At 46.5% G+C, this 56890-nt stretch carries 62 protein-coding genes and 1 tRNA gene (2 of these 63 cut by a window edge); 26 read left to right on the top strand and 37 right to left on the bottom strand.

The features are described 5' to 3' along the window. The 3 genes from NWE96_09000 to NWE96_09010 form a co-directional block, all read right to left on the bottom strand. On the bottom strand, positions 1-149 hold the 5' portion of the coding sequence (locus tag NWE96_09000) for a hypothetical protein (GenBank protein MCW3984117.1). Its footprint begins 151 nt before the window's first position; the window shows 149 of its 300 coding nt (coding positions 1-149); its start codon is at positions 147-149; the stop codon falls past the left edge of the window. A 69-nt stretch (positions 150-218) separates the two neighbouring features. Then, positions 219-1847, bottom strand: a complete 1629-nt coding sequence (locus NWE96_09005; protein MCW3984118.1) for a CTP synthase — start codon at positions 1845-1847, stop codon at positions 219-221. 119 nt (positions 1848-1966) lie between these two features. Continuing rightward, positions 1967-2278 carry a zinc-ribbon domain-containing protein gene (locus NWE96_09010; GenBank protein ID MCW3984119.1) on the bottom strand — a complete coding sequence of 104 codons (312 nt, stop codon included), beginning with the start codon at positions 2276-2278 and terminating at the stop codon, positions 1967-1969. Between the two features lie 143 nt (positions 2279-2421). On the opposite strand from NWE96_09010, the gene NWE96_09015 reads away from it, so the two are divergent. The 5 genes from NWE96_09015 to NWE96_09035 all read left to right on the top strand — a co-directional run bounded on the left by NWE96_09015 (position 2422) and on the right by NWE96_09035 (position 6755). Then, positions 2422-2655 carry an Lrp/AsnC ligand binding domain-containing protein gene (locus NWE96_09015; GenBank protein MCW3984120.1) on the top strand — a complete coding sequence of 78 codons (234 nt, stop codon included), beginning with the start codon at positions 2422-2424 and terminating at the stop codon, positions 2653-2655. Between the two features lie 68 nt (positions 2656-2723). Beyond that, on the top strand, positions 2724-3386 hold the full coding sequence (locus NWE96_09020; protein MCW3984121.1) for a hypothetical protein: 663 nt from the start codon (positions 2724-2726) through the stop codon (positions 3384-3386). 59 nt (positions 3387-3445) lie between these two features. Then, positions 3446-4501: a flippase-like domain-containing protein gene (locus tag NWE96_09025; protein MCW3984122.1), complete on the top strand. Its 1056-nt coding sequence runs from the start codon at positions 3446-3448 to the stop codon at positions 4499-4501. A 94-nt stretch (positions 4502-4595) separates the two neighbouring features. Continuing rightward, positions 4596-4841 (top strand): Lrp/AsnC ligand binding domain-containing protein, encoded by a 246-nt coding sequence (locus tag NWE96_09030; GenBank protein MCW3984123.1) that lies wholly within the window; start codon positions 4596-4598, stop codon positions 4839-4841. 567 nt (positions 4842-5408) lie between these two features. Next, positions 5409-6755, top strand: coding sequence for a tRNA(Ile)(2)-agmatinylcytidine synthase (locus NWE96_09035; protein ID MCW3984124.1), 1347 nt, complete (start codon positions 5409-5411; stop codon positions 6753-6755). Here the strand turns inward: NWE96_09035 and NWE96_09040 are convergent. Beyond that, entirely contained in the window at positions 6752-6976 is a 225-nt protein-coding gene (locus NWE96_09040) for a hypothetical protein (protein MCW3984125.1), read from the bottom strand. The two genes, NWE96_09035 and NWE96_09040, sit on opposite strands and share 4 nt — an antisense overlap. Before the next feature lie 153 nt (positions 6977-7129). Here NWE96_09040 and NWE96_09045 point away from each other — a divergent pair, with 153 nt between their 5' ends. The 3 genes from NWE96_09045 to NWE96_09055 all read left to right on the top strand — a co-directional run bounded on the left by NWE96_09045 (position 7130) and on the right by NWE96_09055 (position 10883). Beyond that, entirely contained in the window at positions 7130-7546 is a 417-nt protein-coding gene (locus tag NWE96_09045; protein MCW3984126.1) for a DUF3227 domain-containing protein, read from the top strand. Between the two features lie 104 nt (positions 7547-7650). Next, positions 7651-10458, top strand: a complete 2808-nt coding sequence (gene alaS / locus NWE96_09050) for an alanine--tRNA ligase (GenBank protein MCW3984127.1) — start codon at positions 7651-7653, stop codon at positions 10456-10458. A gap of 77 nt (positions 10459-10535) precedes the next feature. After that, a complete protein-coding gene (locus NWE96_09055; GenBank protein MCW3984128.1) occupies positions 10536-10883 on the top strand; it encodes a hypothetical protein in 348 nt (115 codons plus the stop codon). A 235-nt stretch (positions 10884-11118) separates the two neighbouring features. Here the strand turns inward: NWE96_09055 and NWE96_09060 are convergent, their stop codons facing one another. Genes NWE96_09060 through NWE96_09070 form a run of 3 tightly spaced genes read right to left on the bottom strand, consistent with a single transcriptional unit; the run spans position 11119 to position 14599 of the window. After that, positions 11119-12216 carry an iron ABC transporter permease gene (locus tag NWE96_09060; protein MCW3984129.1) on the bottom strand — a complete coding sequence of 366 codons (1098 nt, stop codon included), beginning with the start codon at positions 12214-12216 and terminating at the stop codon, positions 11119-11121. Further along, complete coding sequence (locus tag NWE96_09065; protein ID MCW3984130.1) at positions 12195-13001, bottom strand: methyltransferase domain-containing protein; 807 nt, start codon at positions 12999-13001, stop codon at positions 12195-12197. Before NWE96_09065 ends, NWE96_09060 begins: the two co-directional genes overlap by 22 nt. A gap of 53 nt (positions 13002-13054) precedes the next feature. Continuing rightward, complete coding sequence (locus NWE96_09070) at positions 13055-14599, bottom strand: ABC transporter substrate-binding protein (protein MCW3984131.1); 1545 nt, start codon at positions 14597-14599, stop codon at positions 13055-13057. A gap of 116 nt (positions 14600-14715) precedes the next feature. Here NWE96_09070 and NWE96_09075 point away from each other — a divergent pair, with 116 nt between their 5' ends. Beyond that, the gene (locus tag NWE96_09075) at positions 14716-15489 is read left to right on the top strand and encodes an ABC transporter ATP-binding protein (protein MCW3984132.1); all 774 of its coding nucleotides are present in this window, start codon (positions 14716-14718) and stop codon (positions 15487-15489) included. 49 nt (positions 15490-15538) lie between these two features. Here the strand turns inward: NWE96_09075 and NWE96_09080 are convergent, their stop codons facing one another. After that, on the bottom strand, positions 15539-16036 hold the full coding sequence (locus tag NWE96_09080) for a metallophosphoesterase (protein MCW3984133.1): 498 nt from the start codon (positions 16034-16036) through the stop codon (positions 15539-15541). A 153-nt stretch (positions 16037-16189) separates the two neighbouring features. Here NWE96_09080 and NWE96_09085 point away from each other — a divergent pair, with 153 nt between their 5' ends. Then, positions 16190-16534, top strand: a complete 345-nt coding sequence (locus NWE96_09085; protein ID MCW3984134.1) for a winged helix-turn-helix domain-containing protein — start codon at positions 16190-16192, stop codon at positions 16532-16534. Here NWE96_09085 and NWE96_09090 read toward each other — a convergent pair. The 3 genes from NWE96_09090 to NWE96_09100 form a co-directional block, all read right to left on the bottom strand. Then, positions 16487-17218: an HAD family hydrolase gene (locus NWE96_09090; protein ID MCW3984135.1), complete on the bottom strand. Its 732-nt coding sequence runs from the start codon at positions 17216-17218 to the stop codon at positions 16487-16489. The two genes, NWE96_09085 and NWE96_09090, sit on opposite strands and share 48 nt — an antisense overlap. A gap of 4 nt (positions 17219-17222) precedes the next feature. Continuing rightward, on the bottom strand, positions 17223-18536 hold the full coding sequence (locus tag NWE96_09095; protein MCW3984136.1) for an APC family permease: 1314 nt from the start codon (positions 18534-18536) through the stop codon (positions 17223-17225). A gap of 139 nt (positions 18537-18675) precedes the next feature. Continuing rightward, the gene (locus NWE96_09100) at positions 18676-19248 is read right to left on the bottom strand and encodes a hypothetical protein (protein ID MCW3984137.1); all 573 of its coding nucleotides are present in this window, start codon (positions 19246-19248) and stop codon (positions 18676-18678) included. Between the two features lie 228 nt (positions 19249-19476). Here NWE96_09100 and NWE96_09105 point away from each other — a divergent pair, with 228 nt between their 5' ends. The 3 genes from NWE96_09105 (at position 19477) to NWE96_09115 (ending at position 20816) form a co-directional block, all read left to right on the top strand. Next, on the top strand, positions 19477-19680 hold the full coding sequence (locus tag NWE96_09105) for a hypothetical protein (protein MCW3984138.1): 204 nt from the start codon (positions 19477-19479) through the stop codon (positions 19678-19680). 303 nt (positions 19681-19983) lie between these two features. Further along, the gene (locus tag NWE96_09110) at positions 19984-20319 is read left to right on the top strand and encodes a zinc-ribbon domain-containing protein (protein ID MCW3984139.1); all 336 of its coding nucleotides are present in this window, start codon (positions 19984-19986) and stop codon (positions 20317-20319) included. Between the two features lie 20 nt (positions 20320-20339). Beyond that, positions 20340-20816 (top strand): flavodoxin domain-containing protein, encoded by a 477-nt coding sequence (locus NWE96_09115; protein ID MCW3984140.1) that lies wholly within the window; start codon positions 20340-20342, stop codon positions 20814-20816. Positions 20817-21093: 277 nt separating this feature from the next. Here the strand turns inward: NWE96_09115 and NWE96_09120 are convergent, their stop codons facing one another. The 16 genes from NWE96_09120 to NWE96_09195 form a co-directional block, all read right to left on the bottom strand. Beyond that, a complete protein-coding gene (locus tag NWE96_09120) occupies positions 21094-21216 on the bottom strand; it encodes a hypothetical protein (GenBank protein ID MCW3984141.1) in 123 nt (40 codons plus the stop codon). Between the two features lie 656 nt (positions 21217-21872). Continuing rightward, a complete protein-coding gene (locus NWE96_09125; protein MCW3984142.1) occupies positions 21873-22187 on the bottom strand; it encodes a hypothetical protein in 315 nt (104 codons plus the stop codon). A gap of 16 nt (positions 22188-22203) precedes the next feature. Next, on the bottom strand, positions 22204-22878 hold the full coding sequence (locus tag NWE96_09130; GenBank protein ID MCW3984143.1) for a hypothetical protein: 675 nt from the start codon (positions 22876-22878) through the stop codon (positions 22204-22206). 87 nt (positions 22879-22965) lie between these two features. After that, a complete protein-coding gene (locus NWE96_09135; protein MCW3984144.1) occupies positions 22966-23523 on the bottom strand; it encodes a hypothetical protein in 558 nt (185 codons plus the stop codon). 166 nt (positions 23524-23689) lie between these two features. Beyond that, positions 23690-23857, bottom strand: coding sequence for a hypothetical protein (locus tag NWE96_09140; protein ID MCW3984145.1), 168 nt, complete (start codon positions 23855-23857; stop codon positions 23690-23692). 9 nt (positions 23858-23866) lie between these two features. Then, positions 23867-25453 carry a hypothetical protein gene (locus NWE96_09145; protein ID MCW3984146.1) on the bottom strand — a complete coding sequence of 529 codons (1587 nt, stop codon included), beginning with the start codon at positions 25451-25453 and terminating at the stop codon, positions 23867-23869. Further along, entirely contained in the window at positions 25453-25995 is a 543-nt protein-coding gene (locus NWE96_09150; GenBank protein ID MCW3984147.1) for a hypothetical protein, read from the bottom strand. Before NWE96_09150 ends, NWE96_09145 begins: the two co-directional genes overlap by 1 nt. Then, positions 25992-26360, bottom strand: coding sequence for an HK97 gp10 family phage protein (locus NWE96_09155; protein MCW3984148.1), 369 nt, complete (start codon positions 26358-26360; stop codon positions 25992-25994). Before NWE96_09155 ends, NWE96_09150 begins: the two co-directional genes overlap by 4 nt. A 51-nt stretch (positions 26361-26411) precedes the next feature. Then, a complete protein-coding gene (locus tag NWE96_09160; GenBank protein MCW3984149.1) occupies positions 26412-26885 on the bottom strand; it encodes a hypothetical protein in 474 nt (157 codons plus the stop codon). Positions 26886-26900: 15 nt separating this feature from the next. Further along, positions 26901-27758: a phage tail tube protein gene (locus NWE96_09165; protein ID MCW3984150.1), complete on the bottom strand. Its 858-nt coding sequence runs from the start codon at positions 27756-27758 to the stop codon at positions 26901-26903. A gap of 4 nt (positions 27759-27762) precedes the next feature. Next, on the bottom strand, positions 27763-30147 hold the full coding sequence (locus NWE96_09170; GenBank protein MCW3984151.1) for a hypothetical protein: 2385 nt from the start codon (positions 30145-30147) through the stop codon (positions 27763-27765). A 3-nt stretch (positions 30148-30150) separates the two neighbouring features. Continuing rightward, positions 30151-30504 (bottom strand): hypothetical protein, encoded by a 354-nt coding sequence (locus NWE96_09175; protein MCW3984152.1) that lies wholly within the window; start codon positions 30502-30504, stop codon positions 30151-30153. Then, positions 30504-31715 (bottom strand): hypothetical protein, encoded by a 1212-nt coding sequence (locus tag NWE96_09180; GenBank protein MCW3984153.1) that lies wholly within the window; start codon positions 31713-31715, stop codon positions 30504-30506. Before NWE96_09180 ends, NWE96_09175 begins: the two co-directional genes overlap by 1 nt. Positions 31716-32016: 301 nt before the next feature. Beyond that, complete coding sequence (locus tag NWE96_09185) at positions 32017-32973, bottom strand: phage major capsid protein (protein ID MCW3984154.1); 957 nt, start codon at positions 32971-32973, stop codon at positions 32017-32019. A gap of 6 nt (positions 32974-32979) precedes the next feature. Continuing rightward, positions 32980-33408 (bottom strand): DUF2190 family protein, encoded by a 429-nt coding sequence (locus tag NWE96_09190; GenBank protein ID MCW3984155.1) that lies wholly within the window; start codon positions 33406-33408, stop codon positions 32980-32982. 47 nt (positions 33409-33455) lie between these two features. Beyond that, positions 33456-34376, bottom strand: coding sequence for a DUF2213 domain-containing protein (locus tag NWE96_09195; protein MCW3984156.1), 921 nt, complete (start codon positions 34374-34376; stop codon positions 33456-33458). A 143-nt stretch (positions 34377-34519) separates the two neighbouring features. Here NWE96_09195 and NWE96_09200 point away from each other — a divergent pair, with 143 nt between their 5' ends. The 3 genes from NWE96_09200 (at position 34520) to NWE96_09210 (ending at position 36160) form a co-directional block, all read left to right on the top strand. Then, positions 34520-34717 (top strand): hypothetical protein, encoded by a 198-nt coding sequence (locus tag NWE96_09200; protein MCW3984157.1) that lies wholly within the window; start codon positions 34520-34522, stop codon positions 34715-34717. A gap of 228 nt (positions 34718-34945) precedes the next feature. After that, positions 34946-35467: an Hsp20/alpha crystallin family protein gene (locus NWE96_09205; protein MCW3984158.1), complete on the top strand. Its 522-nt coding sequence runs from the start codon at positions 34946-34948 to the stop codon at positions 35465-35467. Between the two features lie 33 nt (positions 35468-35500). After that, on the top strand, positions 35501-36160 hold the full coding sequence (locus NWE96_09210) for an ArsR family transcriptional regulator (protein ID MCW3984159.1): 660 nt from the start codon (positions 35501-35503) through the stop codon (positions 36158-36160). A gap of 261 nt (positions 36161-36421) precedes the next feature. Here the strand turns inward: NWE96_09210 and NWE96_09215 are convergent, their stop codons facing one another. The 4 genes from NWE96_09215 to NWE96_09230 all read right to left on the bottom strand — a co-directional run bounded on the left by NWE96_09215 (position 36422) and on the right by NWE96_09230 (position 41269). Beyond that, a complete protein-coding gene (locus NWE96_09215) occupies positions 36422-37156 on the bottom strand; it encodes a DUF108 domain-containing protein (GenBank protein MCW3984160.1) in 735 nt (244 codons plus the stop codon). Positions 37157-37167: 11 nt separating this feature from the next. Next, positions 37168-39627 carry a valine--tRNA ligase gene (locus NWE96_09220; protein MCW3984161.1) on the bottom strand — a complete coding sequence of 820 codons (2460 nt, stop codon included), beginning with the start codon at positions 39625-39627 and terminating at the stop codon, positions 37168-37170. A 115-nt stretch (positions 39628-39742) separates the two neighbouring features. Further along, a complete protein-coding gene (locus NWE96_09225; GenBank protein ID MCW3984162.1) occupies positions 39743-40870 on the bottom strand; it encodes a GNAT family N-acetyltransferase in 1128 nt (375 codons plus the stop codon). A gap of 276 nt (positions 40871-41146) precedes the next feature. Next, a complete protein-coding gene (locus tag NWE96_09230) occupies positions 41147-41269 on the bottom strand; it encodes a DNA-directed RNA polymerase (protein MCW3984163.1) in 123 nt (40 codons plus the stop codon). A 322-nt stretch (positions 41270-41591) separates the two neighbouring features. Here NWE96_09230 and NWE96_09235 point away from each other — a divergent pair, with 322 nt between their 5' ends. Together NWE96_09235 and NWE96_09240 are read left to right on the top strand one after the other, a co-directional pair. Next, the gene (locus tag NWE96_09235; protein MCW3984164.1) at positions 41592-42239 is read left to right on the top strand and encodes a hypothetical protein; all 648 of its coding nucleotides are present in this window, start codon (positions 41592-41594) and stop codon (positions 42237-42239) included. 78 nt (positions 42240-42317) lie between these two features. Then, positions 42318-43268, top strand: a complete 951-nt coding sequence (locus NWE96_09240) for a sodium:calcium antiporter (protein MCW3984165.1) — start codon at positions 42318-42320, stop codon at positions 43266-43268. Positions 43269-43481: 213 nt separating this feature from the next. Here the strand turns inward: NWE96_09240 and NWE96_09245 are convergent, their stop codons facing one another. Beyond that, the gene (locus NWE96_09245) at positions 43482-45086 is read right to left on the bottom strand and encodes a CdvA-like protein (GenBank protein MCW3984166.1); all 1605 of its coding nucleotides are present in this window, start codon (positions 45084-45086) and stop codon (positions 43482-43484) included. A gap of 417 nt (positions 45087-45503) precedes the next feature. Between NWE96_09245 and NWE96_09250 the strand changes: the two genes are divergently transcribed. Next, positions 45504-45863, top strand: a complete 360-nt coding sequence (locus NWE96_09250) for a PadR family transcriptional regulator (GenBank protein ID MCW3984167.1) — start codon at positions 45504-45506, stop codon at positions 45861-45863. A gap of 91 nt (positions 45864-45954) precedes the next feature. Then, positions 45955-46029, top strand: a tRNA-Lys gene (locus tag NWE96_09255). Positions 46030-46073: 44 nt separating this feature from the next. Here the strand turns inward: NWE96_09255 and NWE96_09260 are convergent. After that, positions 46074-48893: an AMP-binding protein gene (locus NWE96_09260; GenBank protein MCW3984168.1), complete on the bottom strand. Its 2820-nt coding sequence runs from the start codon at positions 48891-48893 to the stop codon at positions 46074-46076. Between the two features lie 626 nt (positions 48894-49519). Here NWE96_09260 and NWE96_09265 point away from each other — a divergent pair. The 4 genes from NWE96_09265 (at position 49520) to NWE96_09280 (ending at position 54341) form a co-directional block, all read left to right on the top strand. Next, complete coding sequence (locus NWE96_09265) at positions 49520-51193, top strand: SNF2-related protein (protein ID MCW3984169.1); 1674 nt, start codon at positions 49520-49522, stop codon at positions 51191-51193. Then, positions 51190-52557 carry a hypothetical protein gene (locus NWE96_09270; protein MCW3984170.1) on the top strand — a complete coding sequence of 456 codons (1368 nt, stop codon included), beginning with the start codon at positions 51190-51192 and terminating at the stop codon, positions 52555-52557. The genes NWE96_09265 and NWE96_09270 overlap by 4 nt, the downstream gene beginning before the upstream one ends. Before the next feature lies 1 nt (position 52558). After that, positions 52559-53473, top strand: coding sequence for a restriction endonuclease (locus tag NWE96_09275; protein MCW3984171.1), 915 nt, complete (start codon positions 52559-52561; stop codon positions 53471-53473). Between the two features lie 115 nt (positions 53474-53588). Beyond that, on the top strand, positions 53589-54341 hold the full coding sequence (locus NWE96_09280; GenBank protein MCW3984172.1) for a creatininase family protein: 753 nt from the start codon (positions 53589-53591) through the stop codon (positions 54339-54341). A gap of 13 nt (positions 54342-54354) precedes the next feature. Here NWE96_09280 and NWE96_09285 read toward each other — a convergent pair whose 3' ends face one another. Together NWE96_09285 and NWE96_09290 are read right to left on the bottom strand one after the other, a co-directional pair. Continuing rightward, positions 54355-54537, bottom strand: a complete 183-nt coding sequence (locus NWE96_09285) for a hypothetical protein (GenBank protein MCW3984173.1) — start codon at positions 54535-54537, stop codon at positions 54355-54357. 69 nt (positions 54538-54606) lie between these two features. After that, on the bottom strand, positions 54607-55137 hold the full coding sequence (locus NWE96_09290; protein MCW3984174.1) for a hypothetical protein: 531 nt from the start codon (positions 55135-55137) through the stop codon (positions 54607-54609). Positions 55138-55414: 277 nt separating this feature from the next. Between NWE96_09290 and NWE96_09295 the strand changes: the two genes are divergently transcribed. After that, a complete protein-coding gene (locus NWE96_09295; protein ID MCW3984175.1) occupies positions 55415-55867 on the top strand; it encodes a hypothetical protein in 453 nt (150 codons plus the stop codon). A gap of 15 nt (positions 55868-55882) precedes the next feature. Continuing rightward, positions 55883-56044 (top strand): hypothetical protein, encoded by a 162-nt coding sequence (locus NWE96_09300; protein ID MCW3984176.1) that lies wholly within the window; start codon positions 55883-55885, stop codon positions 56042-56044. A gap of 201 nt (positions 56045-56245) precedes the next feature. Here the strand turns inward: NWE96_09300 and NWE96_09305 are convergent, their stop codons facing one another. Then, positions 56246-56617 carry a hypothetical protein gene (locus tag NWE96_09305; GenBank protein ID MCW3984177.1) on the bottom strand — a complete coding sequence of 124 codons (372 nt, stop codon included), beginning with the start codon at positions 56615-56617 and terminating at the stop codon, positions 56246-56248. 100 nt (positions 56618-56717) lie between these two features. Continuing rightward, on the bottom strand, positions 56718-56890 hold the final stretch of the coding sequence (locus NWE96_09310) for a GNAT family N-acetyltransferase (GenBank protein MCW3984178.1). 2653 nt of this gene lie beyond the right edge of the window; the window shows 173 of its 2826 coding nt (coding positions 2654-2826); its start codon lies off the right edge, out of view; its stop codon occupies positions 56718-56720.

Genomic DNA, 56890 nt, shown 5'->3' on the forward strand with positions numbered 1-56890 from the left:
GTTGATTGATAGACTCGTAGTGCCCGAAGAACGAATTTTACGATCACGTTGTTTAGTTCTTCTTGTAGTTGGCTGAGTTCATCTTTTGCTTCAAGCATCTTTTTGGTATAAGCGTTTGAATCTCTTTCTCCAGTAGGTTCCATTCCCATTTTTCATCTTTCCTTTAGGGTGTCATGTAAACGCTGCATTATAACATTTACTAAAAATGCTAATAGAATTTAAGAAAGGGATTCTTTGGGTTTACCAAGCTTTTTGTTTATGCATGCTTGGATGAAACCAAAGTATTCTGGTGATGGTCTGCCTGGTCGGCTTTTGAATTCGCCGTGGAATTGCGAGGCAAAATAGAAGTATTTGTCGGGCAACTCGAGGGTTTCCATTCTTCTGCCGTCGCTGCTTTTACCTGTAAAGCATAAGCCTTTGTTTTTGAGGGCGTCGATGTAGTCGAGGTTTACTTCGAATCGGTGGCGGTGGCGTTCACAGATGTCTTCTTGCCCGTAAAGTTTGTGGGCTAAGCTGCCTTTCTGTAAAACGACCTTGTGGGCGCCAAGTCGCATGGTGGCACCTTTGGTTTCTACGCCTCGTTGTTCAGGCATGAGGTCGATGACGGGGTATGGCGTGTCAGGGTTGATTTCGGTGCTGTTAGCATCGGTTAAGCCGCATACGTTGCGGGCGAATTCGATAACTGCTAATTGGAAGCCGTAGCAGATGCCGAGGAATGGTATGTCGTTTTCTCGGGCATATTTTGCTGCTGCTATTTTGCCTTCTGTTCCTCTTGGGCCAAAGCCGTAAGGGACGAAGACGCCGTCAAACTTGGCGAGGTCTTTTAGGCATTCGGGTTCCCGTTCAAACTTCTCTGCTTCTAAGTAGCTGATGCAGACTTTGGTTTTGCATGCAGCGCCGCCATGCCGAAGAGCTTCCGTCATGCTGACGTAGCTGTCTGAGAGGCCAGCGTATTTACCGACTAATGCTATGTGGACTTCGTGTTCTGGGTGAATCATGCCGTCAACGAAGGTTTGCCATGCCGCGAAATCTTTTACGTCACATTTCAGTCCGAGGCGTTGGCATATGAAGTCGCCCATGCCTTGCTTGTCCAAGATGAGTGGTACTTGGTAGACTGTTTCTGCGTTGTATGAGCAGAAGACTGAGCTTTCTGGGATAGTGCCGAACAGGGCGATTTTGCGTAGCGCCTCAGCGTCAATCATTTTTGGGCTGCGGGCTACGATGGTGTCGGGTTGGATACCGATACGTCGTAATTCGTTGACGCTGTGCTGAAGAGGTTTAGTCTTAAATTCGTCTGTAACATCTAAAATTGGAACCAACGCAACATGGACGTACAGGGTGTTTTCGTAGCCTTCCTCAACGCGCATTTGTCGTATGGCTTCCAGAAAAGGTAAGCCTTCGATGTCGCCTACGGTGCCGCCTACCTCCGTGAGAACGAGGTCTGCGTTAACGGCTTTGCCTGCGTTTCTGATGCGGTTCTTTATTTCGTTAGTTATGTGGGGTACGATTTGGACGCATCTTCCTAAGAAGTCGCCGTGGCGTTCTTTTTCGATTACACTGCGGTATATGGTGCCTGTAGTGAGGTTGTTATCTTGTTTTAGGCTTAAATCCAAGAAGCGTTCGTACCAGCCTAAGTCGAGGTCGGTTTCGCCGCCGTCATCGGTGACGAAGACTTCGCCGTGCATGTAGGGGTTCATCGTGCCCGCGTCGATGTTGACGTAGGGGTCGATTTTTACAACTGTGGGTTTTAATCCACGTGCCTGTAACATTTTTCCGATGGAGGAAGTTAAAATGCCCTTGCCAACAGAGCTTAATACTCCGCCTGTTACGAAAATGTACTTAACCATCTGTTTCCCCGCAATAGCTTACAACTTTCATGCAAACTTAATATAACTCTTTTGTGTGCGGACCTGAAAAACCGTGCAAAACACCTCAACAATCAAGAAAAAACGTGTAATTACAGAGCTCAGAGTTGCCTGTACCTGCGGTTGCGTCTCACGCCTAACAAGATGATCCATATGCCGATTAAAATGAGCACAAGAGGCCAGAAATACGCCCAAAACACAGTAAAGCCCAAAAGTGCAGCGACTCCAATGATTACGATGAATAAGCCTGCTATGAGCAAACCGAAACCGCCGCCTTGCCTTCGAGGGTAATTTCGCTCGTAGCTTCTGTGAGGTACATATTTGTATGTTTTATCTGTTAGGGATGCGCCGCAGTTAGAGCAGTTATTAGCAGTATCGGGGTTAAGTGCACCGCATTTTGTACAATAAACCAAAACCAACTTCTCCCGATATCATCATGAAGCGTTTGGTCTGATAAGACTTGTGGTAACGTGGAAAGTTGTGTGGATAGAGTGCACATTTATTTGCATAAGAACTATTAATTACACTTGTACTAGCATTAATGGAGACTCTATACATGCCACAAGCCTATGTACTAATCAACGTTGAATCAGGCGCAGAAGAAGAAGTAGTTAGACAGCTAAAGAAAATCGCGGGTGTAGAAGAAGCCTACTACTCCTACGGCGTCTACGACATCATCAGCAAAATAAAAGCTGACTCCATGGAGAACCTCAAAGATATGGTTACCCGCAAAATCCGCACCCTCAACCGTGTCAGGTCCACCTTAACTTTAATCATGATGGAAGAATAACTCAAAGAGCCCCATACTTTTCTATTCAACAACAATTTTATTAGAATAAACAAACAAAATAATCGTTTATGAAAAGATTCTTCACTGCTGCCTTATTTCTACTTCTCTGCCTAAGTTTAGCGGCAACCGCGAATTCGGCGATTTCTGTGGGCGTAAAAAGCGGAGATTGGATCGAATACGCTGTTTCGTCTACGGGTTCGCCTATGCAGGGGCATGATGTTACATGGGCACGTATGGAAATCCTCAACGTAGATGGAACTAACATTTCAGTAACCATTACCTCCCGTTTTAGTGACACATCAACAGACACCACACAATACATCCTGAACTTGCAGACAGGCCACTTAATCGACGACTTCATAATACCCGCAAACCTAAACGTAGGCGACACATTCCTTGACGAAAACCTCGGAAACGTAACCATCACACAGAAAGAACAACGTGAATATGCAGGAGCCCAACGGACGGTTGTTTCGGCTTCCGTGGGCAACAACACCTACGTGTGGGATCAAGCTACAGGCGTAAGTGTAGAGGGCGACTCAAAAGGCTCAGACTGGACAATCCACACCATTGTTTCAGCCACTAACATGTGGCAGCCAACCCCACAGATGGATTGGACTTCGATTGGATTAACCATCGTTGTTGTCTTGTTAATTGCATTAGTCTTAGTTGCATTTGCTCTGCGTTTTTCCAAAAACGCGCAGCAGGATCAAAACGTTAAGGCGTTTTAGTTCTTTGGTATAGGCTTAAATGGTTAGGCACTAAACGTTAAGCAAGGCTTGAGCGTGGAATGAATCCAGCGAAAAAATCGTTCCGACCCAACTTGATTGCAGTAATCTTAGTCGCAGGGTTAATCGCCTTCCTGTTTTACTTGGTTTTCTACGTTGACATTGCCCAAGTCGCAAAAACACTCTCACAAACAAACCTCGTCATCTATTCCTTTGCCTTCTTCAGCTACATCTTGTTTACGTTGTGTTCAGCTCTGGTTTGGCATAGTCTACTAGCCAGTTTGGCAGTTAAAATTACCCGACGTAAAGCGTTTCTCTTTACATGGGTGGGTCTATTCTTTGACGCCACGGTACCGCAGCTCGGCTGGTCTGCGGAAGTGTCCAAAACTTACCTGTTGTCTAAGGATTCCAACATTGAATCGGGGCGAATCGGCGCCTCGGTTGTGGGACAAAAAATCTTCACCATGACCTTGACGATTGTGGCGTTAAGTTTAGGGTTAGGGTTACTGCTTGTTAGGTATTCTTTTCCGTTGATTGAATCCTTGTTGATTGGGTTAGTTTTGGGGCTGTCGATTCTGACTTTAATCGTCGTTTACTACGTCAGTTTCAAGCCCTCTGCAACCAAGACACTACTGAACTGGGCAATTAAAGTAGCAGTGTTTTTCAGAAAAAGCTGGAGCCCACAAAACTTTCAATCCAAAGCCGAAGCGATGCTGACAAGCTTCCATGCAAGTATCGATCAGTTAAAAGCAAAACCCAAAGCTTTGATTCAGCCAATTAGCTACGCAGTTGTGGGGTTTGCGTTTGAAGTCTCGGTCATGTTTATCGCGTTTGCCGCTTTGGGGGAACCTGTGTCGGTGGATGTTGTGCTTGTTGTTTTTACTTTAACTGGAACCCTGCAAACCGTCGGACTGGCTTTTGTTGGCTTACCAGAACTAGTTATGTCAGTGACACTGTGGCAACTTGGAATTGACCCATCTGTCGCTGTTTCTGTTGCGCTTTTGACGCGTCTTGTAAACCTGTGGTTTAGGCTAGTAGTCTCTTACGGAGCCTTACAGTGGACTGGAATAAAGGTCATCAGACAAAACAAACAAAACACTACGGCTTTTGTAAGTTAAAATTTGTCTTGTCATTTAACCTTAAGAGGCAATACCGCAAGAAATGCAAAAGTTTTAATTCAAACCTGACTTATCAGTTAATCAGAGGATTGATATGCCTACAGCGTTTGTGTTGATAAATACCGAGATAGGCTCCGAGTCCGATGTTTTAAAAGAACTCAAAAAAGTTGAAGGCGTGATAGAGAACGAAACATCAGCTGTTTATGGAGTCTACGACATCGTTGCCCGAGTAAGTGCCGACACGATGGATAAACTCAAAGAAATCGTCACTTGGCGAATCAGAAAACTAGACAAAGTCCGCTCGACACTCACAATGATTGTCGTAGAGGACAAACAATAATCACCCCTTCTTTTATTAACGTTAAATTGTTGTAACTTTTGTTTCATACACAACGTTAAACCCTCAAACAACCAAATCATTATCCGATTAAAAATGAAAGCAGAATTAAAATCACAATACAAGTGCCCATGGTGCGGTCTCGAACTAGAAAACGGCAAAGAACTCGACGCCCACGCCAAAAACCACTACATCACCCTCATCGAAGCATAAACCGCAACCAAGAAACCGCTTGTGACTGTGCCCATACAGTCACATAGTTTTAAATTTTTTTAACCCAACATCCAGCCGTGCGTCCACTGGCGAAAAACATGACCACACACAAGCCCCACCAAACAGCACAGAGAAGAAAAGCGGCAGCATCCAGCAGATGCACCAAATTTTTAACCGGTTGGATAAAGAGGTTTGATTCAAAAAAGAACCTTTTCGTGTTCCCCAAGTAGAGCACCAAACCTCTGAAGCCAACCACCCCCCTCTAATCCAATAAGATAAACCCCTATTACCCGATGAGGATAAAACAATATTTTTTACCCTCAAACCGTTTCTTAACTCGCAGTGGTGCCTTCAACGTTGACTTCACTACAAACTATGCATATAGGTTTAGATGACACTGACTCAAAAAAAGGAGGCTGCACCACATACCTTACAGCAGTGCTCGTTGAGGAACTCAAAAAATTCAACGTAAACTTCCTCGATTATCCTGGATTGATACGCCTCAACCCCAACGTGCCTTGGAAAACCAGAGGTAACGGCGCCCTAAACCTTAGATTTAGCTACAGCGCCGAGTTCGAGGAAGAAATCAAAGAAACCACAGTAGCGCTCTGGGAGAAGCATTCTGCCGTAAACGAGAAGGGCACAGACCCAGGTATAGTGCTCTACAAAACCGCAGATGTACCAGTGGAATTGACCGCCTTCTCCAAGAGAGCACAAACCACGATTGTGACTCTCAAAGAGGCGATGGCGTTAATCAAAAAATTTGGCGCAGAAGCATTAGGCTACAACACCTGCCGAGGCATCATCGGCGCGTTAGCCGCCATAGGCGAAACACTCCAAAGCGATTATACATACGAATTAATCGCTTACCGAACAGCCGAAAACCGCGGCACCAAACGCTGCGTTGATGAAGAGTCGATTTTTGAGATGGACCAAAAAACCCAACCCTTCACGTTTAACAATGTGGACTGGGAAAAGAAAAGAGTAATCATCACGCCACGCGGACCTGACCCCATCTTTTTTGGCATAAGAGGCGAAACACCCCAATTAGTCAAACAAGCCTTTCAGATGGTTAAGACGCAGGAACCTGTGGAACGCTGGGTCATCTTCCGAAGCAACCAAGGCACAGACGCCCACCTAAAACCCGTAGCGAAACTAAACCAGCTTGAACCCTACTGCTCCGTTATCGCTAAAGGGGCAGTTTCTCAGAATCCGCGGGTTATCCCTGTTCGACACGTCATTTTTGCAATCAAAGATGAAACTGCAGAGGTCGATTGCGCAGCTTATGAACCAACGGGGGATCTGCGTAAAATCGCCAGACAACTTTTGGTGGGCGACGAAATCGAAGTTTATGGTGCAGTGCATAAATCAACAGTATCCAAGCCTGTTACGGTTAATCTCGAAAAAATCAACATACTAAAATTAACTCAACCATTTAAAACAGAAAACCCCCTCTGCCCCACCTGCCAAAAAAGGCTCAAATCAATGGGCAAAAATCAAGGTTTCCGCTGCGAAAAGTGCGGTGCAAAATATCCTGACCTAACAAAAGACAAGAGCCCCTTGTTTCGTTCGCTTAAGTCTGGTTTGTATGTGACATCAACTAGATCTCAGAGGCATCTGACAAAACCGCTTAGACGTTATGGGCAGGAAAAAACGGGTTTTGAAGCTGAAAAGTTGATTGAGGGTTGGCATTTTAACAGTTAATTTTTTGCTGTTTTGTCGCCTTCAATTTCGCAGTTTACTTCGTGGTTTAGTAGGATTAACCCTGTTATTGCAAGTATTATGCCTATTACGAGCATTTCGATTAAGTATGAGTAGCCAATGTATTGGTCTAGTAGTGTCCAGAGGCTTCTGAAGATGAGTACTGAGGCTATTAGTACTATCATTTCGCCGAGGATGATTTTTGCGAACCGCGTTGATTGCATGGTTAAAAGGTATGGGTTTGTGTGCTTAAAAGTGTGTCTCACAAGCCAATTGTGTCTTATTGTGCACATATATCGAGTTTGGAAATATGTCAAACCAGAAAACATCGCTTATATTACGTCTCACTATACGTTGTGTGTTGAAGAGTGCAACAAATGAGCAGTACAACACAACTACAAATAAACCAAACCATCGGAACTGAGAATAACCTTGAAACCATACTAATCGACCTCAACATCAAAGCACACAAAAAAACATCCACATTTGACCGCCTACTCATAGACGCAATCGAATCCGCCTTATCTAAACTGGGAAACGCCAACAAACAAGCACTCTACACCCACTTAGAACACCGCTTCGGCCTTAACAAACAAGCAATCCCACAAAACATAGAGTACTTCACAAACGCGCTGGAATACCTCTTCGGGGAAAGCGCTTTACTTATGCAGATAAACATCATGGAAGCGCTTCGCCGAAAATTCCCCAAATTTAAATACACACCCAAAGACGGAAACTTATCCTTCATCAGCTACGTCGAAAACATCCGCGGTTACTGTCATCACTCATCATAATTACACATTTTAGCTAAATTTGATTTTTTTCTTATGCTCAGCTTTAAATCCGACAACCCCATAAACCCCTTCTACAACCCTAATCAGCAAAAGAGGCACCTTCAATGGTTGAAAAAACCTTCCCACCAGAAGCCTACCAACTACCATTCTTCAAAGAAGAAGGCTTCATCCGCAAACACTGCCCAAAATGCGGCGAATACTTCTGGACCCAAAACCAAAGTCAAGAAACCTGCGGCGAAGCAGGCAGCGACGAATGCGGCTGCTACAGCTTTCTAGGCAACCCCGCAACAAAAAAGAAGTTTACTCTCCCAGAAATGCGCGAGGCGTTTCTCTCATTCTTCGAGAAAAACGGGCACACACGCATAAAGCCTTACCCCGTTGTGGCGCGTTGGAGAAAAGACATCTACCTCACCCACGCCAGCATAATCGATTTTCAGCCTTATGTAACGGAAGGCATCGCGCCTCCGCCAGCTAATCCGCTGGTGATTTCTCAGCCTTCAATCAGGTTAACCGACATCTCCAACACAGGCCCCACCTTCGGACGCCACTTAACCATATTTGAAATGGGCGGCGCGCACGCATTCAACTACCCAGACAAAGAAGTATACTGGAAAGACGACACTGTCCGCTTCCATCAACGTTTCGCAACCGAAGTCTTAGGCATACCCTCTGAGGAGGTCATCTACAAGGAGGGCGTTTGGGTCGGTGGCGGAAACGCTGGACCTGACGTGGAATGCATCGTTCGCGGTTTAGAAGTGGGGACGCTTGTGTTTATGCAGTATAAGGTGGTCGGTGACGACTTCATCCAGTTACCCATCCGCACCGTAGACACTGGTTATGGCATTGACCGTTTCACGTGGATAAGCCAAGGTGTGCCAAGTCTTTTCCAAGCTATCTACGGGAACCTCCTCGACAAAGTTCTATCTATGGCTGGGATAACTAATGTTGACAACGGTTTCTTAGCTCAAGTTGCTAAGTATTCTGGGCTGGTCAGCGTGGACAAACGCGCCAACCGCATGGTCGCCCGCAAACGTGTCAGTGAACTCACAGGCATCGACCTTGCAACCCTCGAGAAGGTGCTTGTTCCTATAGAGAACGCGTGGGCAGTAACCGACCACACCAAGACACTCAGCTTTATGCTAAGTGAAGGCGTCGTGCCATCCAACATCCAAGAAGGCTACTTGGCGCGGTTGCTGTTCCGCCGAGTCTACCGTTTAATGCGCACCTTAAACATGAACCCCGCTGACCTCTACGACATCGTGGAGATGCAGGCAGATTACTGGGCAAAAGACTTCCCCCACATCAAAGAAATGCAAAGCGAAATCGTCGAAATGCTCAAGGTTGAGGAAGAGAAATTCAAAGACACCATCCAACGCGGCGAAGGCATGGTTAAGCGTATCTCAACTGAACTGAAAGCTAAAGGCTCAACCAAACTCTCTGAGGATAAACTCGCAGAACTCTACGATTCACAGGGGTTGCCGCCAGAAATCGTTAAGCAAGCCGCGGAAAAAGAAGGCGTCGAAGTCGAGGTTCCAGAGAACTTTTATGCCCTAATCGCTAAGCGGCACATGCAGGCATCTAAACCCGTTGAGGAAGAGGAAGCCAAAGCCGAAGAGAATCTGGAAAAAATCGTTGAGCAGCTTCCAGCCACTGAGCAACTCTACTATGCTGACGTTTACCTGAAAGAATTCGACGCCACCGTACTCAAAGTAGTTAACGGCGTCAACGTAATTTTAGATCGCACCTGCTTCTATCCTGAAGGCGGCGGGCAACCCCACGACCAAGGCACCCTAACTGTAGGCGACACCAAATTTGACGTTGTTGAAGTGCAGAAAATCGGCAAAGTAATCGTGCATAAACTCAAAACACCTGCCTCATTCAAAGAAGGCAGCACCGTTCATGGCATGCTGGATTGGGAACGCCGCTACTGGCTAATGAAAGCCCACACGGTAACCCACCTCATCAACGGCGCAGCACGCCGCGTCTTAGGTGAACATGTCTGGCAATCAGGCACCCAGAAAGGTCTTGAAACCTCCCGCCTTGACATCTCACATTACCGCAGGCTCAGCCAAGAAGAAGTTCACAAAATTGAAACCCTTGCAAACCAAGCTATCGCTGCAAACATGAAAGTAGAAACCACTTGGCTACCACGTAACGATGCAGAAGCACGCTACGGATTCCGACTCTATCAAGGTGGCGCGGTTCCAGGCAAAGATATTCGGGTCGTAAAAACGGGCGATTGGGACATTGAAGCCTGTGCAGGCACACATTTGGGTAGCACCAGCGAGGTGGGATTTGTCAAAATCGTCTACACCGAGCGGGTACAGGACGGCGTGGAAAGGTTGGGCTATGCAGTTGGGCTCAAAGCACTCAAAGCGGTTCAGGATCAAGAAAGCTTGCTCAGTAAAGTCTCTGAAGTCCTCAATGCGCCAATCGAAAAACTGGACAAAACAGCTGAAAAAGTCGTCAAGGAACTAAAAGAAACGCAGCTTGAGAAGCGGCGTTTAATTAAGGAACTGGCAGAAAAAGAGAGCACCGCAACTCAGACCCAAACTGCGGAAGCGGCTGCTGAAGTTGAAGGTGTAAGCATCGTTAAAAGGGACTTCGGCGAAGTTATCGACATCAACCGCATGCTAACGACCGCCACGGAGATAATCAAACGCAACGACGCCACAGTCACCTTGTTCTATGGCTCAGACGGGAAAACTTGCAGGCTCATGGTAATGGCAGGCGAAGCTGCAGTCAAGAAAGGAATCAACGCAGGCAACATCGTTAAGGAGGCGGCACCGATTTTTGGCGGTGGTGGAGGCGGAAGACCCAACTTTGCTCAGGGCGGCGGCACAAAATGCGACAAACTCGCCGAAACCGTGCAAGCCGCTGAAGAGTCAGCTAAAAAGCAGCTCAAGCGTTAGAGCGCAGTTTTTTTATTTTTTCTTCTTTTTGTTTTTTCCATTGAATTTATAGGTAGCGAACGCTACACTGCTACTTGTTGGTGAAGCATCTGGATACTTTCAAAGCAGCAGTAATAGTTTCGATAGTCTTGTCTTTAGCTGCTATAGGATTCATCGGCGTCGTCGCTTACGACACTATTCAAGGCTCCAAGATTCCCGAACAAGAGTATGGAACAGTGGCATCAAAAAGCCCCTTAACCGACAACCCCCTCGCAGCCTACAAGGTTACACTTGTCAACGGCAAAACCCTCTACATACAAAACAACGCCACACTCTACGACACGCTTCAAGTAAACCAATCTTACCTGTTTGACTGCCGCATCGACTTCAACAACCAAATGACCCTAATCGACAAAGCAACCCAACCAAACAGAGGCACCACATAGAGCCAATATTTCTATTGGTAAAACCACTTTGCCATACATCCCCTAGTAACTTCCCACAGACGATTCTTAATCTGCCTTTAAATAAGGGAGGGGAGGTCCGCTGTGAGAGGTGGCGTGTTTTTTGCTTTCTGGGATACAAAAATTGGATGATTTGGTTTAGGGCACGAATAAGTCAACAAAAGAAAAATGTTGGGTTAACAAAAAGGCGCGCAGATGAAGTGACAAGCCTCAGTTGTCATTGGTTTCTTCTCCGTCTTACCAGCAGATAGAGCAGTAGCGGTCCGCCTAGAAACGCGGTTATCGCCCCTACAGGCAAGATTACTGGAGCAAGCAAGTTTCTAGCCACTATGTCTGCCACTAAGAGCAAAATCGCCCCAAACAAGGTGGATGAAACTATTAGGTATCTTTGGTCGCCCCCTATTACCGCGCGGCAAATGTGGGGTGCAACCAAACAGATGAAACCGATGGCGCCAGTGAAGCTAACCACAGTAGCGGTACAGAGACATGCCAGTATCAAAATTATTTTTCTGGTGCGGTCAACGTCTGCACCTAAGCTTTTGGCGGAGTCGTCTCCCATCCTCATGACGTTGAGGTCCCAGGAGAGCTTAAGATTAATCACAAAACACGCTACAAGCACCACCACAATGTAGGGAAGTTGCCACCACGCAGCCCTCGACAAATCACCGACCAACCAGAACACTGTGGCACTTACAGCGTTGGACTCAGCGAAGTACTGCAGAATTGTCGTGCAAGCGTTGAATATGTAGACCATCGCTATTCCAGCTAGAATCATGGTTTCAGGGGAAGCACCTTTGCGTTTGACTAACAGTAAGATCACTGCGACCGGAATGAGGGAGAAAATAAAGGCGTTCCCGATTATTAGGAATCTGCCTTCTGTAAAGCCTGAATTCAGTATTATGCCTATGGCTGCGCCTAAGCCTGCACCTGCGGAGACACCTAACGTGTAAGGCGTTGCTATAGGGTTGCGTAGAATCGCCTGGGTGGTAGTTCCACTCATTGCTAACGCTGCTCCAGCAAAAATCGCAAGCAAAATGCGGGGAAGTCTCAGGTTCCACACTACATTATCGGCTAAGGAGCTTACGTGGAAAACGTCTGGAAAAGCCCTTGCTAAAATTGCGGTGTAAGCGTCCAGAAAAGACATATTTGCCGAACCGAGAGCTAAAGCGATGCCAGCAACGACAAGGAGCAAAATTACTGAGGCAACGATGAATGTGACCCGTTTAGCCGTTAAGCGGCGGTACTTCTTCTTTTCGGCCTCCAAATCAGTTGTGCCGTTTTTGGTTAGGGGGTTTATTGTGTTTTGGTCCACCATATCATGGCTGCCTTCCTTTTGCGGTTTAACCAGAATTTTCCTTTCTCATCCTGCACCAAACTCTTCTTGAGGTAGCTTCTTAATTCTGCCTGCTTCTCGGCGGGTACATGATAAAGTTGCATGAACCGTGCGGTTGCAGATTCTAAGTCGCTGTAGGATTGTTTTGACTCAAAATCCCAAACATCTACGTTGAAGTTTATGCCGATATCGTGCAGAATGTTACACATATAAACACTATCGGGCAATACGGGGCTAGATTTGCCCTCGCCAAAAACGATGTCGTGTATCTCCGTATCCATCCACTCGGAAGCAGAAACAAAAAGGTAAACCCCGACCGAGGCGAGAGCATCCATTTTTTGCAGTGCCCCCTCCATGTCAAGCATAAAAAGGGAAAACGAAGCAGTCACAATATCATGAGTTCCAAGTGCAGATATGTCTAAATCGTCTAACGAATTATTGACATATTTTATGTTGACGATATGTTGTTTTTTTGCGTTAGCTTTTAGTTTATCCAGCATCTTTGGAGATGGCTCTAATGCGGTTACACTTTGGACACGTTTGGCTATGGGAATTGTTAGCCTGCCTGTGCCAGCGCCCACATCTAAAACTGTATATTGCGGCAGCAAAGGTATGCGGTCTAATTGCTGTTTTGTCAATTCTTTCATTTGGGAAACGTTTTGGTTAAAGTTGTCTGCTTCTTTATCCCAATATGCGGGTTTACAAAAATCGATCCTTTGAGTTTCTATTAGCATTTCTCGTCTAAGCTCAGACCAATTTACAATCATTGCCCCAACCTCCCTTTTGATAATCTAAAAAAAAGGAAAAAGTTAATCCCCACTTAGGTGGCTCCGTTGGGGATTCCTACGATGTCGCCGTTGAGGGTTATTCCCGGATACAGGAATACGCCACTGTTGTCTAAGTTGTAGTCTAGCCGCAGGTATTTGGTGATGTATTGTTGGTGTATTGTTTGTGCGTTTAAATCCGTGAAGAGGTCAGGGTAGAGAACGTTCGCCATGTATACTGCGCCTAAGACGCCGCCCATCGCGTTGTTTCGGAAGTCGCCTGCCATTATGTAGACGTGGTTGTTTTTGACGGCGGTGATGTTAGCGTATGCTGGTTGAGCTAGATATTGTTGAAGGGCGGTCTTTATGCTGGTAATGTCGTTGACATCCATGCCCTGCGCGGGGTCAGCGTTTGTGCCGCCAGCAAAAGTGTATCGGACACAGTGAAGGAATATGTATTCAGGGTTTTGGTTAAGCACAGTTTCAAGGTCAACACTGATTGACGAGGCTGTCAGGTAGGTTGGAAGTGATGCAGCCACGTTCGCGCCGCCCGCTAAAATGCAGACTTGTCCGAGAGTGTCAATTGTTGCGTATTCTTTGATTGTTGTAGATGCCGTATAGGGGTATGTGTAAATTAAAACTGAGTGCTTGTTTGTGTCTGCGATGGCACTTGTCCGAGAGTTGATTGTTGAGGTTAAACTTACTAGCCAGTTTGCGTATTCTGTTGCTCTTGACACTTTGTTGAAGATGTAACCTGCTTTAAGTATGCCTTGAAGGAAACGGGAGTCTTCAGGGTGTGTAACGTTTGGATAGTATAAACCTAAGAAGACCACGTCAACACCGGGTAATTTTGAGGCTTTTTCAGCTATTACGGATTCAGTGTTGGAGAAAGTCAACAGGATATCGGGGTTTAAGCTTAGAACGGCTTCGTAATCTGGGGTGTACATGTTTCCAACTGAAACCAATTTGGTGTTACCTGGGAAGTAGATGTCTTTGAGTTTATCTACTGCGAAATCTATGCCTACTACTTTGTCTTCAATTTCTAAAACTCTCACTAACTCTGCATTTTGAATGTACTCGATGACAATACGATCCGCAGGCAAGGATACGGTTATGTTTTTCTTGTTGCCATCCAGCATATGAATCTGAGTTGCTTGACCGTTAATTATCGCGTTTATTTGGGTGATGTCTTGTGAATCGATGACGCCGTCGCGGTTAGCATCAGCAAATTGAGTTGCGGTTTTGGCGCCGTTGATTATTTGAGAAACATATGTTACGTCTGCTTGGTCAACCTTGTCGTCCATGTTGGCGTTACCGTAAACTTCTAACACCAAGTTTAGTGCAGCGACGGTTGTGGGTTGTGTTGTTGGCTTTGCGGTCGGTTGTGCTGTGGCTGTTGCGGTGGGTTTGGTTGTTGCGGTTGGGTTTGCTGTTGCAGTTGGCTCTTCAGTTGGGCTTGTGGTGGCTGTTTGTTGTGTTGTCGGGGTGGGGGTTGGTTGGGGGGTGGTGTTGTTTTGGAACCAGTTTTGGCTGTAGCCTACTGCTATTGAAGAGGCTATTATTACTATGAGGATTATTCCAGCGATCATGTTTTTGTTCATTTTTATCACTAGTGTTACTTTTGCTAAAAAATGTAATACTTATATGTTGTGTTACAGAAATCTAAAAAAGTAACACTCAAATACTCCAAAACCCATCACAACCAGAGGCACAAAAATTGAACATAAGCGTGCAAGACGTAACCTTCACCTACCGCAGCACCCCAACACTCAAAAACGTAACCCTAACCCTAAAAGAATCAGAAGTCCTAGGCATGATAGGACCCAACGGCTCAGGAAAAACCACCCTCCTAAAATGCCTAAACAAAATACTCGAACCCAAACAAGGCACCATACTGCTAGGCGAACAAGCAATAAAAAAGATGAGCCGCCTCGAAGTCGCCAAACACATCGGCTACGTCCCACAGAGCTCAGTCGCCAACCCCGAATTGCTACCCGTCTTCGAAATAGTTCTCATGGGAAGACGACCACACATTTCTTGGCAGAGCGGCGAAAAAGACACCCAGAAAGTCTGGGAAGCCCTAAAAATGCTCAACATAGAGCACCTCGCGATGCGGAATTTCTATGAACTCAGCGGTGGTGAACAGCAACGGGTTCTTGTCGCTAGGTCGATTGCTCAAGAAGCAAAAGTTCTGCTCCTAGATGAACCGACAAGCAATTTGGACATAAGATACCAGCTTGAAGTCATGGAATTAACCCGAAAACTCGTCGCTACAGAACACTTAGCTGCAGCTGTGGCTATTCATGACTTAAACCTTGCGTCGAGGTATTGCGATAAAATCGTAATGATGAAAGCTGGCAAAATTTTTGCGGCAGGCGAGGTGGATTCTGTTTTGACAACCCAAAACATTAACCTCGTTTACGGCGTCGAAGTAAAAATAAACTACAACGAAGGCACACCATACATTATTCCGATAGCACCGCTAAATTAGCAACCTTTTGCAGCCAGCTTACCCCGAATCCACCGCAAGGTTTGTCGGGTTAGAGTTCAATTATTCTTGCTTGATGCTTATCTGTGTCAAGCAAAGCGAGTGTGGGTTTTCCTGTTAAGTAACCACAAAGTTCACCGGGGTTGATTGACAACGTTTTTCCTCTGTACTCGAGGCTGTGGATGTGGCTGTGACCGCGAACGACTGCATCGAAGTAGCCGCTATCGAGTATTGCACCCAACAACTCGGTCTCATGCCCGTGTAGTAACGCGATTTTGTAGCCATCCAAGTTTAGTTGCGTGAAGCGTTCATGTACGGTGCAGTTGGTGGTTTGGCTGAAGCGTTTTTTGAGGAATTCGTGGTCGCCGTCGTTGTTGCCAAATACGCCGATGAGGGGGCAGGTTAGTTTTTTGAATTTATCTACTGTGAAGGCCGCTACATAGTCGCCTGCGTGGAGCACTAGGTTGACTTTTTGTTCGTTTAAGGTTTGAATGGCTTTTTCTATGAGGGGAAGGTTATCGTGAGAGTCTGAGATTGCACCGATTATCATACATATCCTCATTTTGAATTTCTTGTTGTTACATTAAAGTATTCTGTACGGTACGTTTGCATTTTTATTCAACAAATGACCAGCCAGATTTAAAGTTAATAGACAAATATTTATAAAGCTATACTGAGAAATCAGACATGAGAAATAAACGGCATGTACAACACTTTATTGCGGGCAAACCAGAAAAGACGCGATCAACTAAGCATTGCAGCCAACATACTAGAAATAGCCAGAGACGGCGCATTAAAAACCCAAATAATGTACCGCGCAGGCTTGAGTTACCCACAACTCAACGATTACTTACTCTTCTTAATCGACAACAACCTACTAACGCAGTCCAACATCAACGGCAAAGACGTCTACAGGATCACATTGAAAGGTAGAAATTTCTTAAAAAGACACCACGAACTAACAAAAATGCTCAAAGCCAAGGATTGGCGAAAAACCGCCCTACACCAACCCGCCGCATCGCTCAAGAGCCAAGGTCAACTCGCTTAAGCTTTTGATGGTTTGGTCAGGGCAAAACTTTTCAGAATGCTTCTGGCTACGGCGTTCTATGTAAATCGCTCGCATACCCACAGCTTTTGAGCCCTCAATGTCTGCGTCAAAGGTGTCACCGACAAACACCGCTTCCTGCGCTGAAACATCCAGTATCCTAAGAGTGCGCCTAAAAATTTCAGGACTAGGTTTACGTTTATTGACCGCACCTGAAACCACAACCACATCAAAAAACCAATCAATGCGGGCGGCTTTGAGCAGTTTAAGGACACATTCAGGGATGGCAAAGTTAGAGATTATGCCCAACTTGTATTTGCCAAACAACGTTCTCAGTACCAACTCAGCGTCGGGGTCTATACGCACGTATTTACTGAATTCTTCGCAGAACTCGTTAGTTGCAGCCGCCACCGTTGGACTCGATACGGGAACGTTGTAGCCCAGTTTTTTAAGGGTTTCTGAGACGCGAACGTTGAAGTGGGGTTCGTCGAGGTTGAGGTCTGCTTTTGCGTAGAGGTGGTCTCTTACTTCGATGTAGGTGCTCTCGAATTTCTCGAAAGGTACATCTATGCCTTTTTTGGTCAGGTAGCGGTACATGCGCTGCAGAGAAGGCGAGTAGAACGCGTGGTCTTTCTCGATAAGCATCAAAGTGTCGAACATGTCGAATAAAACAGCTTTAGTTGTCATCAGTCTAACCTGCTGAGGTAACTTTAGAATTGGTTTGGTTAGCTAAAACTCTTTTCCGTCCACGCAGATGTTTCTGTACCAGAAAATAAGCGGTTCCAACCGCCAAGAAAACCACACCCGCCACCCAAACCTCAGGCGTCGCAAACAAGATAAATGCCAAAAGCATCAGACAAGTCCCCAACCCAAGCAGAGGCAAAATGCGCCGAAATCTGCCAGAACCATTTTGAAGCTTAAACGCTGAGATGTTGACGATGCAATAATTGAAAACTAGCGCGAAGGTGCTTATCGCAACGACCCGCGTTAAATCTAAGAAAAGAACCAGAACCGCCATAACCACACCAGTCCCAATTATCGCTTTGAAGGGCGTGCAGAATCTACCGTGTAGTTGAGCTAAATTGTTGGGTAAGTCGTGTCGACGCGCCATGGAGTAAGCCATTCTCGAAACGCCCAGAATCGCAGTTAAAAGCACACTTGCAGTAGCCACTAGACCACCGAAAGAAATGACTTGAACCGCCACCGAGCTGCCGCTGACTGCCATGGCCTCACTGAGAGGCGAAGCTGAACCGCCAAGCCCATCTGCGCCAAGCAAACCCACCGCAACCAACCCAACCGAAACATAAACCAACATAGAGAGCCCCAACGAGAGCAACAGAGCACGGGGTACGTTGCGTTTGGCGTCTTTGATTTCTTCGGCTATGACGGTTACTCTTGCGAATCCGCCGTATGCGAAGAAGATGAAGAAAGTAGCGTACAAAACGCCGCTGGATAGGGGGGTGAAAGGTGCAAAGTTGGTTGTGTCTGCGAACAGGGCTCCGAAGACTACGAAGAAGGCTAAAACTGAGAGTTTTATGGCTACGAAGATGTTGTTGACGGCTGCGGATTCTTTTGCGCCAACCAGATTGAGAGCGGTGAAGACCAAGCACATAACTGCAGCAACCACGTTGACAGGCAAACCTGGGATTGCCGCCGAAAGGTAGTACACGAATCCAAGCGACACCGCCGCCCCCGTAAAAGTGTTCGCCACCAGCCACATCCAACCCGCCAAAAACCCAGCATAAGGCGAAACCAACTGCCGCCCATACTCGTAAGCGCCGCCCTCCACAGGCTGCCAAGCGGTTAGTTTGGAGAAGCTTGTGGCGGTTATGAATGCGATTATGCCCGCGGCGATCATGGATATGATGAATGCTGAACCCGCGTATCCTGCGACGATGCCTGTGACGACAAAGATTCCGCCGCCTATGATGGCGCCGACGTTTATGGCGACGGCGCTCCACAAACCGATAGAACGCTTAAGAGCGGGGGTTTTGTTTTCCGCCACAGGGATCACAACTTTAAGGCAAGAGAACTAAACGAATCTATAAACCTTCCAACCAATATCACCGCTTTTAAGCGTTCTTTAACATAGCGAAGCATCAATGCTTAATTGTTTAGATAAAAGCCGCTACAAAAATGCTTGATTATGGGTTGTAGTAGTTTGGGTTTTCCAGTAGGTTTGCCATGGCAAATCGCCGCGCCAAATTCACATCAACCCAAGGGCTGTCTTTTTTCATCCGCGCCACCTCAGCCGCCGTGCCCTTCTCGAGGAGTTCGGGGGACAGTTTGGTTTCTGGTCGCGGAAAACCCAAAGCCGCCATCTTCAGCGGGTCAACATGTGTTCTGACGGAGAGGTTTTTGTACCATTGTTCCGCTGGGGTTTTTGGTTTAGCGTTTGCCCATGCCTTCTTTTCCCGCTCGATTTGGTCTTCGAAGTCGGGGAAGTCAAAGGGTTCTTCGTCTACGATGTGGCCTAGTTCGTGGCGTACGATTAGTTTGGTGGTGTCTGTGAGTTTGCCCGCTTGGAAGTCACGTTTGGCTGCTACGGTGAGGCTGGCGTCTGTGGCTTCGGATAAGCCGCCGTAGTCGTAGGCGTCCAAAGCGTTGAGTTGGAATCGGTTGAGTCGGTTTGCTGCTTCTGGGCCGTACTGTGTTTTTAGGAATTCTTGGGCGTATGTGCGTATTTGCGCCTCTAGCCACTGGGCTGTTATTTGCAAGTGCCTTCTCCTTCCTCAAGTCAGAATACGCAATACAGTATTTAAGGAGGTGTTTCAGCAACCGCTATATATCCAAAAACGCACCCATGCCCGAATGAAAAATGACCAAACGACTTACCTTACTATACACAAAGAATGAGGAATTCATTAGCTGCGATTAAAGTGTTCATGTAAACTTCGGTTAAGCTTTTAAACAGAACAATACAATTCCCTAAATGGTGTACAAAAATGAATAGCTGGCATGCAGTAGGATACATTACTTTGGCTTTCGGTTTTGTGTTTATGGCAAACTTTCTATACCTTACGGCTGGACGAGGGCACGACCCATATTCAGAATTAAACTGGGTAAACGCCATGATTCTCTCATGGATTGTTTCAGTAGTTACGGCGATTAAGGGTTCCAACTTAACTATAACGGCTAAATCTGACTGAAAAAACTAATTGCTTATACGAATACCAATTTTTACTTCTAAATATTTGATGGCACTTAGATTGATTTAAGCGGTTCTTTGGGAGAAAATAAACAAGCGGTACATAGTTACGTCTTCAACTTCGTTGGTTTCAACTTTGTTTATATAAGGGAGGGGAGGTACACTGTGAGACGTCGCGTGGTTCCAGCTTTTGCGGATACGGATTCGTATTCGGCTTTAGATAAGGATCCATAGCGCCAAGAGCATCAGTCACAGTTTGTAAAGCTTAAATTTGTTTAAGGTATCCATCTTAACTGGTGAAATCATGGTTTATTGTTCAAATTGCGGCGCACCTGTCGCTGACGAAGCAAACTTTTGCCCCAAATGCGGCACCAAAACCCCAAAAGGCACAGCATCCAACGTAAAATATCCTTCTGGCGAGTTAGAAGATGCCTTTTACCGTGCAGGCAAAGAGCTTGAACGGGCTTTTATGATTGCTGCAAAAGAAACTGAAGCAGCACTCAAAAGAGCACGTGAAAGCATCAAAGACAAAAACGTCGAAACTCAACCCCCAACATCTGTCGTATGCCCAAACTGCGGAGCCCAAAACGTCCAAAGTGCAGTTTTCTGCAACGCCTGCGGTAAAAAACTCAACCCCTAAACTTTCTCGGAAGCCCACAGATGCAAAAAAACAAGACACTCATAGTATACGAATCCAAGCAGGGAGCAACCAAGGGTGCCGCCGCAAAAATTGCCGATGTCCTTCGCACAAAGTTTGGGTTGGAAGTGGATGTGTTTGACCTCAAAAAAGAAAAAGACATACCGCCCCTAGAACAGTACCAAAACGTGGTGGTCGGCGCAGGAGTCAGAGGCGGCAGAGTTTACAGCAAAGCACTCAAATTTTTAAAAAACGATTTGAGCAGTAAACGTGTGGCTTTTTTCACCTCATCATCTTGGGGTGGCACACCGGGAAGCTACGAAAACGCCAAAACCCGATTCGTAAACAAAACCCTCTCCAAATATCCCAACATAAACCCAGTTGGGGCGGAAGCTTTTGGCGGTCGCATCCGATACTTCGGCAAAACTATGCTTGACAACACTGATGCAGCTAAGGTTGAGGCGTGGGCGGAAGAGCTTGGCAAAAAATTCAGTAAATAACTGCGCTAAGGCTGGTGCGCTGATGTGTCCAGTGTGCTACGTTGAGTATGTTGAGGTACATTTTGATTTTGAATTGGACGGTGCTGTTTTGCGTGACGTGGAAGCGCTACGTTGCCCTGTATGTGGAGAGGAAGTTTTTTCGCCCGAGCAGCAGGAAACGATTAGAAAACGCCTAGAAACACAATAACGCAAACACACAACTTTTGTATTATCAGTAAAGAGAGCCCTCATTTGAAGATGCATACAAAAGGGTAATGACAAAAATGAAAGAAAAAAGTTAGTTTTGATCTACAAGGTGTGCGGTGCCGTCTGGGCAGTAAACCTTTTCGTTTTTGCCTACTTTACGGTATCTTTCGCTACACATGTGGAGCATCTCACATCCATCGCAATCTCTGCTCAACACAGATTTTCGCCTCCTGTTGGGGTTTTGTGCATCAGTAAGTTGGGCTTATAAGGTTATGTAATATGGATGTATATCGCTGGAAGTAGCGGTGAGCAGGGAGAAGGCTGTTTTGGATATGCAACCACCCTGTGGTTTCGTGGCTAGTCTACTTTACCTTGATTTTTTTAACGCGTGCCGAACGCGGGAACGGACATACCCCATGAATATGAAGGGCAAAGCAAACATGCCTGCTGCCAACGCGAGGGTTGCGATATCCATCATGCCCGGTCTCCATCCCTTTTCTGGTTTTTTGGGTTTTGCTCTGAACAGATTATTGCCATTGAATGATATAAAGGGTGTTGAGAACTGTTCATAAAAATTAAGAAAAAATCGTCAGACATCCAGAAAACCCTGCAAAAAACAATTAACTTGCTCAGAAGTGGCCCATAAAACTAAAAAAACGCTTAATGTTGACGATGCTTTAGGGGTTCTCTTTTGCCCACTTGATTCTTTCCAGAACCTTCTCCAAATGCGCCACGTCACTTATTTCCCACAAGGGGACACTGGCACCGTATGCCGTCTGCACAAATACACATACAGCCGTCAATCATGCCGATGGTGATTTGCACTTTCTGGTTTGAAGCACCTATGGAGTTTAGAGTGGGCTTAAAAAGTTACATCATAGGCTTGCGGATAAGCACGCCCTCAATTGAGCGAAGCAACTGATATCCGAACAGAATCGCTGCGAAGTAAGTCGGCCATAGGATAACGGGCCAGTTACCAGGAGTGTAATTCCACAATCCAGTGGAGACTGCGAAGAACTCCATCATAGCAAGCGATATCATGCCGCTGAATGCGAGAAATATCTGTTCTTTTGCTTCGTGTTTTGCGTTCCATTTTCTTCTGGCAAACATCAGAACTGCCCATGCACCCAAAAAGGCGAATAGGAGTATGTACCAGCTTGAGTTGAAGTCTAAGAATACATTCATCGTTTTTTGTCCTTTCCTAATGTTTTATTGTTTTTCTTTTTCGGTTTTTACGTGACTTATTGTGGGGAACTTTGTGGTTTGGCCAGCATTTCTGGCAGAACACTGGCTTGTCGGCTTTGGGTTGGAAGGGCACTTCACATTCGCTTCCGCATTCACTGCACACAGCATTGAAAGTTTGAGGTGCATGGAACGCTTTGAAAAGTTGATACTTCTTCAGCCGCGGCCAACCAGTTTTGGCGTACTTGAGCATTTCTGGGTTGTCTTTCAGCCAACGCAACATGTGAAAGAAACTTTTGCCTCTCTTCTCGTCCCGTTCTGGTAGCGGTTCGTAACCCAAGTTGCGGATTTCGTCTAAGTAGGCGATTTCCACTAACCTCTGCGCTTCGCCATCCACATGGATGCGTTTGACCCTGTCTTCGCCGTAGACTTTCTGCAACTCTTCTGCTGCAACATCAAAGATGCAGCCTTGGCAGATATGGATTGGCTCATCAGGTTTGAGGTTAAATTTTGAAACCAATCTTAAGACGACGCGTGAGGATTCTTGGAGGTATTCTTTTTCGCGGAAGATATCTTGGTAGAACCTTACGTCGATTAAGTCGTATTTGAATTCGCCTGTGTCATCGTGGTATGCGCCGACTACAACGCCGAAAAGCAAGTCACCGCTGCCTGCGTCATCAACGATAAGAGTCAATTGGGTACTTTCACGCTCTCTTTGTCCATGCAATACGGCAGAGTTGTATAAAAACCCGACTTAGTCTAAATCTACAAAAACAGGGACTCATAGCGTGGTCTGACCGGATTCAGTGTTACCGCTTGAGGGATGGAATTCAGCGTTGTGACGCTTGTAGATTTCTTTTCGCCATTTACCTTCCCAACTGTCCCACCCCGTTTTAACCAAGCGCTCCCGCACATGGGGATTTTCTGCCACCCAATCTAAAAAAACAAAGAAACGCCGCTTATCCTTAAGCAACTCTTTGGGCACACCGCTCTCGACACACCATCGCAAATAAGCGTCTTCGACTAGCTGGTTGAGTTCCCCTGTGGATTCGACTTTTTGAACTTTGAAGCCTTTGGCTTGCAGATGTGGGATGACGCCTGAGAGAACATATTCGGAGCAGACTTTGAAGCAGGTTTCGCGGTCAGGCTGCATGACTGTAACGATTTCGTCAGCGATCTTTTTTGCGTTTTCTAAGTATTTTTTGCTGGCAAAGTTGGGCGGCTGAAAAGCTGAGGTTGGGATTCTACGTTCCAGAAGCATACGCTGGGGCGGTTTAATTGCGCCGACGACTACCCCCAGTAAAAGATCGCCCCACCCGTAAGCGTCTATTAGTATCATGTTGCCTGGAAGATAACAGTTCAGACCCAACTTAATTCACTAATTCAAACAGTAGATAGTATAAGATAGGTTTTATGTTTTAAATTAGTTCTGCGCCTTCGTAGCTTTCAAAATCCAAAGCATACCTGTCACGGCACATTCTAAACTAAAACAGAAAACACAAAAGTCAGGTTTCTACCCGTTTAAGCGCCGCTTGCACCCTTTCCTCATCAGAAAGACAATCCTCTAAAAGCGCATTAGTCACCGCATAGAGCTTAAGGTCATTTATAACCGCGATCTTGCGCAGTTGCTTATGCAAATCCGCCCTAACTTCCACAACAACACGTTTACTCATACTCTGCACCTATGGTTTTGCTGTTTTGTACCTGCTTAAACTGCTTGTTCTGCTGTGTAATGCGTAAACGTAGTCGGCGAGGAGGGGTTTCTCTTTGCCCAACTCGAGTGTTGTTTGAAGTGTCTGTGTTTTGCCGTCTACGTGGTACTCGGCGCTTTTGACTCTGAAATAGCTGTTTACTCCCTCGTTGGGCAAATAGACCGCTATCTTGTCGCCTGCAAGTATCGGCGTTGTGCCGTAGTCAAGTACTGTGCTTTGGAGGGTTAAGGTTTCTGCGGGGTCTTTGAGGTTAGCCAGAAGCGCCTTGGCGCGGCATTCACATTCTGCGTCGCAGGCTAATTCCTCGTTCACCTCGACGATTTCGCGTAGTCCAATGTTGGTTTGGCTGGTTTCGTCGTTTTGTATGCTGCTGTATCGGCGTCCACCAAAATATAAGCCATCCACCCAAAAGCTTCCTGAACCTACACCCGTAAACCAAACAGTTACCTTCACCCGTTTAACCAGTGTCCAATTGAAGCCTGACTGTGTTTGCCATTGGTCGGTGGTGGCGGCTCCGACGGGGACTTGGGTTTGGAACCATTTGTCTGTGCCCACGGTCAGCTCATGTGAAGCGAGGTTGTCGTAGATGTCGTGTAAGATTATGGTGGCGTTGCCGTTGAAGGCGGATTCGCGGGTGAGCCAGAAGTTTAGGGTTGGGTAGAGGTTGGTGTTGACTTCTTTGCCGCTGTCAAGTGTTAGTTGGCAGGAGGCGGAGTAAAGGTTTTGGGCGGTTGTTTTTATGCTGGCTGAGCCCTTGATTTTTGAGGTGGTGTCAAGGCTTATTGTGCCCGAGGATGCGGTCCACTGCCCGTCGGATGGTGAAAGCGACTCTGTCCATTGGTCTTTGTTTTGTGGGATGCTTTTGTCGGCTGCGCCGTATACGGTGGCTCGGTTGCGTATTCGGGTTATATCTTTGGTGTATTCGCTGGTTTCTATACGCTCAGAGAGGCTAACGGAGCTGGTTTTGGTGTTTTTGGGGAAAAACTCGAATTTCGCATCTGGAGCAACCCTGAAATCAAACCCAATGACCCCGTTATCGTCGGCGCTGTCGGCGATTTCCCGCAGGATATCTATCACGGGAGTGTCTTTGTATTCAAGTTTAGTGTAGGTGGTGTCGGTTGATTCAACCAATTCAACTCCGCCTCGGCTGTGGCTTAAGCCCGAGTAGTAGTCAAGTAGGTCTTTGACTATGTCTTCACCCTTCATGTTCTCATAGGTGGCGGTAACTACTCGGCGGAAAAGGCGTTCGCCCCAACAGCGCCCACTCACAGTGAGGTAGTTTTCTGTGGGTGAAGATTGATATTTGACGCTTTCGACCCTGCAAGTGATAAGTTGGGGGCAGTTGGCACCTCTGCCGACGCTTATGCTACCGTCTAAACCAACAGTTATGGGGTAGATGCCGTTAGGGCTGTATTTGCCGTTCCAATTCTGCAGCACAACTTCAAAGCTGCTAACTTCTTTAGTGCAACCCAAATGGACATTCAATTCGACTACATCACCTTGCGGTGGAGTAATGGAGCCAAAAACGATTGCTACCGACGGAGCATTTACGCTCATTATTCGACGCCTCTGCGGTAGAGTTCTGCTTCGCCGCCGCGAGTGATACTGCGGGTTCGGATGGGCGTTTCGGCGGCGGTGCTGTTGAAGGATTGTACGCTCGCAGTAGCGGTGTTCATGCTGTTGGCGAAGCTGTACATCGCCGCGGCTGCTGCAACGATAACGGCGATTCCAACGCCTGTTAGGGCGAGAAAAGTTGCAAAGCTGATGTTGAGGCTGTTCTGTACCGCCGTGGCAAACGCGGTAGCGGCAGCGTAAACTTTCTGTGCTACCGCGACGCCCGCGCTTGTGCGCATAAACAACCCCATCGTAGAGACAACCATCATGGCACTAGTTAAGGCGCGGGTTTGGGAGTCGTTTAGGATGCCGAACTGGTTTGCGACGTAGCTGATGGCTGTTCCCGCTGCGCCGATGCCTGCAAGTGTGGAACCCAGCGTTCTAACACGCGCGGCAAGAGATTCCGCGTCGGTTTGGATGCGGTTAAACTCGTTGCTTGCCCGATTAACCGCCCGCACCGTGATTGCGATTTCTCGAAAACTCATAGTTGCGCCTCCGCTTTAGCAGAATCCAAGGCATCCAACAAAACGCGCTCAAGGCGGGGTAAGTAGGCTTCAACCGCTGGGGTCAGGTACGGTTGGGCACGCATGTTGCTGGTGCCGAATTCGACTGCAGCGGCGTAGGTGGCTTCTGCGCCGACTTCAATTTGCCAATCCTGAGTTTTGGCGTAAATCGTGCTCTGCAGATACCCAGTTCTGACAGGCACAAGTTGCTCCGCGTTTGCCTTGACCGATTCAGCCCACTGCCCCAACTGCGCCCCTATGCGCTTCTGCACGGCGACGTCAAAACGGTTTAGGGCTTGCGCGAGTTCTTCTCCGTCTGATATTTCAAGGGATATGGATACGCTCATGTCTTTTTGCTTCCTTTTCGGTTTTGTTTTTTTCTTCTTCGGCTTGGCGGTCTATTTCGTTGAGGATAACGGTGTATTGGTGGATGACTCGGGCGGGTTGGCGGCTGAGTTCTGTTGGGGTCCAGCCGAATTCTTTGCAGAGCCTAAAGTCTGTGATTGCGGGGTGGGGTTTTTGGCGGCGGATGGCTCGGATAAAAAAGCAGTTTCCTCACGAGTCAAAGCGCAGAGACCGTTGACGATTTGCGAGAGTAATTCGCCCAGCGCGATTGGGACTCCGTTTTCTTCGCCCAGAAGCTTCTCCAAAGTGAGGGGCTGGCTTTGTGGTTGCTCTTTGAGGGATGCCCAGATTGTTTCGGCTTGGATTGCGATGAAGTCGCTGGATTGCACCTGCCCTGAAAGTGGGTGGTACTTGGTGTGTTTTTGGATTATGCGGCTACGTTTTGCCCAAGTGATTTCGCTGAAGACGTATTGGCCTTGGTATTCTGCGCCGTATTCGTTGCCCAGTGTCAGGGTTTGTTTTCGCATTCTTCTTTTCTCCTTTTAGGTTATTGTGAGGGTTTTTGCGGTGAAGGCGGCTTTGAGGCTGACGAGTTCCTCGATGCGGGTGGGTATGGAGACGTTTTCCCATTTGCAGTCTCCGAGGATAGCTTTGTTTGAGCCGCCCAAACCGAATTCTAAGTCAAATTCGGTGTCGTTTATGATGTCGTCGAATTCCTCTTTGGATTCGAATTCGAAAACCACTTCGCCGCTTAACTCGCGGTGCCTATTGGGCAAGTACTTGATTATGTTACCGTTGGGACTGCGTATGACGGGGATTTGTTTTAGGTTGTTGTTTACGGTGAATTTCCAGTCGGTGACGCGGTCCAGTGTGGTTGTGTCTTTTTTGATGTAGCTTTCGTAGAAGGGCACGGCGCCTGCGTATTCGCTGTAGGTTGCGCCTGAAATTTTTGAGGTGGACGCGGTTACGTCTTGGCTTAGAAGCTCAGCCGACGCCTTTACCACATCGTCGATGCTGCATTCCACGGCGACGGATTGGAATTTGCAGCCTGTATAGAGCAAAGAAATTATGTCCGTTGCCTCAGAAAAAGCGCCCTTATAGTACAGCACCTGCACGCTTAATGATTTGTTGAGGTCAACTTTGCAGTTCTGCAGGAAATTGATCGGGGCATCGCTGGGAATGGGAAACGAGACTTTTAAGCTCGATGCGCGTTGGCCTTTCTTTATCGCTTGCAAATCGACGGAGCCTACTCCGCGGACTTTGATGTTGTTGGAGTTGATTTGGGGTTCGATGCTCTCGGCTGCTACTCCAAGCATCGCTGGGTTCGTGGGGGTTTGCCCGAAAACTGATTCTTCCACATAGAAGAGTTTGCTTTCATGAGAACCATATGTTTGTGGCATTTTTTTATTCTCCTATTTTTTCGATATACCATGATTTTACGGTCAATTCAGTGCGGTACACTGGGGGTTTTAGGTCTGCGCGGTCGAGGTTGCGGCTGCCTGCGACATCGCAGTAGGTTATGCCTTTGACGGAGACCACGCAAGATGCAGAATCGCAAGTCAAAACCGCAGGTGTCACCCCGTCGCTTGCACCGTTTGTTTCCGCCAAAAACCACAAGAAACCTTCCTCGTCGATGTAATCAGCCAAGTTTGCGGTTAAACTTAAGGTTAATTGCGCGTCACTTTCTGAGGCAGCGTTGTTTTGGGTGTTCTGCCAAGCCCCCGCCACATTGTTCCAAGCTTTGACTGTGACGCCGTTCTGGGTTGCTGCTGAGGCGAAACCCTCGAAAGCGAAAACAGCCTGCTTAACCGTGTTGCGGCGGCTTTCGAGTTTGAAACCAAACAGCAAAACCGCCCGTTCACCGCTCCCACTGCGACTTACTTGGCATCGGCTGTCGTCGCTGTACCAAAGGTTCTGGTAGTCGCCGACCGATAACTCTGTCCAACCGTTGGCGGTTGGAGATGCTTCGATGTTGCCGCTGTATACTTTGCTGGTCTGGGTGTTTGGGCTTAAACCGACATAGTTGTAGGTTGTTTGGTTTGGGATTTGGCAGTTTTGACGGATTATGCGGTTTATTTCGTCGGCGATTTTTTTGCGGATTGTTGTGGCGGTTTCGGTTTGGGATAGGGTTTCTGTTGCCCAAATATTCACGCGCAGAGTTGAGGTGCACCGTCGAATTTTACCCGACAAATCCAACTTTGAATCCACGTTTTCCGCCAAAACAACTGTAACTTGCCCATCTGAAACTTTGAATGCGTCACTGTTTTGGTATTCCCTTGAAACATCAACCGAAGCCAAACCTCCGTTGTCCAAGACCACACGCATCTGAGTGCGAAGCAACCGCATTACTGTAGCGGCGGGGTCTTCGGTTTCGCTCATTGGCTGTGTAGTCTCCTTAGTGTGGCTTTGCGAAATGCGACATCGCTTTTCAGCATGAAGTCTTGGGTAGTGGTTACTTCGTAGTCTGTGCCGTTGCGGGTTACTTTCGTGACGACGTATCGGAGCAAAAACATGTACTGTCAAATAATCGTTGACGAGGTAGCCAGGTTCGATGAGCATTTCTTCGGTTTTTTGTGGCAGAACAATGGCTTTTAGGTCTGTGGGTTCGCCGTATGCTGGGGAGTCTCCTGCTTCAGTGAGTGGGTGAAGGGTTAGGTTTTCGCCTTTGCTTCTCAGCACCTGCGTGAAGCGGGTCAGGGGCGGCTGGTAGCCCGAAAGCATCTCGCCAAGCCAGCAAACCGTTGCCATCGCCTGCTTATTCTCAATGGGCCCATAATCTGTTTGTCTGGGTCCCCAGAACATGAATTCCTGTGCTTGGCTTAGGATGGTTTTTGCGCTGAAATCGTACGCGGGTTTGTCGTGGCGTTGTCGGATGTTGCCTAAGATGCCTGCGGTTACGGCGTCGTAGTAGTCGCATGCGAGCTGCTTGGTTTTCACGTTGATATAGCCTGCCCAGCAGATACCCGAGTTGTAGGCGGGAAATTGGGGTGAAGCCCCGATGGCGTTTATGACTTGATAGGTCTTTTGCACACTGCTGCTGTAGCCTTCATAGTCGTATAGCCCAAGCAAAGCATAAGCAACAGAGTCATCATAGATTATGTCGTCACGTAAACCAACTCTGTGCCAAGCGCTGTCGCCGCTGGGTTTAGGGTCAAAATACAGATATATTTGCTCAAGGCCTGGGCGGTAAAAGTTGACTGCGTCTTCGATTATAGTTTGGTATTGCGCTTTGTTTATGGGGTCAGATTCAGCAAGCAACCGAAGCCCAACGACGCCGTAGAGCGCTTCAACATCCATTTGGGGCAGCCATGCATCAGCGGTGTTTACCGCTCTTGCGAAGCCACCGTAGTAGCAGTCGTGGATGCCCAGCTGTCGAGGTTTGTGCTGCATGTTTAACAGGAAGGTGCCTGCTGATTTGGCGCTGTTGAGGTAGTTTTCGTTTGAGGTTAATTCATAAGCTTTTAGCAGCGCGGGCATTGTGCGACCTGCATCCACGGCGTAGCAGTATGTGCTGCCTTCCGCGCTGACAAAGCCGCCGTAACCTTCTCTATTGACGTCTGTGATTTGCTGGGTAAGCATCCAGTTGGTTAGCTCGACGATTTTTGCTTCTATCTCAGCACTGCGATCGTCAAACTGAGGGTCAAAATATGCCTCATAAAGAAAATCCACCGCGAAACCCGCGGCAAGCGCTGCTTTCCCCCAAGTCAAATCTGGTCCCTCACCAGGTATAATGTAGAGGTAAGGCGCATAATCCATCACAAACTGGTAGTAAGCTTCGGGGACGGGCATCGGTTAGGCGCTCCGTAAGGTTGGTTTTTTTAGGCTGCCAAGGATACGTTCTAGTTCCTGCTGCAGAACCATCAGAGGGGGGGCTTTGTCGGTTACGGCGAAGTTTTGGTCTCCGACGCTAAAGTCTAACCCGACTGCGGAGCCGCCAGTCAAGTAGCAGATGGCGTAAACGGCGGAGAGCAGAGTGATGAATTCTTTTTCGGCATCAGAGCAGTTGCCTGAGTCGATGGCTTTGTTTAGTTCCAGCGACAGCGTGGTGGCTGCACGGTTAACCATTTTCTGCAGTTTATGGTCGGGAATATCGGTTGAGGTAACGTTAATTGTGTCTCGCACATCACTTAAGGTAACCGTCGCCATCAATTTCCGCCTCCTTTTGGGGGTGTTTCATCCCAGAGTTGCCAGCCGAATTTGACGGCGTTCTTGCGGAACTCTTCCTGCCGAATCAACCCCTTCTCAGCCGCACTCAAAAGGTCAGCTATGTTGGCTTCTTTGGCTTTGTAAGGACTCCAGTTAAGCCGAACCTGCGCTTTAACGGGGTCAAACCCCGCCTGCGACAACACTGTATCAAAGAGTTCCCTCTCCACCTGCCGCTTAATGTAGCGTTGCACGGGCTGAATGAGCATGTTCTGCAACTCCAAGGCGGCGTTGGCGGATGCCTCTGTGAAACCAGGCGTGCTAAAAAGCCGCGGCAAGGGGGTTTCGCAGCCCAAGTAAAACTGGTTAATCAAGTGGTCAACGTAGTATTCAAAGCGGGCGCGGGGATCTATCGTGACTGGGCGTATGTCGCCTTTGCCGTTGTAAAACAGCCAGGCACCTTCTTCACTGCGGTTTTTGATGGCTTGCTGAAACTGCTCAATCGTCGCGTCATCAGCCCGCTCCAGCAACGCCAAAACGTCTGGTCCAGCGTACTTCTCAAAAATCCGGGGCATAATCCGCTCAATCTTCGCCTTCATGGCCGAGTACGCTGGACGCTTATCACATCCAAAGGCAAGCGAGTGCAACAAAACCTGCAACACACCCGTGCCGTAACCCGAATAGTCTAAACAGTTGATACGCCAGTGAACGATGGCTGTGGCATCAAGGTTTTCTCCGCCGTATATGTGGCGTAGTTTGTAACTCTCAATTTTGTAAGGAACACGAAGAGTTTTTTCGTCAAGGTAGCTTTGTTCTATCCGTTCTACGGCGTCGATTGGTAACCGATGTAGGGCTTTGATGTTCTGGGGGGTTAGTTTTAGCCAGAAGTCGTTACCACAAGCTATGAGCATCCTTGCCATATCGCTGAGCAAAGCGTCGAGGTTCACGTTCTCGTTAAAGCCATCGACGACACGTTTTGCTTGTGCGGCTTTCTCGTAGTTGTCGTTTACCGTAGTGTAGAAACCTGAACCAACAGCGGAAGCCGCCAGCAAATCCACACTGGCCTTACAGGTCGGGTCACGTTGGTAAAGTTTGATTACGTCTGAGAGGGGAATGCTTGGGGTTTCGTACACCAGAGAAGTCTGCGGCGAGACGTAACCACCTTTGGGTTTAACCGCAAAAGACTCAACAAACCGACGAAACGCGCCGCTCATTTCAGAGCCTCCAGCAGCTTTTTACCCTTTTCAGTTATGGCATATTTTGCGAGGTGCCGCGTCGAACTCTTCTGTATGAATCCGCCTTGAATCAGATAGTAAAAAATACTTTCGAAAGTGGCATGTGTTCCACCACATTGCAAAGTGTTCTGTTCAAGGTCAGTTCGACGCATTGCACAGCGACTGAGATCTTTAAGGATCATTGATGCAAGGTTCATTCTTTCAGTTAATCGTCTCAATTAAAGTCCTCCAAAAGTTGTTTCGAAAAAAGGGGATGAAAGATTGGCCATCTGTTGTCACCTTATGTTAGGGTGGTTTTGATGTTGGTGAGTTTGGCGATGGCGTTGCTACGCAAAACACCTATACCGAAGCGAGTTGTGGCGCGGACACCGTACTTGCCGTTTTTGATGTCTTCCCAGTCTTCGACGGTTACATCTCGACGTAGAAGCATAACAGAAGCAACACGAGTGTCGATGGCATATGCAGTGCCGTTTGGAACAAGGGTGCTTGCTTGCACACGCATACCCAAGACGCTCGTTACGGTTGCTTCGTCGATGTCTGTTTGCCCAGACGGAAGATACTGCGCGTGGATAAATTTGTCGTCGTTTAACAGTTGATGAAGCTGGGTTTCGTTGACGGCTAAAACGGTGGGTTTCCAATTTTGAGATCGCACTGCGTTATGTAAGCTGACTACACCCTTCCAGTCGAGAACTGCTCCACTGTTGTTTAGGGCACCTCCGCCTGCTAAATCAGCATCAGCCACAGCACCATAAAGCGCCAACACACGGTTGGTTTCTTGTTCGCCAAGAGCGCGGCCGACTTTTTCGACCATGCGGTTCATAACGTTCCAAGTGGCGTCTTCTAGGAACTCGCGGGTCCACTCTTCGGAGGATTCTGCTTGGATGTTGGTGTAGACGTCTGCGACGCCGTTTTTGGTGCCGCTTAAGCGTGTGGCGGCGCCTTCGGCGTAGCGGTAAGCAACTGCTTTTTGGTCAAGGGGGAAACGCTCCATTGGTTCGGTGGTTGACATGACGGTGATTATGTCTCGTCCAATCATCTCTGGGTAAGCGGCTTGCACGAGTGTGTCGTGTAGGCGACCCAGTGCCTGAGCGGAATCACTGAACAGGCCTTCTTTTATGCCTACTTCGCAGTAACGCCTCAGGAAGGGGTGGGTTGTGGTTTTATGTCTTTGAGTTTCGATGTGTTCTTTGAATTCGCTGTCGCCCTGAATTAGGGATTCAAAAAGTTTAGGCTTCATTCTGGATCACTTCTCCACGTTGATGAAAATCAGGTCACCATCTGATGCTGCTGACTCAAGCGCGGTTCCGAGTTTGCGGTTGTAGAACACGGTGTAAGTTGCTGAGCCACCTTCATTGACTGGTTGGTCGACGAGTTGGGTGACTTTTGCGCCTGCCGCACTGCAGACCGCTTTGCCCCGCGTGATGATGCCATCGGCGATGACTTTGACTCTGCCCCGCCTAAGCACTGGGCACATTTGGCCCGTCGAAGCGGTTTTTACTGCTATACCTATGTCGTCGTCTCCACCTGGACTAGCAGAAACCTTGTCGTCAGCGCTCAAGTAGACGGGTGAGCCTTTAGTGATTGACGCTGCAGCTTCAAAAGACTCGATAACTGCGTTGGGGTCGTCTGTTTCTCCCGCGGCCATCCATGGTTTGTTGGTTAAATCAGTCATTTTTCATCTTCTCGTTGGTTTTTCGTTTTCTCCGAGTTCATCCTCAGTTACTTGCGGTCAATTTTGTGACTATCCTGCATGTTGCGAAGACGATAGATAACCCTGTTAAGCTCTTGGCACATGCGCTGTGGTCCCAGACTCCAACTCCGCTGCACGATGTGGTTGGGCACAATTTCGTCTAGCATGCGAATGACTTGCTCGATTGGAACGGTGGGTTCTTTGGGTTTTTTGATCAAGCCTTCCGCCAAGTTGACGGTTGACTTTGAAAATCCAGCAGGACTTTCCTGCTCTTGGAAACACTCGAGGATTTGGATGTTAGCCTCAGGTATCCCCGGAACCGCCACAAGGCTCATCTCCGCGTTGTAGAGTCCATGAGGAACCTTACCGTTGACATAGTCGATGGTTTGGTAGTCTGCCCCGACGCTGACGTGGCGGATTAGGCCTTTTCTGATTTTTTCTGCGGTTTCTTCATCGTAGATTTCTGCCGTGTAGTGGAGGTTTTGTCCGTCCCAGTGGGTGTCGGTGACTTTCCCTATTGCTTCTTCTGCAGAGACATGTTCAAGATAGACGGGGGCATCAATCAGTTTGCCTGAGAACGCCTCCAGTTCTTCTGGGGTGTAGATGTTAAAGTTGCGGCTCATGCCAATCGTTAAAGCTACGCCCTCGATTCGCAGGGGTTTGTCGAGGACTTTCTCTTTGACCGTGAAGGGTAGAACCGCGCAGAGGTGCTCTTTAGTCGGTAGATGCAGCTTGTTAAACCATGCCTTCGCGTTTTCCAGCGTCCAACCTTTTTCTTTACTGAAAAGATAGCTTTGAATCGCCATCGTTTGCTTGCCTTTGGGCTTAGCTATTATGGCTTGGATGCCTTCTTTCTCGTTTAAGGTAACAGTTTTTTGAGTGCCTTCTTGAAAGTCAGCGGGATTCTTGTGCCCGCTTTTGATGAATTTATCAGTTTGTTCCCATGACATTTTACTAAACCTCACAGGTCTAACACACACTAAATAAGCAATGAAAATGAAAAGGCGAATTGTACCACCTGTTGTGCCACGCGTGGCCCACTCTGTGGGCCATCCTGTGGGGTCAAATTCAAAAAATGGAGTAGTGGGGGTTAATGGTTAGGCGATGTGTGGTTAAAGTTGTGCTTAGCAAGGAGCAAAGGGAAATTTTAACGGAGTTGTCGAGCAGGTTGGGTACAAGTGAGAGTGAGGCGTTGCGGATGGCGTTTATGGATTACGTTAAAGAACTAAGCTTGATGGCTGAGACGCTGCATCGAGGTAAATCCCAGAATAGGGAAAATGTGAAGAGCTAGCTGGAACTTCGCGGTTGCTCTGTCGCCTCCTCCCCTCCCTTATATAAATAAAGTCACGTTGTGGATGTTTGCTGCTGTTTGGTTGCGGTTGCTCTTTTGCTTTAGAATAGATTGGGTTGGTTGGTGGACAGTTGGTTTCTATGGATTGATGTGGGCGGCGTAAAATTTTTATTTCTGAACTTGTATATGTATGCTATACAAGTAAATCATGTATAGAGGTGGATTGAAATGGTCGAAGACAAACAAAGAAGGAAACCAACAGTATCACCAGCAACCCCTGGAACCTCAATAGCAAGAGTGAGGGAACAAGGATTAGAAAGAAGCATCGACGACATCTTCACCGAATTCCGAAGATCCTTCGACGACCTCATGCGACCCTTCTTCCCACTATACGAAACCACAGAATACAGGTTACCCACAAGATACGCCCAAGTTGACCTCATCGACAACGGCGACTCCTTCACCGTAAACGCTGAACTTCCAGGGTTCACCAAAGACCAAGTAGACGTACAAATAAACAAAGACGGCTTAGCCATAAAAGCAGAATGCAAAGAAGAAAAACAAGAAGAACGCAAGAACTATCTGCACCGAGAACGCGCCTATTCCTCGCTGCAGCGGTTCATCGCTTTCCCAGAGGAAGTTGACCCCTCTAAAGTTGAAGGTTCCATGAAAGATGGGGTTTTGGAGCTAAAGGTACCTAAGAAAGAACCTAAACCTGAAGAAAAACCCAGAAAAGTCGAACTCAAATAAACCCCCCCATCCTTTTTTTGTTAGGAGATCAACATGACCGAGCAAACTAAAATCGATTCAATGCTTAAAGCAATCGAAAACCCCATCAGAAGAAAAATAATCAAGCGACTAAGCCAAGAACCGAGTTATCCTCTCGAGTTATCAAAAGAAATCGGGGAAGCACAGCAACTCGTAACCAGCCACTTAGCGATTTTGGAGAAAGCGGGAATTGTAGGCTCAAGTCTTGTTGCCAGCCCCTTTGGGCCAAACAGACGGTCATATTTCCTCAAACAATCAGGCTACATTTCACTGAGTTTTGGACCGCATTTATTCAATGAGCAACTCTTTAACTTTCAAAATTTACCCCCAGAACTTTCAAGTCAAGCAGCAGAGTTTATGAAACGCATCGCCAACATCGAAAAATGCAGTAACGAAAACAAGATTGAACCTTTTTCCGTCCTGCTAAAAGACATCGACCATAAATTGTCGGAGCTTGAAAATGAAAAGACTGTTTTGCTTTTCATCCGCAACTTGGCGATGAAGCATGCGACACAGGAGTTGCAGACCCAAGATAAATCTCATGATGAGCGTAGAGTTCTACATTTCATCCTTGATGAACGTTCCACAGATATCGAGAGCATTTCTAAGGCTTTGAATCTAAAAGAATCCATCGTGCGGGGTATGCTGGAAAAACTAAGAAATGACATACTGTAACAAGACAGGAGATGCTACGTTTGCAGGTTTACCATATCAGAGAAAGCCCTACAAAGTACCACTGTTGCGATTGCGGAAAAAGGTTAGTATCCAGAGCAAAAACCCCTCACTGGCGAAGCATCCCCGCCGATCAGAAACGGTGCAGAAGCTGCTCCATGAAGCATAGACTCGAATTGAAACGTGCTAAAAAAGCCCTAAACAGCTTCTTTGTTCATGCTGTGGAGCAACCTTCGATCTTAAAGCATGCAAAGTTATAGGAGTTTATTGTAGCAAATTTTGAAGCAACTTGATTGCTGCCCACGCGGCTAAGGCGCTTGTGTGAGGGTTGTCGGGGTGGGGTTGGTTTGCGAATTTTAAGTGCATTTCGCCGTAGCGCCACTTGACAGCGATTTCGTGTGTGTTGCGTGTTGTGGCGGGGTCAACCACGACTCTAACCTTGACCTTAACCGGTTTCACTGTTAATGCTAGTGTGGCGGCAACATTCATTTCCCGTGGAAACTGCTTTGCGGCTTCCTCAGCCTCACCTTCAAAAGTTACTGTCTCCTGTGTAACTTCTTTCCCCAGTGCCTTAGGGCTTTTGCGGGTGATTAGGGCAATTTCATCTATGCCTGCGTTGGCTGCCGCTGCAATAGCGTCTAAGCCACCTATGGCACCCGCAGGAAAATGCACGCAAGGATTGCTGGTATCGTGGTCAAGTAGTGCGCCTGTGCTCATGAAAATAAGCTCCGCGCCTGAATTGACTAACCTGTCGAAGTATTGGTGGACTGCGCCTTGTCCTGCGGCTTCAACGATGACTTTGGGTTTAGCTTCTAACAATTCATCGAAGGTTGGAACGATTTTAACTGGAAAAGTAAGTAGATTCTTGAGTTTGATTGCTTGGTCAACGTCTATGTCAAAGACTACCAACTCGTCGCAAGCTACGATTTTTCGTTGTATTGCCTCTGCCAAAACGGTGCCGATTGCACCGCAACCGATTAAACCTACCTTCTTTACCATAAGATTTTCATCTAGTATTCGGGTTTAATGTAGACTTCGTACTGGGCTACTTGTCTACCGTTTGCTGTGCCTGTTTGGACGATGAGAGCTTCGATTTTAAGTGTTGCTTTGATATCGGCGGCTGCTCTACGGATTGCTTCGGCTACGGACTCATCTTTGGCGGTTACCGTGAGGTTCTTGATGGGCGCGTTTAGGGGTTTTTTGTTTTCAGCTTTATCGCGGCGAATTTCACTCATAACCGCTGTGACCAAGTCGCCGTCCTTCTCAGCCAATTCATCCACCAAAGCAGGGTTGAATTTGGGCCACGCTGAAACCTGTATACTTGGGTAACCTTTACCTTCTTTGAACATGTACTGATAGATTTCCTCGGTCAGGTGCGGAATAACTGGAGCGAGAAGTTGTAGAATTCGATAGAGGACTTCGTAGAGGGTGTGCTGTGCGGCTGCGCAGTTAGCTTTGCCGTAGCTGTCGGGACGGTAGAGACGGTCTTTAACAGCTTCCACGTAGAAGTCGCAGAAGACATGCCAGGTGAAGTTGCGAATGGCGTCAAGTGCGATGTTAAATTGGCACCGCTCAAAGGCGTCTGTAACTTCTTTGGTTAACTTTTCAGTTTTACAAAGTATCCACTTGTCAAGAAGCTGCAGCTCCATTTCACCTTCTGCTTTGGGGTCATAATTTGCTAGCAGATTGCTTGCAAAACTCGAAACGTTCCAAAGCTTAACAAGGAAACGTCGACCGTACTCTACATCTTGAACGCGGTAAGGTATGTCTGAGCCTGTGGCTCCACCACCAGCGGCCCACTGACGAACTGCGTCGGCGCCGTTTTTGTTGAGTACTTCGGGCGCGGCAGCGTAGTTTTTCAGCGATTTACTCATTTTTCTGCCATCTGCGCCTAAGACCATGCCGTTGATGAGTACGCTGTTGAAGGGTCGCATGTCGAAGAGGGCAAGGTGACGCACCATGAGGTAATAGGCCCATGTTCGGATGATGTCGGTGCCTGACGGGTGAATACTTGCAGGGAAAAGACGCTGCCAGTCTGGGCGGTCAGGCCAACCTGCGTGCACCGCGCAGGTTATTGAGCTATCCATCCAAGTGTCCATTACATCTTGTTCGCCTTGGAAGTCTTTACCGCCACATTTGGGGCACTTCTCTATGCGTGGGCCCTCAAGTTTGGGGTCGATCGGTAGCCAATTTTCTTCAGCTACAATCAACTCGCCACAGCCTTTGCAGGTCCAAACAGGAATCGGAGTAGCAAAAAGACGTTGACGGCTAATGACCCAGTCCCAATCCAAAGCTTTCGCCCAGTCAATTAGGCGGTTACGCATGTAATCAGGATACCAAGGTATGGCGTTAGCGTTCTCCTCCACTTTCGCGGTTAGCGCCATGGTTTTCATGAACCACTGTTTAACTTCAAGGATTTCAACAAGGGTTTTGCAGCGCTCGCAAACGCCGACTTCTTGCTGGATTTTTTCGCTCTTCTCAAGTAACCCTGCGGCTTTTAAGTCTTCAACTATGGCAGCCCTCGCCTGATTCACGTAGAGTCCCGCATATTTGCAGCCTGCTTCGCTGATTTGGCCGTTCTGCTGTATCAGGCGGATAACTGGGAGTTTGTGTTTTATGACTGTTTTTACGTCTTCTTTGTCACCGTAGGTGCAGATCTGCATTGCTCCAGTGCCGAATTTGGGGTCAACGGCTTCGTCGGCTATTATCGTAACTTCTCGATTCATTAGGGGTACAGAGATTTTTCTACCGACATATTTGGCGTAGCGTTCGTCTTTAGGGTTAACCTCAACCGCGACGCATGCGGGGATAAACTCGGGACGAGATGTGGCGATTAAAAGGTACTCTTCGCTGCCTGCCAAGTGGAATTTGATGTAGTGTAAGGTGCCTTCTTTTTTTATGTGATCGACTTCCGCGTCGGCTATGGCGGTCTCGTCACGTGGGCACCAATTGACGGGGTGCGTGCCCTGATACATATATCCCTTCTTGTAGAGCTGCACAAAACTGAGTTGGGTGCGGCGCCAATAGTCAGGGTTCATTGTTTTGTATTCAGTCGTCCAGTCGATGGATGCACCGAGTTTTAGGATACCCTCTTTCATCATACCGATGTACTTGTCAACAAGCTCGATACACCATTGCCTAAACTGTTCTGGGGGTACATCGCGTTTACGGATGTTTCGGGCTTTCTCAACCTGAATCTCTATACCTAATCCGTGACAATCCCAGCCCTGCGGGAACAGTACATTGAAGCCCTGCATTCGCTTGTAGCGGGCAACCATGTCAAAGTAGGTCCAGTTCAAGACGTTGCCCATGTGCAGTTCACCTGAGGGGTACGGCGGGGGCGTATCGATGCTGAATGGGACTCGGTTTTTGTCGTTCCAGTCGTAGCGGTTGATACCCATCTCTTCCCAGCGGGCTTGCCATTTAGCTTCAATTTCGGTGAAGTTGTAGTCTTTAGGCATAGGTTGCATGGTTAGTTGACTCCGTAAACTTGTTTGGTTAAATGCTGTTGAATGTTTAAGTCTTACGCATCAGAGCCTGACTTGTATAGAAGAAAAATACCGCCTGAACTGATAATTCTCCAGTTTACATTAAAAGAGGCAAATATGGTAGATTTACCTTAATGACTTTGCTAATTCTTCTGCGTATTTGCATAACGTATTGATTTTGGGTGATTTTTGCAATCGCTATGGGGATAGGGCTTTTAGAAATTAAAATTCTGGTGCGAGGGACCTTTTTTGGTGCCCATCTATCATGAAAAGGCAGATCAGTCATTAAATCGATCTGTTTGATTGCAGGGTTCTTAAAAACTTCGCGAATTACCGCGTTGTTGATGTACATTCCAGGATAATATTTTTTGTAGCGGTCATCAAATGAAGTTTTGCAGATGAACGCCGTATCTTTGTATTCAAACCAGAAGCTATAAGCAATTTTTTTCCCGTTAACTTCTAGAAAGGCCACTTCCCACTGAAAACCTGTCGTAGTGAGTTGAGTACCTGTGGCCGCAGTGAACAAATCAATTAACCCATCATCTTTTTCGATGCCTCGTTGCAGTCGATAGGTCTGTTTCCAGCTTTCTTTTTCAATTTCCAATAAATACTGCTCAACCTCAGTTATGGAGTGTTGATTTGATACAAATTCAATTCTCCAGCCACCGTTAAGGCTCATTCTTTTTTCGATGCTGCGAAAAATTTTTCTGTAATTTCTACCTCTGCGCCTTTCAAATTCAGCCCAAGTGCCCTCAACACAAACAACCGAATGAAACGATGAAGGCCGAATTAGATGATAAGGACCTCGACCGAATTTGCTCATTCCTTCTAAGACAGCGAGGTTTTTAGTTTCTGAAGGCATCACGAAATCGATCAAAGTGCACCCGATTTTTTTAAAAAGAAAATCTATGGTTTCGTGAATAAATTGTTCTCGATATTTTTCTTCAACGACAAAATCTGGATCAAAATCAGGTCCAGTTAAGAAGCTTGCAGTACGCAGAAGGCCTTTTTCTGAGCTAATGGCAACAGGTGCGATTCCTACTGTTTTATGCTCAGAATAATAGACTATCAACAGTGGTTTCTGCTTTGATTTTATGGCTGAATTGATGAATTGCTCGATGAAGCTTTTGAAGTAGTAGGGGGTTTGGCTTTTGCTTGCTAAGGTGTTCCACTCGGTTATGTTCAATATCTGATCTATGTTGTTGAATGCGCGGATTTGAGCCAAATAAAATCTTCCTGCGTTTTGCCAAATTTCTGCTGGTAATGTATTTTTCTTTCAATTAACGCCGATGTTTGCTAAAATTTGCTGTTCTATATATTATACTTTATTCTAAAATTAGCTTTATCCGGAACTTCAGTTTAACAGCAGATTTTGCTCGGAAACCAGAACACTCCAAAAGAAGAACCAAATTTGGAACAAGAACAATGAAGAATGGAATGCAGAAAATTATTAAAAAATAAAAAAGAAATTAACTAATTTGAAAGATGCCAAGGTCTACACTTAGTATCTTCTTGGTGGGCGTCTTTTGCTGTAGCACTCGCGGCAATATACTGGTCTTGTGCCGTCTGGTTTGAAAGGAACATCACATTCTTTACCACAGTCAGCGCAAGTTGCCTTGTGCATCTCTCTGTTACCGTATGACATTTTTGCTGTTTCAACTCCTACTATATTGGTGTGCAAAATCCGTTCTGCACAGTACCCACATAGACAAACTCCCTGCTTATAAAGTCGATGTTTTTAGCGTCCATCGCGGTATCATGTATAACATATCTAAAACGAAAAAATGTCCAAATATAAGCTACCAATTGGATGAATAGTCAACCTAATATAGGTAAAACACCCATATACACAGAAGGTTCGGGCAATCCTACAGTCTTTAGAGAAAAAGTATCGGTTCGCAACGGTGGCTTGCTTTTTCTCAGGCACAAAATAGATGTGTGGAAATTTGAGGCAGAAAAAATCTACTTTAGGCGAACATCTCGCATTACTATCCGTAAAATACAGCGTTTACCCAAACGAAGTCTTCCAAGCCCTCGTTGTTGCAAAACAAACCGAAAAAACCGCCTCCTGCGGAAACCTAACCGTAGAATACCGCGGCAAAATGAAAGGCGAAACAATCTTTCTCATAACCAAAGACAACGATGTCGTAGCCCAATTCCGAGTTGAAGAAGCCTTCCTCCACCGCAAAGACAACCCCTTTGAAAGCTGGATGAGCACTGATAAAATCAAAAAGAAAATCGCCAAACAAAACACCGACTCCGTCTACACCCACATAAAAGACCTCCGTGCAGGAATGAAACGCGTCAACCTAAAAGCTCACGTACAAGAAATCCCCAAACCAGCCCAAGTCCACACCCAATTCGGCAACACCGTCATGGTCGTAAACGCTATTGTAGGTGACGAAACAGGCAAAATTAAACTATGCCTCTGGGAAGGTCAAATAGGACAAATTAACGTCGGCGACAACATAGAACTTAAAAATGGTCAGGTCTGCGTTTTTAGAGGCGAAAAACAGTTGCGCCTAGGCAAAAATGGCTTGTTAACGGTGCTCGAAAGCGCACAAGAAATAAAACCCATAGCAACAGTCAGATAAAGTTGAATTCTATCTTCTTTTGCCAAATAAAGCCCCGATTAATTTAAATAAATACACTACACACATGCATAGATAATAATGCCTTGGTATACCGTCCTTGTTCTTTTTGCAGGAATCGCCATAGTAGTCTATGGCGCAGACGAAGCGATAAAGCGACTCTTAGCTTTATCCAAATTTTTCCGTCTATCTGCTTTTGTTGTAGGGGCGGTGATAGCGGGGACGCTTGCGGTTTTGCCTGAGTTATCTATTGGTGTCTTGTCCGCTATTGAGGGTTCATCGACTTTCGGTTTAGGCTTAATCTTTGGAGCCAACGTAGCCGACTTAACGTTAGTTATAGGAGTTGTGGTGTTGGTTGCAGGAAACCAGAAGATGACGCCAAGCATGCTGAAAAACTTAAAGATCTCTTTCATAGCAGTTTTGCTTCCAGTGTTTCTGCTTTTAGACGGAGAGATATCAGCCATTGACGGCGGGATATTGATTGCCGCTTTTGCAGTATATGTTCTTTGGCTTCTTAGAAGCGGACGAGGCGAAAGAGAAATTGCTGAACGCATGCGACTATCAAAACGAGTAGTTCGCTTAGGCATAACAGTTTTCCTCTTAGCTATCGGAATAACAGTTTTGTTCATAGGCAGCGAACTTGTAACCACATCTGCACGAGAATTAAGCTCAACACTAGGGTTGCCGCTGTTCTTGATTGGTCTCGTAGTCGCAGTTGGCACTTGTTTACCAGAGATGGCTTTTGCAATTCGAGCATCAGAAAAAGAGGGCTCTATTGGAATCGGAAACATTTTAGGAAACGTCCTTGCCGATTCAATGTTAACCATAGGAATAATCGCAATTATTCACCCCATTAGGGTACCTAACATGGCTTCGCCGATAACGGCAGGAGTGTTCGTGGCGTTATCAGCAATATTTGTTTATTTACGTTCAAGAGATGGTGAGATAAATAAGCAAGACGGAATTTTGCTCATTAGCGTTTATGCACTTTTTGTTTTGATACAGTACCTCTTTGAAGTAATCAAAATATAGGAACAAACTCTGAAACCCCCAACAGCTATGCCAAATTAGCCTAAGTATAATCCAATGTACAAAATGCGTTTACAACTTCCACACATGACCACACGAGTCTCTAAGGTATTCTTGGGAAAAAATCCCCGCAATTGACACCCACACAAAAAACAAAACTTAAACAGGAAAAGAGTAAAATAAAACAAAAAAGAAAAGAAGCGAAGTTTTAGCTGCTTATTCAGTTGTGGTGTTTTCTGCGTTTTCGTCGGTTGGGGGGGTTTGGTCTGTGGCGGTTTCCACCATTTCCGAATGCGCCTGCTGAGGCGCTTCTAAAGGGTGGGCCGTTATGTGGGCCTCCTCCACGATGACTGGTTCAATGACCTGGGTTTCTATTTGTTCCAATGCTTTTTCGAGGGTAATTTCAGCTGGAGCATGCTCAGTTACTTCGAAAACCTGAAGCGGGGTCTCCACGACGGGTTCAGCGGCTGCTTCAACCACTGGCTCAGCAATCACCACTGCCTCTTCGACGGCTGCTTCTGCAACTGGTTCGGGTTCGGCAATTACTTCTTCTGCAACTGCTTCGGTTGGAGCCTCCTCAACTGGGGCTGTTTCGATTGGGATTTCTGCTGCGGGCGCTTCCTCCAGAGATGCGGGGGGTTGCTCGATCGGAGCGGCTTCAACTGGAGCAGTTTCGATTGTAGGTTCAGTTACGGCGGCTTCAACGATTGGTTCCTCAACTTTTTCCTCGATAACTGTTGGTGTTTCAGTGGTTAGTTCTGCCTGTGGCTCTGCGATTGCTTCAGCAACTGGAGTTTCTTCAACTGGCGCGGCTTCAGCTACTGGAGCTTCGATTGTTGGGGCTGCCTCTTCGATTACGGCTTCAACATGGGTCTCTTCTGTGGGAGCGGTTTCAACTGGAATTTCGACGGGGGCTTCAACGACTGGAGAAGCTTCAATTGTTGCTTCTGCGGGGGCAGCTTCGACTACTGGTTCGGCTACAGCAGCTTCTTCAACGATTGGGGCGGTCTCTGTTATTGGGTCAGTTTCAACTGGTGCTGCCTCAACTGGAGCGGTCTCAACTGGGGCTTCAGCAACAGCAACTTCTGCTGGTGCTGCTTCAACCGCTATGGTTTCTTCTGCGGGGGTTGGTTCGATTGCTGGAGCCTCCGCGGGGGCGGCTTCAACTGGCGTTTCAATAATAGCAGCTTCTACTACAGGCGTTTCAGCTGGGGTAGACTCGATTGGAGCGGTTTCGGCTGGAGCAGTTTCAACTGGAGCTTCAATTGGCGCGGGAGCTGTTTCAACGGATGTAGGTTCGGCGGCTGTCACTGTTTCCACTACGGCGGTTTCGATTGTGGCAGATTCAACCGGAACGTCTACGGGAGTTGATTCAACAGGCGCTTCAACAACTGGAGCAGCAGATTCGATTACTGGAGCCTCAACTGGTTTTACTCCAAAAAGCTGGTCTGTTGCCTGTTTAATTACGCCCAATTCGTTTCGAGTTGCTTCAAGAGTGTTTGAAAGGAGGTTAATTTCGCGACTGTAAATTTCGTCGTCGATTTCGCCTACGACATGTTGAATTTCGTAGTTGGCAAGGAGCATTTCGAGGGTTTTTAGTTGGTTTTCGAGTTCGGAGGTTTTGATTTGCATTTTTTCTCCGAGTTCATGGCGTTGTCTCTCGATTTCTTCTATGGCTTTTACGATGTCGGCGGTAAAGGCATCGCGGGTTGCTGGTGAGATTTTGCCTGTTGCGCAGAGGTTATCTAGGGCTTGCTTCTTTTTTGTGGCAATTTCGTATTCTTCATTTAATCGTTTAAACGTGTATTTCCATGAGATCATTACATTTGGCACCGCTGTGTTGTATCACAAAAAGGGAGATAACGTTTGTTAACATGTACATATATCGGTAACTATTAAAACGGTTTTTTGAGACTAAAAATCAGCGGTTTTGTAGTTAAAACTGTTGGGTTGTTTACGTGTTTATGTATATGAAGCAAGCAATTTTTCTATACATACACCATTTGCACCTACATTTTTATGTAAACATCTGCAGATGGGGCGTGACGATATTTTGGTGTAAATGCTTATGTTTTGGAGGCATAACTACTCAGATTTGAGTCGATAGAATTTCTGAGTCCAAGCCCAACTCCAATTTTGTTTATACTTTTTGAGTTTTGTTATAACAATTTATTCTAAATCCGAATAAATCTTAAATATCTAAACAAGAATAAACAGAAAAGGGAGTGCGTAAACCAAATGGTTTCATTAACAATCACGGTAAGTGGAGAAAAATCTGAAGCCCGAATCGTAAAAAAAATGCATGAACGCGTCATCAAAAGCTTCCTAGACACCATAATCATGGCTGAACTCCAAAACGGCGCCATAAGCGGCTACGATATAATAAGCTACATCCACACCAAACACGGCTTCTTAGTCAGCTCAGGCACAGTCTACTCGCTACTCTACTCTCTTGAACGCAACGGATTAGTCCAAGGTACATGGCTCGAACGCAAAAGAGTCTACAAACTCACCGACAGAGGCACCCAAACCATCGAAACCATAATTAACTCACACGACAAAATCAAAGGCTTCCTATCAACGATTCTTAACGCATAAAACTACCCTAACTATTTTGTATTTAGCCCAATTGAATCGAAATACTAAAAAACCCCCTCGCATTTTCCTATCAGCGCAACGAATAAAGAGCGGGTCCGTAGCTCAGTCAGGCTAGAGCACCGGACTTTTAATCCGGGGGTCGCGGGTTCAATTCCCGTCGGACCCGCCTTATTTCAAGCATAGATTGACTAATATTTTCTGACTTGTGGATTAACCCGTCAATGTTGCTGAGTCGTCTACTTGACTGGATCCAAAATAGGCTAATCCTTGTCCATCACTTTCAGAAACATCTGGATTGTAGAGTGCGTCTATGATTTTTTGGTTTTTTACAGCAGTTACGTTACGTTTTAGTTTGAGGTTGGGTGTTAACTCCCCGTTTTCGATGCTTAAATTGTTGGGCAGAACGGCCCATCTTTTGATTTTTTCAGGGTTAGAAAGTTGCTTGTTGACTTCATTCATCGCTTCATCGATTTTTGACAGCACACTTGGTTTGTAGTTCTTACTTTCAACCCATAAAAGCGCAGTGCAGTAAGGTTTTGATTCTCCCAGCAGCAACGATTCGGTGACTTTTGGCAGTTCCCGTAGCATACCTTCAATTTTTGCGGTGTAGACGCATTTGCCGTAAGAGGTTTTGATAATTTCTTTTTTGCGCCCGTAAATAATGAGGCTGCCTTCATCGGTTAATACGCCTATGTCCCCTGTCATCAAGTATCCGTCTTTAAACGGTTGCTCTAAAAATTTATCGAAATACCCTGGAGTTACCTGTGGACCTCTAACCATTATTTCTCCATCTTCTGAGACTTTGACTTCTGTAAAGGGCATAGGTTCACCTACAGTTTCTATTCGGTTTTTTCTAAACCGATTCAAAGTTACAAGAGGCGCTTCTGTGAGTCCATATGCGTTGTGAACTTCTATGCCTATATTGCGGTATTTTTTGAGCAACTCCACGCTGAAGTTGGCAGAGCCAGCGATAAGTTGGTCACATTTGTCTAAGCCAGCTTTTTTGAGAGTTACCCTTCTTAGTGTACTTCGCAGAACCGACTTGAATAGTGGATTTTTTGTTTTTACATAAAAGCGGCCAAGAGAGTTCTTTTCTAGAGCAGCCCAGATTTTTTCATACAGCCGCGGCACCGCAAAGAAGATGATGGGTCTAACTTTGGGAAGCATTTCTTGGAGTTTTCGAAAATCTTCTAAGAAATAGACGTCAACGGCTGTGGGAAGATAGTATGGACAGTACAATGCTAAGATACCTTCCACTACATGGCCCATCGGCAAGAAAGATAGGTAACTGCAGGGCTGGTTTCTTGTCATCCATGGAGTTATGGATGCGGTAGATTCACCCATGTATCTGAGGTTGGCATGTGTGAAGATGGCGCCTTTGGGTTTGCCTGTGGTTCCTGAAGAATACCTCAAAGTTGCGATGTCTCCGAAACTTACGGGGGCACGAGTGGGAGCTGGGTAATCTTTTGAGAGAAATTGGTCCCAAGGAATGATTTTTCGCTGTGAATTTGCATGTGGGTTTACTCGACAAATTGAAACAAGCGGCACTTCGGGTTTGAGTTCATCGGCATGGTTCAGCAGGCTTGGCATACCTACAAAGAAGAGTTTTGCGCCGCTTGCTGATAGGACATCGTTTATGTCTTGAGGAGGCGCGGTGTAGTATAGCGGAACGCTGACGGCCCCGACGAGTCCGATTGCTACATCGACAGCTAAGTATCGTGTGCTGTTTAAGCCTGTTAGAGCCACTCTGTCTCCTGCTCTAATTCCATATTTTGTCATTGCAGCAGTCAATGCACAAATGTCTCGGCGCATTTCTTGCGCAGTTTTCTTTATGATTTTGCCTTCGACCAAGTCGTAGTATCTTACGGGGTGGCTTTGGCTTTCTAATCGAAAAAGAATCTGCTCATATACAGTGCGGTCGGAACGGTGGAAGAAGCTGTTGTATACTGCATAGCTGAGAAGGTTAGGCATTATGTCTTTCCATTTAAAGTCGTATGGACCAAGAAATTTGTCGATGTTGCTTCGGTCTAATTTGCGGTTTTCGCTAAAGTAAGGCGAGAGGGAAATTAGTGTATCTAAAACTTTTCGTTGTCCACTGAATGCGCGTTGAAGTTTAAGCGCCGTCTTCATCTGTGAAGCAGACAGAGGTATACAAATCGGTGTCGGAAGTTTACATGGAATTTCAGTGTTAGCCCATTTTCTAACGAAATCTAACAGTTCACCAAGCTGTGGGAGCGTTTCATGGGGTGCTACTGTATGGAATGTTTTGCCTTCAGCTTTAGGATTAAAAGTCAACTGAGTTACAGCGTTGGCGACGTAGTCAACTGGAACAATGTTGACTCTTAGTGAACGACTCACGGGCATGAAACGCATTTTACCAGTTAAGTAAAGGCGTAATGGGAAGTAGAAGGTGTTGAAGGTTTTAATTGCACCTGTCTTTGAGTCGCCTACAACCATGGAGGGACGAAAAACTGAAACACATAATTGTTCTTTCGCTGCATGAACCAACTGTTCAGCTTCATATTTGCTTTGTTCATAGTTAGTTAAGAAGCCATGTTTGTCGGTCAACTGATCCTCCATTATTGTTCCAGTTGCGGCTCCAGCCACGTAGGCGGTTGAGATATAAGAAAAACGTTCCAATTGGTGGTGCTGATTTATTTTTTTGGCTAAAGCAATCAGATTGGCGGTTCCTTGAACGTTGGTTTTTCTTAACTCGATTAGTGGACGAAATCGCCAGTCAGCTGCTGTATGGATGATATGAGTTGTCTTCTCGACGAGACCGAGGTAGTTTTCCTCTGTTAACCCAATATTTGGATTACAGATGTCGCCAGCTACTGCCTGAATTCGGGTGCCTAATGCTTGCACCAATTCGGGGTGGTCCCACCATTCTCTTTCTAACTTGACTTTAGCACTGGCAGTATCCTTAGCTCTCACTAAAGCAAGGACAGCCACATCTTTCTCTGCGAGAAGGTTTCGAGCTATGTACGTTGCGATGAAGCCGCTTGCGCCTGTCAAAAGAATAGTCTTCAAATTAATCACGTTGGACCGTTACTTTCGACCAGTTTTGAGTGATCGCGAGTTTGTTTTGTTGCTTCATGCATTGAACAGCCGTAGTTTTTATGTAGTTATATGGGTTGAAAAGGGTTTCCTCGGTTAAGACTAATGCAAGTTAGCGTCAAGTCCCTAAAAATAGTCAAAAACTACAACCAAGGTAAGTAACCGTTTATGGGTATTCAAATGAAAAAATTCCAGAGAACAAACGCACATTCTGTTGGGAACTCATAAAGGTACTCTTGAATCAGCTCACAATACGGTTGCTTGGTTGCGCTTTATGTTTTTATATCCAATCAATCAGTAAAAGCGATACTCTCCTCAAAAGAAGCGAGAGAAAACGGCAACTGTAATGAGGGATAGTTTCGGAGGAAAAACTCGCTCAAAACTTAGATGCAGCATCTTCACAAGCAGAGAACCCAAAGAAAACAAAAAAGCTGCAGACTAAACCAGAAGAAAAAACGGTCAACTGTGAATACGAAGAAGAAACATTAACGGGGAAAAAAACAAGTCACCGATACGTTTACAACTACTCTGACCCCCACAACATAACTGAGCAAATTCGAAAAAACAAGTTCCAACCCTTCCAAGCCTTCCAACTCAACTTGGAAGCACTCAGAATCAAGCAGGCAACCAAAATCAACCACCTCATAGCCGTCGACGCCATCCGCACCAAACTGGTTCCCTACAATTTCCAGCTAAAAACCGCTCTGCAAGTCATAAACGAAATGAACGCGAACGCCATCCTCGCCGACGAGGTGGGCTTGGGTAAAACCATCGAAGCGGGGCTAATAATGAAGGAGCTCCTGCTAAGAGAAGAAATCAATTCTATCTTGATTGTAGCTCCCAAGAGTTTGCTTTCTCAATGGAAAAGTGAGATGGCTGAGAAATTCGGCGAAACCTTCCTCATCGCTAACAAACCTGGGGAACGAGCGAACCTAAAAACATGCAAGAGACTTCTGTGTTCGCATACGCTTTTGCCTCGCAAGTTTGATGTAATTGGAAGTCGGACTTGGGATTTGGTGGTTGTAGATGAAGCCCACGCGTTTAGGAACACGCATAGTAAAGGCAGGGCATGTTTGGCGGAGTTGAGGAAAAACCATCTCCTGTTGCTTACCGCAACGCCGCTGTGCAATAAGTTAACTGACCTCTACAGCATTGTGGATTTGATTCAGCCGGGGCTTCTTGATAGTGAACGTGCGTTTATTTCGCGGTATGCTGAGGATGCAAGAAGCCGTGTGGTCAAGTCAAGTGAGGCGTATTTTTTGAGGCAGAATCTGCGGGATGTTATGTGTCGTACTCGCCGAGAACAGACAGGCATCCCCTTTACCAAACGTGTGGTGGAATCCAGAACGCTGGAGCCCACACAGGCGGAGCGGGAATTCATCGACGCTGCTACGGATTACCTGCGTGATATGAGCAAAAATCACTTCCGAACCATAGAGGCCCTCATCGCTGAGAACCCTACACGTAAATTCTCTGAATCGCAGAGCAACGCCATACTAGTGTTCCAAGCGATCACTCTTCAGCAGTCGTTTTCTAGTTCGCCTGAGGCGTCCATTCAATCGTTGTTGAAGAGGCAACAGCGGTTCCCAACTGAGGCGCAGGTTACGGGGGCTCTCATAGAAATGGCTAGAAAAGTTAAGAGTGCCAAGATGGAGCTTCTCAGAGATGTGCTCAAAGAAACGCCAAAGGAGCAGGCACTTATTTTTTGTTTGAGAAAAATCACTGCCAACAAAATCAAAGCTATGCTTGATGCTGAATTTGGCAAGGCAGAGGTTTTCTTGGGCGACATGAATCAGGTTGAACGAGATGCAGCTATAGAGAGCTTCAGGAGCGGTGAAACAAGATACCTCGTCGCCACTGACGCAGCCGCAGAAGGCCTCAACCTTCAGAACTGCTGCATCATGTTCAACTACGATTTACATTGGAACCCGATGAAAATCGAGCAGCGCATCGGACGCATTCACCGCTTTAAACAGGACCGTGATGTGACTGTTTTCAATCTAGCAGTTAAAGACACGATAGACGACTACGTTTTGCATGTGCTGTATCAAAAGATTGACTTGTTCAATATGACTGTAGGCAAGATGGAGACTGTGCTGGCTGAACTAAAAGAGGGCAACCAAGACATACAGAAAACCATCGCCGAGATTCTGCTCCGAAGCCAAAGCCGCATAGACCTCAAAAAGGAATTGGAAAAACTCGCCGCCGACCTCAACGTTTCTAAGCAGAATCAGGAGTTGGCTGAGCAGTTTACGAGGGGGGTTTTGGGTTGAGCACCGAAGCTGCGGACAGTGAAATCAGACAATTCATAAAAGAGTACGTAAAAGCTAAGCAAGGTGCAATAGTAGGCGAAACCAGCGGAGTCTTCACAGTTACCTATCCCAATCAAGAGCAAACACAGGAGTACACTTACCAGGCATCTGTGGCGAGAGAAAAAAACGTGCCGTTACTGACTCCAGGCAGCCCAGCATTTCAACAGATGCTAAAAGAGTGCCTCGATAAGGGGGCGCCTTGCCAAATCCAAGTGAAAACCAAAGGCGACATAGAAGCATTGGTGAGAGGGTACTTTAAGGATACAGCGTTTAAGTGCGAGAGATGCCAAAACGCAGCTGTAGATGGGAAAAGTTTTAGCGTCTGCACGAAAACGCAAGTCTGCTACCACAGAATAAACAACGGAAAAATCGTCGCCGTAAAAGTTGCCAAAACAGAGCCCTTGAGGTACTTTCTGTTCATTTATTCAGTAACATTCCAAAACAAGCTGAGACCAAAAAACGAAGAAACCATCACCATCCTTGTAGACGAAAAAGGCAACATAGTCAAGGAGGACTTTGATTTAGAAATTTTGCTCCAAAACGAATCCCTCTTAATTCAAGACCTCAAATCGAAACTGAAACCAGACCTGTTTGAAGCCCTCAAAACCGCTGCAGACCAAAAACTCGGTGAAATCATTAAAGAGAAAGTCGTACTCTACGATTTAACTCTGTTTAATGAGAAAAAAGCTAAGTTGAAGAGCTTCATTAAACGGCTGAGAAGGGAACGTCGAGAGCAAGTTATCTCTAAAACGCATGATTTTGATTACGTGCAGTGGCAGGCTAATTTTGAGGCGTTGCTGAAGAGGGAAGAGGAAGCTTACTTGACCAGTGTAGCCGTAAAATTCGCCAACCTACTCATAGTAAACACGGCTAAAGTAAAGCTCGAAGTACATCTTCAAAATAAGGCGTCACTTTCGGCCGTTTTCACTTTAGGAATTAATCACAGCTGCGAAGCCGTCTGCCCCTTATGCCACAGCACCTTCACCGAGGGCTATGCAACGCAAGATGGTTTCTACGTATGCCCAAACTGTATCAGGCAATCCGCAGATACAAGAAAAGTTTTCTCCAAAAAAGCGGCCCTTTCACTGGACGAAACCCTAAACGAGTACCTTGAACGCGACGCAGGCTTTGTATGTTCGGTTTGCGGCAAAAAACACAGTCGCCTGCTCGAATTCAAGTGCAGCCACGACAACTCCAGCGTCTGTATCTACCACTACGACCTCTGCGACGCATGTGGCAAAGTGTTCTCAAAACTCAACCTCACCTACACCGACGAATTCCAACGTAAACTCTGCCCCAAACACGCCAAACCAAAGGAGACCTAACATGACTACATATTTCAACGGTATCTTAAAAGAAATAATCCAACAGTACCCAAACATCGATTTATCAGGGTACCTTGCAGATAACCTACAGTTGCCCTTAGATAAGGCTGAAGCGTTAGCTGACAGAATACAGAAACAATACATAGAAAAAATTGGGGTAACAGAAGAAAAGTCGCCGCTGTTTGTGAGAAGGGAAGAATCAGACCTAAAGAAAAACAAGACTTACCCTATCGATAGGTTATCGGTGAAGGAGTTTGAGTACTTCACGAGGTGGCTTCTTGAGGGAGCGAAGTTTGAAATCGAACAGCTAAGAGGTATGGATTGGGGTTTGACTTTAGTGGCAAAAGAAAACGGCCAAAAAGTGGCAGTGCAGACCGTTCGTTGTCCAAGAAACAGTTATGTGTCTGAGGCGATCTTGCCGATTGCAGAGGAAACAAAAAGTCGCTTCTGCTGTGAGAAAGTTTTGGTTTTGGCAACCGCTTATTTTACGGAGCAGGCAAAAGCAGAAGCTGAAAAGCGTGGTATTGAACTGTGGGATGCTGACACATTGGCCAAAAGGATTTCAGAGATGATCGCGAAGTCGGAACTAGAGGTATTGGCGTGTTTCCCCAAGTATCAGGGATCGCTGCTAAAGAGCCTTCTTGCGTTAGATGAGACGAAGAATTTTCTTGTGACACCAAAAACGGAAGGAAAATACGATGTGTACTTGCCTGGCGTCAAGTATCCGCTGCTGACTTTCCAAGCACAAAACGGCAGAGTCGTTAGATGCGTGTTTAGGATAAAGTACAATGAGCCCGTGAACGAAAACGACGGAGAAGTCCTGATAGCCTTTGACGATTCCTTGAACAGCACAGGTCCAGATGAAGCCCAAGCTTACGAAGCGGTTATTCAGTATCTTGAACAATTCTTAGAGTAGAAGGTTAATTTTTCGTCGACATCTACATGCAATTTTTTGGATGCTGCTTGATTTTGAACCTTTAACTGAGGAGTTTTCCGTAAGGTAGAAAAACAGCGCCCACAACCATTCACCCATGACAAAACCCAAAAAGCCCCAACTCGTCTGGCTTGACGAGTTAAGCACCAAAGAAGCAGCCCAAGCCGCCAAAAACGGCACCGTCATCATTTTCCCGTTGGGAAGCGTGGAGGAACACGGCGACCACTTGCCGCTTGGTACGGATAGTATTCAACCCGAATACATCGCTGTGGAAGTAGCTAAAAAGACGGGGTGCTTGGTTGCGCCGCCGTTCCGCTATGGCATCTGTAACGCCACCCGCAATTTCCCTGGAACTTTAACTATCCAGTTTGATACTCTCTACAGAGTCGCCCACGATATTCTCTCGGAGTTGATTCGTAACGGTTTCTACCGCATAATCGTGTTGAGTGGTCACGCGGGTAACTCGCATATGGTGGCTTTGCGTTTAGCCGCGCAAGATGTAATGGACAAGAACGAAAAATCATGTTCAGGGCAGGTGCGGATTATGGTTTTGTCAGATTTTGATTTTGCAGAGGATTTAGCATCGGAAGTTGCAGCGCCAGACGATGGACACGCGGGAACGATTGAGACTTCGCGAGTTTTGGCGATTAAACCTGAGCTTGTTAAGGGTAAAGGGAAAGCTGAGAAGTGGCAGTTGCCGCGTTTTGAGGTTCTTGTGCATCCTGAGCGTTGTTTCCCCGGCGGCGTCAACGGCGACCCGACTTCGGCAACGGTTGAGAAGGGTGAAAAAATCAACGAATACGTGATTGGTCAAGTGGAGAAGCTAGTGAGACAACTCCAAACTGGATAAGGTTGTCTACGTGCTATTTTTTGCTTTTTGAGGCAGATGCTTTTGGAGCTGCTTTTTTGGGTGCTGTTTTAACTTGTTTCATGGGTACTTCGCAGCAGACTAACTCGCAGGATTCGTCACATTCACAGGGGTCCTCTACAACCACGACCAAACCGCACTCGTCACAGCGGTATGTTTCGCCTTTCTTTTTAGCCAAAAAATCACCACCTAAACCAACTAAAACTACAACATAAAACTCTCTTCAGCCGATATAAGAATTCTGTTTTTAGCCCGATTCATCTAGACTTTTCTTGTAGAGCGCTTTGTCGATGACTCTGGCGTCAAGGTTATGCTTCGCTGCAGTTTTGCGCATGGCAGCTAACAGGCGGAGGTAATTCTGGGGGGTGTAGAGTCCAGGCGGTGGATTGCCGAGGAGTGGTTTCCACACGTTTTGGTCGAATATACCATAGTTGTGGGGGTCAAAAAATGTTAATATGATGCTGGCTAACACGGGGCTTATGCCTTCAAGTGTGGTGAGACAATTTAAGCGGTAAGTGTCATCGGCGTTGGGTAAACTTAGAGACTGGCTGGTTATACGTTGCACTTTTTCTTCGTCATTACGCGTTACTAACTCGAGGGCACGCTGCTTTTTTTCGGGTTCATCTTTGAATTTCCATTCAACAACCGCGGCTAAATCCTTCACTGTGAGCGCGTTATTTTTGCGGAACTTTGCACCTAATTCCCGTTCACGCTGCGCTTGCCAACCAAAAGCCTTATCGTATTTGCGGCTCCAAAGGAGGTAGTCGGGTTTATCCAACAAGTTTCACCGTATAGCCAAGATAATGCGGGGGTTGGATTTCTGCTTTGCGAAGTCAACGACTCTTAGGTGAATAGAGCCCCCCATTATTTAGGGGCGCATACGAAACCGTATCCGCAAATGCGGGAATCACGCGACGTCTCCAAGCGGACCTCCCCTCCCTTATATAAAGAACCGCCCATAGGAACTAGGTCAACAAACCTTGACTACACTTAGTCAAGGAATCTATACAAGTAACCTTTTATTGTAAACAGTGTTTGTCGAGTTGATGACTGCTATGAAGAAGAATGCTTTGTTCATTGCAATCTGCCTCTCAATCCTTTTGTCCTCGTCAACGCTTGGAAACCAAATGATTGACACAGCAAACGCGAATCCCATGGTTTTTCGGCGATTCGATGCGTCACCAACGATAACAATACAGTCGCCCCAAGACAACCAGACATATTCCCCCGATAACACGACGTTGGTTTTCAGTTTGTCAAAGCCAAACGCTGAATGGACTGGCCCCTACGATGACAACTGGTTTGAACCCATAAACGGCGGCGACTTTGGAAACAAAGTTGTCAACGCCACCATATACATAGACGGACAACCTTCTAACCTATCAATCGATGTGAACAGCACTCTGCTAGAACCATTCAATTATTCAGTACCTATAGAGGGCTTAGCCGATGGAAATCATACTTTGCAGAAATGTTTGTTTTGTAACGGTGTAGAAGGCATGACGTGAATGGCAGGTTATGATATGGGATATTTCGACTATTACGCGTATTCACAAAAGATTGCTTTCACCGTAGCCACACCCGACAGCCAAGCATTCATGGACGGAGCGTTGATTGCACTTTTTGTGGTCCTTGTCTCGGTAGCCTGTTTAGTTGCATTGGCTCTTTATCGTAGAAGAAAATAGTAAATTTTTATGAAAATATCGTCTATATTGCTGTTACCCAATGTTATTATTTAAAATCGGCATCATATGGATAGTGAAAATGCAGGGAACGAGTTGTAGTCGTGACGTGTTCCCTAGTGGTGTAGGTTAACTTGGTTCATCTTTCCCCTTTACGGCTACAACTCAACCCTCGCATAAACTTTTAAACCACACAAAATTGAGCTATGCCTCTTTTTCTTTAGACACCTTATCGAAAAGCTTCTTGGCAACGGTAACACTGATTATAACAAACCACATAAGCCCCAAACCGACCAAAACCACCTGAGCTACGCCCATAATGTCCAGTTGAAACAAAAGTTCCTCAAGAGTTGAACTTCCAACTGAGAGGGGCGAGCCAGGAACAATTTTCGGGGTTGGAGTAGGGGTTGGAAGTGGTGTTGCAGTGGGTTCAGGAGTTGGCCAATTAAAGTCAAAGGTTGGTTCGGGTGTTGCGTAGGGGTCGGTTGTGTCTTGAGCGGTTACAGCGATGAACGTAAAAGATGATGTGACAACTAAGAGCGCTACGAAAGCTAAGGCACATGCCAGCCGCTTCATGTAACCACTACAGCAATATTGGCGGCTTGTAAATTTAAAACTATCACAAACTAGTAGCAGACAAATATAAAATTAAAAAAGGGTTGAAGATAGGGGAAGGTTAGGCTGGGGAAGCTTCGCGGCTTTCCTTAGCTATGGGTTTAGCCTCGACGATGGGCAATTCTTCTGATTTCGCTACTTTCTCGTCTTTTGGCGGTTCAGGTAGGTTCCGTGTGACGCAGCGGAAATCTATGTCTTCTCCTTTGAGGTCCAGTGTGGCTTTGACGGTGCCGT

Source organism: Candidatus Bathyarchaeota archaeon (assembly GCA_026014685.1).
GTDB lineage: Archaea > Thermoproteota > Bathyarchaeia > Bathyarchaeales > Bathycorpusculaceae > Bathycorpusculum.

Excerpts from the sequence above, each read along its gene's own strand:
- NWE96_09190 (MCW3984155.1), bottom strand. The coding sequence starts at position 33,408 with ATGACTGATTTAACCAACAAACCATGGATGGCCGCGGGAGAAACAGAC.
- NWE96_09135 (MCW3984144.1), bottom strand. The coding sequence starts at position 23,523 with ATGATACTAATAGACGCTTACGGGTGGGGCGATCTTTTACTGGGGGTA.
- NWE96_09150 (MCW3984147.1), bottom strand. The coding sequence starts at position 25,995 with ATGAGTTTTCGAGAAATCGCAATCACGGTGCGGGCGGTTAATCGGGCA.
- NWE96_09215 (MCW3984160.1), bottom strand. The coding sequence starts at position 37,156 with ATGGTAAAGAAGGTAGGTTTAATCGGTTGCGGTGCAATCGGCACCGTT.
- NWE96_09015 (MCW3984120.1), top strand. The coding sequence starts at position 2,422 with ATGCCACAAGCCTATGTACTAATCAACGTTGAATCAGGCGCAGAAGAA.
- NWE96_09125 (MCW3984142.1), bottom strand. The coding sequence starts at position 22,187 with ATGAATGTATTCTTAGACTTCAACTCAAGCTGGTACATACTCCTATTC.
- NWE96_09065 (MCW3984130.1), bottom strand. The coding sequence starts at position 13,001 with ATGATTGTAAATTGGTCTGAGCTTAGACGAGAAATGCTAATAGAAACT.
- NWE96_09305 (MCW3984177.1), bottom strand. The coding sequence starts at position 56,617 with ATGAAGCGGCTGGCATGTGCCTTAGCTTTCGTAGCGCTCTTAGTTGTC.
- NWE96_09090 (MCW3984135.1), bottom strand. The coding sequence starts at position 17,218 with ATGACAACTAAAGCTGTTTTATTCGACATGTTCGACACTTTGATGCTT.
- NWE96_09250 (MCW3984167.1), top strand. The coding sequence starts at position 45,504 with ATGGTTTCATTAACAATCACGGTAAGTGGAGAAAAATCTGAAGCCCGA.
- NWE96_09245 (MCW3984166.1), bottom strand. The coding sequence starts at position 45,086 with ATGATCTCATGGAAATACACGTTTAAACGATTAAATGAAGAATACGAA.
- NWE96_09030 (MCW3984123.1), top strand. The coding sequence starts at position 4,596 with ATGCCTACAGCGTTTGTGTTGATAAATACCGAGATAGGCTCCGAGTCC.
- NWE96_09165 (MCW3984150.1), bottom strand. The coding sequence starts at position 27,758 with ATGCCACAAACATATGGTTCTCATGAAAGCAAACTCTTCTATGTGGAA.
- NWE96_09210 (MCW3984159.1), top strand. The coding sequence starts at position 35,501 with ATGACCGAGCAAACTAAAATCGATTCAATGCTTAAAGCAATCGAAAAC.
- NWE96_09110 (MCW3984139.1), top strand. The coding sequence starts at position 19,984 with ATGGTTTATTGTTCAAATTGCGGCGCACCTGTCGCTGACGAAGCAAAC.
- NWE96_09295 (MCW3984175.1), top strand. The coding sequence starts at position 55,415 with ATGAAGAAGAATGCTTTGTTCATTGCAATCTGCCTCTCAATCCTTTTG.
- NWE96_09195 (MCW3984156.1), bottom strand. The coding sequence starts at position 34,376 with ATGTCATGGGAACAAACTGATAAATTCATCAAAAGCGGGCACAAGAAT.
- NWE96_09005 (MCW3984118.1), bottom strand. The coding sequence starts at position 1,847 with ATGGTTAAGTACATTTTCGTAACAGGCGGAGTATTAAGCTCTGTTGGC.
- NWE96_09175 (MCW3984152.1), bottom strand. The coding sequence starts at position 30,504 with ATGGCGACGGTTACCTTAAGTGATGTGCGAGACACAATTAACGTTACC.
- NWE96_09300 (MCW3984176.1), top strand. The coding sequence starts at position 55,883 with ATGGGATATTTCGACTATTACGCGTATTCACAAAAGATTGCTTTCACC.
- NWE96_09160 (MCW3984149.1), bottom strand. The coding sequence starts at position 26,885 with ATGCGAAAACAAACCCTGACACTGGGCAACGAATACGGCGCAGAATAC.
- NWE96_09155 (MCW3984148.1), bottom strand. The coding sequence starts at position 26,360 with ATGAGCGTATCCATATCCCTTGAAATATCAGACGGAGAAGAACTCGCG.
- NWE96_09025 (MCW3984122.1), top strand. The coding sequence starts at position 3,446 with ATGAATCCAGCGAAAAAATCGTTCCGACCCAACTTGATTGCAGTAATC.
- NWE96_09115 (MCW3984140.1), top strand. The coding sequence starts at position 20,340 with ATGCAAAAAAACAAGACACTCATAGTATACGAATCCAAGCAGGGAGCA.
- NWE96_09060 (MCW3984129.1), bottom strand. The coding sequence starts at position 12,216 with ATGGTGGACCAAAACACAATAAACCCCCTAACCAAAAACGGCACAACT.
- NWE96_09085 (MCW3984134.1), top strand. The coding sequence starts at position 16,190 with ATGTACAACACTTTATTGCGGGCAAACCAGAAAAGACGCGATCAACTA.
- NWE96_09105 (MCW3984138.1), top strand. The coding sequence starts at position 19,477 with ATGAATAGCTGGCATGCAGTAGGATACATTACTTTGGCTTTCGGTTTT.
- NWE96_09200 (MCW3984157.1), top strand. The coding sequence starts at position 34,520 with ATGGTTAGGCGATGTGTGGTTAAAGTTGTGCTTAGCAAGGAGCAAAGG.
- NWE96_09070 (MCW3984131.1), bottom strand. The coding sequence starts at position 14,599 with ATGAACAAAAACATGATCGCTGGAATAATCCTCATAGTAATAATAGCC.
- NWE96_09185 (MCW3984154.1), bottom strand. The coding sequence starts at position 32,973 with ATGAAGCCTAAACTTTTTGAATCCCTAATTCAGGGCGACAGCGAATTC.
- NWE96_09170 (MCW3984151.1), bottom strand. The coding sequence starts at position 30,147 with ATGCCCGTCCCCGAAGCTTACTACCAGTTTGTGATGGATTATGCGCCT.
- NWE96_09280 (MCW3984172.1), top strand. The coding sequence starts at position 53,589 with ATGACAAAACCCAAAAAGCCCCAACTCGTCTGGCTTGACGAGTTAAGC.
- NWE96_09220 (MCW3984161.1), bottom strand. The coding sequence starts at position 39,627 with ATGCAACCTATGCCTAAAGACTACAACTTCACCGAAATTGAAGCTAAA.
- NWE96_09230 (MCW3984163.1), bottom strand. The coding sequence starts at position 41,269 with ATGCACAAGGCAACTTGCGCTGACTGTGGTAAAGAATGTGATGTTCCT.
- NWE96_09020 (MCW3984121.1), top strand. The coding sequence starts at position 2,724 with ATGAAAAGATTCTTCACTGCTGCCTTATTTCTACTTCTCTGCCTAAGT.
- NWE96_09145 (MCW3984146.1), bottom strand. The coding sequence starts at position 25,453 with ATGAGCGTAAATGCTCCGTCGGTAGCAATCGTTTTTGGCTCCATTACT.
- alaS (MCW3984127.1), top strand. The coding sequence starts at position 7,651 with ATGGTTGAAAAAACCTTCCCACCAGAAGCCTACCAACTACCATTCTTC.
- NWE96_09080 (MCW3984133.1), bottom strand. The coding sequence starts at position 16,036 with ATGATAATCGGTGCAATCTCAGACTCTCACGATAACCTTCCCCTCATA.
- NWE96_09045 (MCW3984126.1), top strand. The coding sequence starts at position 7,130 with ATGAGCAGTACAACACAACTACAAATAAACCAAACCATCGGAACTGAG.
- NWE96_09240 (MCW3984165.1), top strand. The coding sequence starts at position 42,318 with ATGCCTTGGTATACCGTCCTTGTTCTTTTTGCAGGAATCGCCATAGTA.
- NWE96_09180 (MCW3984153.1), bottom strand. The coding sequence starts at position 31,715 with ATGAGCGGCGCGTTTCGTCGGTTTGTTGAGTCTTTTGCGGTTAAACCC.
- NWE96_09275 (MCW3984171.1), top strand. The coding sequence starts at position 52,559 with ATGACTACATATTTCAACGGTATCTTAAAAGAAATAATCCAACAGTAC.
- NWE96_09205 (MCW3984158.1), top strand. The coding sequence starts at position 34,946 with ATGGTCGAAGACAAACAAAGAAGGAAACCAACAGTATCACCAGCAACC.
- NWE96_09040 (MCW3984125.1), bottom strand. The coding sequence starts at position 6,976 with ATGCAATCAACGCGGTTCGCAAAAATCATCCTCGGCGAAATGATAGTA.
- NWE96_09140 (MCW3984145.1), bottom strand. The coding sequence starts at position 23,857 with ATGAGTAAACGTGTTGTTGTGGAAGTTAGGGCGGATTTGCATAAGCAA.